Origin of the sequence: Falsiroseomonas sp. (genome assembly GCF_030695085.1) — a bacterium.
Classification (GTDB): Bacteria; Pseudomonadota; Alphaproteobacteria; order Acetobacterales; family Acetobacteraceae; genus Falsiroseomonas.
In genome coordinates this window covers 1-54,424 of sequence record NZ_JAUYTS010000116.1, presented here as the reverse complement: position 1 = coordinate 54,424, position 54,424 = coordinate 1, and the positions used below count along the sequence as shown (strand labels likewise).

54 protein-coding genes, 1 tRNA gene and 1 riboswitch (1 of these 56 cut by a window edge) are annotated in these 54,424 nt (G+C 69.6%); of the genes, 24 read left to right on the top strand and 31 right to left on the bottom strand.

Annotated elements, in window-relative coordinates:
- On the top strand, nt 1-1,169 hold the 3' portion of the coding sequence (gene serS / locus Q8S40_RS12850; RefSeq protein ID WP_305670717.1) for a serine--tRNA ligase. 109 nt of this gene lie to the left of the window's left edge; the window shows 1,169 of its 1,278 coding nt (coding positions 110-1,278); the start codon falls outside the window, past its left edge; it ends in the stop codon at nt 1,167-1,169.
- On the opposite strand, the gene Q8S40_RS12845 is transcribed toward serS, so the two are convergent.
- From Q8S40_RS12845 to Q8S40_RS12835, 3 genes are all read right to left on the bottom strand, one after another.
- A complete protein-coding gene (locus tag Q8S40_RS12845; RefSeq protein ID WP_305670716.1) occupies nt 1,159-3,246 on the bottom strand; it encodes a hypothetical protein in 2,088 nt (695 codons plus the stop codon). The two genes, serS and Q8S40_RS12845, sit on opposite strands and share 11 nt — an antisense overlap.
- 247 nt (nt 3,247-3,493) lie before the next feature.
- Complete coding sequence (locus tag Q8S40_RS12840; RefSeq protein ID WP_305670715.1) at nt 3,494-3,727, bottom strand: hypothetical protein; 234 nt, start codon at nt 3,725-3,727, stop codon at nt 3,494-3,496.
- 160 nt (nt 3,728-3,887) lie between these two features.
- Nucleotides 3,888-4,754, bottom strand: a complete 867-nt coding sequence (locus tag Q8S40_RS12835; RefSeq protein ID WP_304815751.1) for an ATP-binding protein — start codon at nt 4,752-4,754, stop codon at nt 3,888-3,890.
- A 110-nt stretch (nt 4,755-4,864) separates the two neighbouring features.
- On the opposite strand from Q8S40_RS12835, the gene yajC reads away from it, so the two are divergent.
- On the top strand, nt 4,865-5,203 hold the full coding sequence (gene yajC, locus Q8S40_RS12830; RefSeq protein ID WP_305670714.1) for a preprotein translocase subunit YajC: 339 nt from the start codon (nt 4,865-4,867) through the stop codon (nt 5,201-5,203).
- 248 nt (nt 5,204-5,451) lie between these two features.
- On the opposite strand, the gene Q8S40_RS12825 is transcribed toward yajC, so the two are convergent.
- Nucleotides 5,452-6,090 carry a superoxide dismutase gene (locus Q8S40_RS12825; protein ID WP_304815748.1) on the bottom strand — a complete coding sequence of 213 codons (639 nt, stop codon included), beginning with the start codon at nt 6,088-6,090 and terminating at the stop codon, nt 5,452-5,454.
- A 144-nt stretch (nt 6,091-6,234) separates the two neighbouring features.
- On the opposite strand from Q8S40_RS12825, the gene Q8S40_RS12820 reads away from it, so the two are divergent.
- Nucleotides 6,235-7,050, top strand: a complete 816-nt coding sequence (locus tag Q8S40_RS12820) for a squalene/phytoene synthase family protein (RefSeq protein WP_305670713.1) — start codon at nt 6,235-6,237, stop codon at nt 7,048-7,050.
- A 48-nt stretch (nt 7,051-7,098) separates the two neighbouring features.
- Entirely contained in the window at nt 7,099-7,905 is an 807-nt protein-coding gene (locus Q8S40_RS12815; protein WP_305670712.1) for a hypothetical protein, read from the top strand.
- Between the two features lie 7 nt (nt 7,906-7,912).
- Here the strand turns inward: Q8S40_RS12815 and uvrA are convergent, their stop codons facing one another.
- Nucleotides 7,913-10,789 (bottom strand): excinuclease ABC subunit UvrA, encoded by a 2,877-nt coding sequence (gene uvrA, locus Q8S40_RS12810; protein WP_305670711.1) that lies wholly within the window; start codon nt 10,787-10,789, stop codon nt 7,913-7,915.
- Between the two features lie 196 nt (nt 10,790-10,985).
- Between uvrA and ssb the strand changes: the two genes are divergently transcribed.
- Nucleotides 10,986-11,537 carry a single-stranded DNA-binding protein gene (gene ssb / locus Q8S40_RS12805; RefSeq protein ID WP_305670710.1) on the top strand — a complete coding sequence of 184 codons (552 nt, stop codon included), beginning with the start codon at nt 10,986-10,988 and terminating at the stop codon, nt 11,535-11,537.
- Nucleotides 11,538-11,639: 102 nt separating this feature from the next.
- A complete protein-coding gene (locus Q8S40_RS12800; protein ID WP_305670709.1) occupies nt 11,640-12,536 on the top strand; it encodes a metal-dependent hydrolase in 897 nt (298 codons plus the stop codon).
- A 9-nt stretch (nt 12,537-12,545) separates the two neighbouring features.
- Here the strand turns inward: Q8S40_RS12800 and Q8S40_RS12795 are convergent, their stop codons facing one another.
- Nucleotides 12,546-13,409 carry a class I SAM-dependent methyltransferase gene (locus Q8S40_RS12795; protein WP_305670708.1) on the bottom strand — a complete coding sequence of 288 codons (864 nt, stop codon included), beginning with the start codon at nt 13,407-13,409 and terminating at the stop codon, nt 12,546-12,548.
- A 300-nt stretch (nt 13,410-13,709) separates the two neighbouring features.
- Between Q8S40_RS12795 and gyrA the strand changes: the two genes are divergently transcribed.
- The 5 genes from gyrA (at nt 13,710) to Q8S40_RS12770 (ending at nt 18,270) form a co-directional block, all read left to right on the top strand.
- Nucleotides 13,710-16,475, top strand: a complete 2,766-nt coding sequence (gene gyrA, locus Q8S40_RS12790; RefSeq protein WP_305670756.1) for a DNA gyrase subunit A — start codon at nt 13,710-13,712, stop codon at nt 16,473-16,475.
- On the top strand, nt 16,468-16,989 hold the full coding sequence (gene coaD / locus Q8S40_RS12785; RefSeq protein ID WP_305670707.1) for a pantetheine-phosphate adenylyltransferase: 522 nt from the start codon (nt 16,468-16,470) through the stop codon (nt 16,987-16,989). The genes gyrA and coaD overlap by 8 nt, the downstream gene beginning before the upstream one ends.
- Nucleotides 16,986-17,582 (top strand): peptidylprolyl isomerase, encoded by a 597-nt coding sequence (locus Q8S40_RS12780; RefSeq protein WP_371136834.1) that lies wholly within the window; start codon nt 16,986-16,988, stop codon nt 17,580-17,582. The genes coaD and Q8S40_RS12780 overlap by 4 nt, the downstream gene beginning before the upstream one ends.
- Before the next feature lie 29 nt (nt 17,583-17,611).
- On the top strand, nt 17,612-18,154 hold the full coding sequence (locus Q8S40_RS12775) for a peptidylprolyl isomerase (protein ID WP_304815733.1): 543 nt from the start codon (nt 17,612-17,614) through the stop codon (nt 18,152-18,154).
- Between the two features lie 40 nt (nt 18,155-18,194).
- Nucleotides 18,195-18,270 (top strand) — tRNA-Lys (locus tag Q8S40_RS12770).
- Here the strand turns inward: Q8S40_RS12770 and Q8S40_RS12765 are convergent.
- The gene (locus Q8S40_RS12765; RefSeq protein WP_304815731.1) at nt 18,271-19,194 is read right to left on the bottom strand and encodes a LysR family transcriptional regulator; all 924 of its coding nucleotides are present in this window, start codon (nt 19,192-19,194) and stop codon (nt 18,271-18,273) included.
- A gap of 121 nt (nt 19,195-19,315) precedes the next feature.
- On the opposite strand from Q8S40_RS12765, the gene Q8S40_RS12760 reads away from it, so the two are divergent.
- The gene (locus tag Q8S40_RS12760; protein ID WP_305670706.1) at nt 19,316-20,947 is read left to right on the top strand and encodes a hydantoinase/oxoprolinase family protein; all 1,632 of its coding nucleotides are present in this window, start codon (nt 19,316-19,318) and stop codon (nt 20,945-20,947) included.
- Nucleotides 20,948-21,034: 87 nt separating this feature from the next.
- Here the strand turns inward: Q8S40_RS12760 and Q8S40_RS12755 are convergent, their stop codons facing one another.
- From Q8S40_RS12755 to Q8S40_RS12730, 6 genes are all read right to left on the bottom strand, one after another.
- Nucleotides 21,035-21,208, bottom strand: coding sequence for a DUF1328 domain-containing protein (locus tag Q8S40_RS12755; RefSeq protein ID WP_304815724.1), 174 nt, complete (start codon nt 21,206-21,208; stop codon nt 21,035-21,037).
- 106 nt (nt 21,209-21,314) lie between these two features.
- Nucleotides 21,315-21,869, bottom strand: a complete 555-nt coding sequence (locus Q8S40_RS12750) for a peptidoglycan-binding protein (RefSeq protein WP_305670705.1) — start codon at nt 21,867-21,869, stop codon at nt 21,315-21,317.
- A 155-nt stretch (nt 21,870-22,024) separates the two neighbouring features.
- The gene (locus tag Q8S40_RS12745; protein ID WP_304815720.1) at nt 22,025-22,540 is read right to left on the bottom strand and encodes a hypothetical protein; all 516 of its coding nucleotides are present in this window, start codon (nt 22,538-22,540) and stop codon (nt 22,025-22,027) included.
- Nucleotides 22,541-22,591: 51 nt separating this feature from the next.
- Nucleotides 22,592-23,410 (bottom strand): MurR/RpiR family transcriptional regulator, encoded by an 819-nt coding sequence (locus tag Q8S40_RS12740; RefSeq protein ID WP_305670704.1) that lies wholly within the window; start codon nt 23,408-23,410, stop codon nt 22,592-22,594.
- 54 nt (nt 23,411-23,464) lie between these two features.
- Nucleotides 23,465-23,758, bottom strand: a complete 294-nt coding sequence (locus Q8S40_RS12735) for a hypothetical protein (protein ID WP_305670703.1) — start codon at nt 23,756-23,758, stop codon at nt 23,465-23,467.
- Nucleotides 23,759-23,841: 83 nt separating this feature from the next.
- Nucleotides 23,842-24,264 carry a DUF3429 domain-containing protein gene (locus Q8S40_RS12730; RefSeq protein ID WP_305670702.1) on the bottom strand — a complete coding sequence of 141 codons (423 nt, stop codon included), beginning with the start codon at nt 24,262-24,264 and terminating at the stop codon, nt 23,842-23,844.
- 116 nt (nt 24,265-24,380) lie between these two features.
- Between Q8S40_RS12730 and Q8S40_RS12725 the strand changes: the two genes are divergently transcribed.
- Entirely contained in the window at nt 24,381-25,682 is a 1,302-nt protein-coding gene (locus tag Q8S40_RS12725) for a hemolysin family protein (RefSeq protein ID WP_304815715.1), read from the top strand.
- A gap of 130 nt (nt 25,683-25,812) precedes the next feature.
- Here Q8S40_RS12725 and gpt read toward each other — a convergent pair whose 3' ends face one another.
- Together gpt and Q8S40_RS12715 are read right to left on the bottom strand one after the other, a co-directional pair.
- Nucleotides 25,813-26,301, bottom strand: coding sequence for a xanthine phosphoribosyltransferase (gene gpt, locus Q8S40_RS12720; protein ID WP_304815713.1), 489 nt, complete (start codon nt 26,299-26,301; stop codon nt 25,813-25,815).
- Nucleotides 26,302-26,370: 69 nt separating this feature from the next.
- A complete protein-coding gene (locus tag Q8S40_RS12715) occupies nt 26,371-26,709 on the bottom strand; it encodes a tRNA-binding protein (RefSeq protein WP_304815712.1) in 339 nt (112 codons plus the stop codon).
- 161 nt (nt 26,710-26,870) lie between these two features.
- Here Q8S40_RS12715 and Q8S40_RS12710 point away from each other — a divergent pair, with 161 nt between their 5' ends.
- The 3 genes from Q8S40_RS12710 (at nt 26,871) to Q8S40_RS12700 (ending at nt 30,850) form a co-directional block, all read left to right on the top strand.
- Nucleotides 26,871-27,632: an SDR family NAD(P)-dependent oxidoreductase gene (locus Q8S40_RS12710; protein WP_305670701.1), complete on the top strand. Its 762-nt coding sequence runs from the start codon at nt 26,871-26,873 to the stop codon at nt 27,630-27,632.
- A gap of 88 nt (nt 27,633-27,720) precedes the next feature.
- Nucleotides 27,721-29,328: a gamma-glutamyltransferase gene (gene ggt, locus Q8S40_RS12705; protein WP_305670700.1), complete on the top strand. Its 1,608-nt coding sequence runs from the start codon at nt 27,721-27,723 to the stop codon at nt 29,326-29,328.
- 25 nt (nt 29,329-29,353) lie between these two features.
- A complete protein-coding gene (locus Q8S40_RS12700; protein WP_305670699.1) occupies nt 29,354-30,850 on the top strand; it encodes an amidase in 1,497 nt (498 codons plus the stop codon).
- A gap of 15 nt (nt 30,851-30,865) precedes the next feature.
- On the opposite strand, the gene Q8S40_RS12695 is transcribed toward Q8S40_RS12700, so the two are convergent.
- Nucleotides 30,866-31,117, bottom strand: coding sequence for a hypothetical protein (locus Q8S40_RS12695; protein ID WP_304815706.1), 252 nt, complete (start codon nt 31,115-31,117; stop codon nt 30,866-30,868).
- 124 nt (nt 31,118-31,241) lie between these two features.
- Nucleotides 31,242-31,496 carry an Lrp/AsnC ligand binding domain-containing protein gene (locus Q8S40_RS12690; protein ID WP_304815763.1) on the bottom strand — a complete coding sequence of 85 codons (255 nt, stop codon included), beginning with the start codon at nt 31,494-31,496 and terminating at the stop codon, nt 31,242-31,244.
- A gap of 297 nt (nt 31,497-31,793) precedes the next feature.
- Between Q8S40_RS12690 and Q8S40_RS12685 the strand changes: the two genes are divergently transcribed.
- From Q8S40_RS12685 to Q8S40_RS12675, 3 genes are all read left to right on the top strand, one after another.
- Nucleotides 31,794-32,882: an efflux RND transporter periplasmic adaptor subunit gene (locus Q8S40_RS12685; RefSeq protein WP_305670698.1), complete on the top strand. Its 1,089-nt coding sequence runs from the start codon at nt 31,794-31,796 to the stop codon at nt 32,880-32,882.
- 41 nt (nt 32,883-32,923) lie between these two features.
- Nucleotides 32,924-36,085, top strand: coding sequence for an efflux RND transporter permease subunit (locus Q8S40_RS12680; protein ID WP_304815702.1), 3,162 nt, complete (start codon nt 32,924-32,926; stop codon nt 36,083-36,085).
- A 151-nt stretch (nt 36,086-36,236) separates the two neighbouring features.
- Complete coding sequence (locus Q8S40_RS12675; RefSeq protein ID WP_305670697.1) at nt 36,237-37,934, top strand: thiamine pyrophosphate-dependent enzyme; 1,698 nt, start codon at nt 36,237-36,239, stop codon at nt 37,932-37,934.
- A gap of 21 nt (nt 37,935-37,955) precedes the next feature.
- Here the strand turns inward: Q8S40_RS12675 and Q8S40_RS12670 are convergent, their stop codons facing one another.
- Together Q8S40_RS12670 and Q8S40_RS12665 are read right to left on the bottom strand one after the other, a co-directional pair.
- The gene (locus Q8S40_RS12670) at nt 37,956-38,924 is read right to left on the bottom strand and encodes a tripartite tricarboxylate transporter substrate binding protein (protein ID WP_305670696.1); all 969 of its coding nucleotides are present in this window, start codon (nt 38,922-38,924) and stop codon (nt 37,956-37,958) included.
- Nucleotides 38,925-39,001: 77 nt separating this feature from the next.
- The gene (locus tag Q8S40_RS12665) at nt 39,002-40,789 is read right to left on the bottom strand and encodes a gamma-glutamyltransferase family protein (protein WP_304815698.1); all 1,788 of its coding nucleotides are present in this window, start codon (nt 40,787-40,789) and stop codon (nt 39,002-39,004) included.
- Between the two features lie 98 nt (nt 40,790-40,887).
- Between Q8S40_RS12665 and phnN the strand changes: the two genes are divergently transcribed.
- On the top strand, nt 40,888-41,466 hold the full coding sequence (gene phnN, locus Q8S40_RS12660; protein WP_305670695.1) for a phosphonate metabolism protein/1,5-bisphosphokinase (PRPP-forming) PhnN: 579 nt from the start codon (nt 40,888-40,890) through the stop codon (nt 41,464-41,466).
- Here the strand turns inward: phnN and Q8S40_RS12655 are convergent.
- Genes Q8S40_RS12655 through phnG form a run of 8 tightly spaced genes read right to left on the bottom strand, consistent with a single transcriptional unit; the run spans nt 41,405 to nt 47,685 of the window.
- Complete coding sequence (locus Q8S40_RS12655) at nt 41,405-42,076, bottom strand: DUF1045 domain-containing protein (protein WP_305670694.1); 672 nt, start codon at nt 42,074-42,076, stop codon at nt 41,405-41,407. The two genes, phnN and Q8S40_RS12655, sit on opposite strands and share 62 nt — an antisense overlap.
- Nucleotides 42,077-42,107: 31 nt before the next feature.
- The gene (locus Q8S40_RS12650) at nt 42,108-43,235 is read right to left on the bottom strand and encodes an alpha-D-ribose 1-methylphosphonate 5-triphosphate diphosphatase (protein WP_371136833.1); all 1,128 of its coding nucleotides are present in this window, start codon (nt 43,233-43,235) and stop codon (nt 42,108-42,110) included.
- Between the two features lie 8 nt (nt 43,236-43,243).
- Nucleotides 43,244-43,942, bottom strand: a complete 699-nt coding sequence (gene phnL, locus Q8S40_RS12645; RefSeq protein WP_305670693.1) for a phosphonate C-P lyase system protein PhnL — start codon at nt 43,940-43,942, stop codon at nt 43,244-43,246.
- A complete protein-coding gene (phnK, locus tag Q8S40_RS12640; RefSeq protein WP_305670692.1) occupies nt 43,939-44,697 on the bottom strand; it encodes a phosphonate C-P lyase system protein PhnK in 759 nt (252 codons plus the stop codon). The genes phnL and phnK overlap by 4 nt, the downstream gene beginning before the upstream one ends.
- Complete coding sequence (locus Q8S40_RS12635) at nt 44,694-45,536, bottom strand: alpha-D-ribose 1-methylphosphonate 5-phosphate C-P-lyase PhnJ (RefSeq protein ID WP_305670691.1); 843 nt, start codon at nt 45,534-45,536, stop codon at nt 44,694-44,696. Before Q8S40_RS12635 ends, phnK begins: the two co-directional genes overlap by 4 nt.
- Entirely contained in the window at nt 45,533-46,603 is a 1,071-nt protein-coding gene (locus Q8S40_RS12630) for a carbon-phosphorus lyase complex subunit PhnI (RefSeq protein ID WP_305670690.1), read from the bottom strand. The genes Q8S40_RS12635 and Q8S40_RS12630 overlap by 4 nt, the downstream gene beginning before the upstream one ends.
- A gap of 3 nt (nt 46,604-46,606) precedes the next feature.
- A complete protein-coding gene (gene phnH / locus Q8S40_RS12625; protein WP_305670689.1) occupies nt 46,607-47,221 on the bottom strand; it encodes a phosphonate C-P lyase system protein PhnH in 615 nt (204 codons plus the stop codon).
- A complete protein-coding gene (phnG, locus tag Q8S40_RS12620) occupies nt 47,218-47,685 on the bottom strand; it encodes a phosphonate C-P lyase system protein PhnG (protein ID WP_305670688.1) in 468 nt (155 codons plus the stop codon). The genes phnH and phnG overlap by 4 nt, the downstream gene beginning before the upstream one ends.
- A 127-nt stretch (nt 47,686-47,812) precedes the next feature.
- Between phnG and phnF the strand changes: the two genes are divergently transcribed.
- The 3 genes from phnF to Q8S40_RS12605 all read left to right on the top strand — a co-directional run bounded on the left by phnF (nt 47,813) and on the right by Q8S40_RS12605 (nt 50,724).
- Nucleotides 47,813-48,577 (top strand): phosphonate metabolism transcriptional regulator PhnF, encoded by a 765-nt coding sequence (phnF, locus tag Q8S40_RS12615; protein WP_305670687.1) that lies wholly within the window; start codon nt 47,813-47,815, stop codon nt 48,575-48,577.
- Nucleotides 48,578-49,729 carry an alpha-D-ribose 1-methylphosphonate 5-triphosphate diphosphatase gene (locus Q8S40_RS12610; protein ID WP_305670686.1) on the top strand — a complete coding sequence of 384 codons (1,152 nt, stop codon included), beginning with the start codon at nt 48,578-48,580 and terminating at the stop codon, nt 49,727-49,729.
- A gap of 77 nt (nt 49,730-49,806) precedes the next feature.
- Nucleotides 49,807-50,724 (top strand): OmpA family protein, encoded by a 918-nt coding sequence (locus Q8S40_RS12605; protein WP_305670685.1) that lies wholly within the window; start codon nt 49,807-49,809, stop codon nt 50,722-50,724.
- Between the two features lie 10 nt (nt 50,725-50,734).
- Here Q8S40_RS12605 and Q8S40_RS12600 read toward each other — a convergent pair whose 3' ends face one another.
- The 4 genes from Q8S40_RS12600 to Q8S40_RS12585 form a co-directional block, all read right to left on the bottom strand.
- Complete coding sequence (locus Q8S40_RS12600) at nt 50,735-51,205, bottom strand: DUF188 domain-containing protein (RefSeq protein WP_305670684.1); 471 nt, start codon at nt 51,203-51,205, stop codon at nt 50,735-50,737.
- Between the two features lie 54 nt (nt 51,206-51,259).
- On the bottom strand, nt 51,260-52,222 hold the full coding sequence (locus Q8S40_RS12595) for an ABC transporter substrate-binding protein (protein ID WP_305670683.1): 963 nt from the start codon (nt 52,220-52,222) through the stop codon (nt 51,260-51,262).
- Nucleotides 52,219-52,977, bottom strand: a complete 759-nt coding sequence (locus Q8S40_RS12590) for an ABC transporter permease (RefSeq protein WP_305670682.1) — start codon at nt 52,975-52,977, stop codon at nt 52,219-52,221. The genes Q8S40_RS12595 and Q8S40_RS12590 overlap by 4 nt, the downstream gene beginning before the upstream one ends.
- Entirely contained in the window at nt 52,974-53,720 is a 747-nt protein-coding gene (locus Q8S40_RS12585; RefSeq protein ID WP_305670681.1) for an ABC transporter ATP-binding protein, read from the bottom strand. Before Q8S40_RS12585 ends, Q8S40_RS12590 begins: the two co-directional genes overlap by 4 nt.
- Nucleotides 53,711-53,818: riboswitch (TPP riboswitch) on the bottom strand. It overlaps the preceding gene by 10 nt.
- Before the next feature lie 189 nt (nt 53,819-54,007).
- On the opposite strand from Q8S40_RS12585, the gene Q8S40_RS12580 reads away from it, so the two are divergent.
- A partial coding sequence (locus Q8S40_RS12580) for a manganese efflux pump MntP family protein (protein ID WP_305670680.1) occupies nt 54,008-54,424 on the top strand: 417 nt, incomplete at its 3' end.

Here is a 54,424-nt window from a genome sequence, read left to right as displayed (position 1 = left end):
GGGTCGAGGCGGTGCGCCTGGTGCAGGCCGCGCAGACCACCCGCAACGAGCTGTCCCGTCAGATCGGTGCCGCCATGAAGGCCGGCGACGCAGCGCTGGCGGATCGCCTGAAGGCTGAGGTGAAGGCCGCCATGGACGCCGCCGCCGCGGCCACGCCGGAAGTGCATGAGGAGGCGCGCGACGCATTGCTGGCGGCCCTGCCGAACCTGCTGGCAGCCGATGTGCCGGAGGGTGCGGACGAATCGGCCAATGTCGTGCTGCACACCCAGGGCAGCCCGCGCGACTACCCCTTCACGCCGCGCCAGCATTTCGAGCTGGGCGAGGCCTTCGGCATGGATTTCGCCACCGCCGCCAAGCTCGCCGGCGCCCGCTTCACCATGCTGCGCGGTCCGCTGGCGCGGCTGGAACGCGCGCTTGGCCAGTGGATGCTGAACCTGCACGTCGATGAGCACGGCTATACCGAGGCCAGCGTGCCGCTGCTGGTGAACGACGCCACCATGTACGGCACTGGCCAACTGCCGAAATTCAAGGAAGACCTGTTCGCCACCACGGATGGTCGCTGGCTGATCCCGACGGCGGAGGTGCCGCTGACCAATATCGTGCGCGGCGACATCCTGGCCGAGCCGGCGCTGCCGATGCGGCTCGCCGCGCTGTCGCCCTGCTTCCGCTCGGAAGCGGGCTCCGCCGGGCGGGACACGCGCGGCATGCTGCGCCAGCACCAGTTCCCGAAGGTGGAGCTGGTCTCCATCACCTTGCCCGACCAGTCCGAGGCCGAGCATGAGCGGATGACGGCCTGCGCCGAGCGGGTGCTGACGGCGCTCGGCCTGGTCTGGCGGCGCATCGTGCTGGCCTCCGGCGATACCGGCTTCAGCGCCGCCAAAACCTACGATCTGGAAGTCTGGCTGCCCGGCCAGCAGGCCTGGCGCGAGATTTCCTCCTGCTCCAACTGCCGGGACTTCCAGGCGCGCCGCATGGATGCGCGGTTCCGGCCGGCGGGCGGCAAGGGGACCGAGTTCCTGCACACGCTGAACGGATCAGGCGTGGCCGTGGGCCGGGCCTTGATCGCGGTGCTGGAGACACACCAGGAGGAGGATGGCAGCATCGCCATCCCCGAGGTGCTGCGCCCCTATATGGGCGGGCAGAGCGTGCTCAGCCCCGCTACTGCCTGACGGTCTCGCTGTCTGGCCCGGCACCCTCGCGCGGCCGGGGCGCCATCTCGGCGCCGGTGCGGGAAGGCTGGACCTCCAGCGCCTGGCGTTCCCGCGAGACGCGCACCGCCAGCAGCGCCAGCTCCTGACGCTGCTGCGTCAGCCGGGCTTCCAGGGTTGCGACCTCGGCGCCGAGTTCCTGGCGCCGCCGCTCCATGGCCGCGACCTCGCTGCGTAGGGTCTCCGCCTGGTCGCGCAGCCTTGCCTGTTCCTGCCGCGCGCCGTCGGTGCCCTGGGTGATTTCCCGCAGGCGCGTGCCGGCGGCCTCGTTGGCACGATTGGCCTCGGCGAGGCGGGCCTCGGCCTGGGCCAGTTCCGTGCGGCGGGATTGCAGGTCGGTGCCGGCGGCCTGCGCCTCGGCGCGCGCGGTCTGCAGGCGGCGCTCCTCCGCCGCGGTGCCGCTGCGCAATTCGGCGAGGCGCCGTTCGGCAGCGCCGACCTCGTTGCGCAGCTCGGCGCTGCGGGCTTCCAGGCTGCGCAGGGTGGCGGCAGCTTCCTCCCGCGCCGTGCCCAACCGGTCGAGTTCGGCCTGCGCCTGCTCCACCTGCCCGCGGCGCTCGGCCAGCGCGGCCTCGGCGGTGGCCAGCGAATCCCGTAGCCCGGCGAGGCGGCGCTCGCGTTCGGTGACCGTGGTGTCCAGCTCCGCGACGCGCGTCTCCACCGTGCGAAGCCGCGCCGTGGTGTCGCGCTCCGCCTGGGTCACCTGGCCCAGCCGCTGCTCGGCCTCCGCCAGGGCGGCGCGGCGTTCGGTCAGGCTGCGCTCAGCCTCCTCGAGCGTGGCGCGCAGGCCAGTCAGGCGACGATCGGTTTCGCCGGTGACCTGCTGGCGTTCCGTCAGGGCCTGCTGCGCATTCGCGATGCTGCCACGCAGCGCTTCCAGCCGCTGCGCCTCCGCCGTCGCCTGCTCGCGCAGCTGCGCCAGCCGGCGGTCCTCGCCGCCGGCGGAGTCCCGCAGGCCCGCCAGGCGCCGCTCCTCCGCCTGCGCCTGTTCGCGCAGCGCGCCGAGGGCGCCTTCCGCGCGGGTCGATTCCTCGCGCAGCCCGGCCAGCCGGCGTTCCGCCTCACCCACCTGGTCGCGCAGTCCGGCAAGGCGCTGGTCGGCCGACTGACCCTGGTCGCGCAGACCGCCGAGCCGGCGTTCCTCCTCCGCCAGCCGGCCCCGGAGGCCGGCAAGGCGCTGGTCCTCGGCCTGCGCCTGCTGCGTCAGCCCACCAAGGCGACGCTCGGTCTCCGCCACCTGGTTGCGCAAGCCGGCGAGGCGCTGGTCCTCCGCCTGCGTCTGGCCGCGCAGGGTTCCGAGGCGACCCTCGGTTTCCGCAACCTGGCCGCGCAAGCCGGTGAGGCGCTGGTCGGCGGCCTGGCCGCCCTGGCGCAGCTCCGCCAGGCGGCGCTCCTCCGTCGTGGCCTGCTCGCGCAGGGTGGCGAGGCGTCGTTCGGACTGCTCTGCCTGGTCCTGCAGCGTGGCGAGCCGGCGCTCCTCGGCGCCGCGGCGCTCACCCAGCGAGGTGAGGCGGTTGTCCTGGGCGGCGGCCTGGTTGCGCAACTCCGCCAGGCGGCGCTCGGCGGCCTGGGCGTCGTTGCGCAGGCCGGCGAGGCGTGCCTCGGCTTCGGTCAACGAGGCCTGGGTCTGCGTGGTGGTCTGCTGCAATTCGCCGGAGCGGCCCTGGAGGCTGGCCAGCTGGCCCTCCTCCTGCGCCAGCTGGGCGCGCAGGCGGCGGGTCTCCTGCTCGGCGGCGGCGCGGCGGCGCTGGGCGCTGCCCAGGGCGCCATCGGCCTCGCGCAGGCGCTGTTCCAGGCTGGCGAGGTTGCCTGCGGCGGCGCGCTCCTGCGTCAGCGTCGCCTCGAGTTCCGAGACGCGCTGCCGCAGCGTGCCGCCGGTGGCCTGCGCGTTGGCCAGCGCCTGCTGGTTCGCGGTGACCTCTGCGCTGCGTTGCACGGTGTAGCCGCAGCCCGCCAGTGGCGCGAGGATCAGCGGCGCGAAGACATAGCTGGCAGGCCTTTGCCACTTCGAGAAAGGCCAGCGCGAAATGGACGGCATGAAGCACCCCGCTGCCATGATCGGCCGCCTTTTCGCGGCGCGCGCCCCCCTGGCGCCCGCGAATGGCAACCCGTCCTGGCCCTTCGGTCAACCTCCGAAGCGGCCAGGGGAATCATTGCGGGGTCACGTTTTGGATTGCCGCGGATCTCACTGCGCCAGGGTTGGCGCGCGGCGCTTTCGGCGCAAGAAACCTGCGCGGGGCGTTTCGCCTCAGCCGGGCCGGGCCTGGGGCCCGCGGCGCCGGCGCTCACTCGCCCACGGCGGCACCCTGCTCGGCCTGCCGGCGCGTGTTGGATTCGCTGAGCCAGACCAGCACCGTCCCGACGAACATCGCCGCTCCGGCGGCCCAGGCACCGTGCCGCGTGACGATGGCAAGCACCGTCACCAGGGATCCGATGGCGATCGCAGCCTTGGTGTTGCGGCCGACCAGGCCGAGGAAGGCCGTCAGCGGCCAGAGGATGATATCAAAGAAGCGGGACATGGGATCACATTCCTAGGGAAAGCCGCATGGAGCTTTCCGCCGGGATGGCGGCCTCGCAGGTGGCGCGCGCAGGGTCCTGCCGCAGCGCGCGAACCGCAAGGAAAGAATTCAACGCGACGGCGAATTCACCCCGGCGCCAGCCCGGGGCAACAATTCCGGGTCAGACCCCGGTCTTCACCCCGAGCCGGCCCGCCATGTCCTGCACGAATTGCCAGGCGACGCGGCCGGAGCGTGCGCCGCGCGTCACGCTCCACTCCACCGCGGCGCGGCGCAGTTCCTCCGGTGCGACGGGCAGGTTGAAGCTGCCGGCATAGCCCTCGACCATGGCGAAGAACGTGTCCTGGTCGCAATTGTGAAAGCCGATCCAGAGCCCGAAGCGGTCGGACAGCGAGACCTTCTCCTCCGTCGCCTCGGAGGGGTTGATGGCGGTGCTGCGCTCATTCTCGATCATGTCGCGCGGCATCAGGTGGCGGCGGTTGGAGGTGGCGTAGAACAGCACATGGGCCGGCCGGCCCTCGATGCCGCCATCCAGCACGGATTTCAGCGCCTTGTAGTCGGCATCCTCCCGCTCGAAGGACAGGTCGTCGCAGAACACCAGGCAGCGACGGTCGCCATTTCGCAGCACATTCAGCAGATCCGGCAGGGTGCGGACATCCTCGCGCTGGATCTCCACCAAAGCGAGCGAGCCGGGCAGTTCGGCATTGCACGCCGCATGGGCAGCCTTCACCAGGCTGGACTTGCCCATGCCGCGGGCGCCCCAGAGCATGGCGTTGTTGGCCGGCAGGCCGCGGGCGAAGCGTAGCGTATTCTCCAGGATCAGCGCCTTCTGCCGCTCCACCCCCTGCAGCAGCGTGATTCCCACGGCGGCGACCTTCGGCACCGGATCGAGGCGGGAGGGCGGGCCGGGGTGCCAGACGAAGGCATCCGCCGCCCCGAGATCGGGCCGCTGGGCGGCCGGCGGGGCCAGACGCTCCAGCGCCTCGGCGATCCGGGTGAGGGTGGGCAGCAGGGCGTGAGGCTCGGACAAGGACGTGGCACCCGGATCATGTATTGACGGAAAGGGGGCGGAAGCTAGGTTGCGGGCCGATGCCCCGCAAGCCCGGGGCCGACCCCACCAGGAAAGCCGGACCCCAACACATGTTCATTTCGCCCGCCTATGCCCAGGATGCCGGTGGCGGCACCGGCGCCGTTGTCATGCAGCTGCTGCCGCTGATCCTGATCTTCGCCGTCTTCTACTTCCTGCTGATCCGGCCGCAGCAGAAGAAGATGAAGGAACACCGCGCCATGCTCGGTGGCTTGAAGCGCAACGACAAGGTCATCACCGGCGGCGGCCTGGTCGGCACCGTGACCAAGGTGCGCGACGACAGCGACGAGGTGGAGGTGGAGCTGGCGCCGAATGTCCGCGTCACTGTGGTGCGCGGCACGATCGGCAGCGTTGTGAAGCCGCCGGCGCCCGCCAACGACGTGAAGAGCTGATATCCGACCTCGGCCGCTGGCGCCCGTTGGGGCGGTCACCCGCCTTCGGCGGGTGGTCTCCGGCCCCAGGCGCCGGCGCCCGCATCCGCGGGCCTGGCTTCGCGGCATAGGCCGCGGCGCCCGTTCGGGCGCTCACCCGCCTTTGACGGGTGCAGGTTGTGCCGGCTGGATCTGTTGCCGGCAGCAGGCATGAAAAAGGCGCCGGGGGTTTCCCCCTCGGCGCCTTCGTCATGTCCGGGTCGGACGTGTCAGGCCGTCTGGCCGGTGGTCAGGCCGCCCTTGTCCATCAGGCCGGCGACCACTTCCCAATCGACCAGCTTGTTCAGGAAGTTTTCCAGGTAGTTCGGGCGGACGTTGCGGAAATCCAGGTAGTAGGCGTGTTCCCACACGTCGCAGCCGAGGATCGGCGTGCCTTCGCCGGTCGAGACCGGGTTGGCGCCGTTCGGGGTCTTCGTCACCTTCAGCTTGCCGTCGGTGCCGATGATCAGCCAGGCCCAGCCGCTGCCGAACTGGCTCACGCCCGCCTGCTTGAAGGCGTCCTTGAAGGCCTGCAGGCCGCCGAGGTCGCTGTCGATCTTCGCCGCCAGGTTGCCCGGCAGCTTGTCGCCGCCGCCCTTGGGCGACATCACCTGCCAGAACAGCGCGTGGTTCCAATGCTGGCCGGCCTGGTTCAGCACCGGCAGGCCATCGGCGCCGGCCTTGCCGGCCTCGGCCACGATCGTCTCCAGCGACTTGCCGGCGAGGCCCTTGGACTCGATCAGGCCGTTCAGCGCTGTGACATAGGCGTTGTGGTGCTTGCCGTGGTGGAGTTCCAGCGTCTCCTGGCACATGCCCTGGGCGGCGAGCGCGGAGGTGGAATAGGGCAGGGGCGGCAGGGTGAAGGGCATGGGGTCTCTCCCGTTTGGGGGCTTTGGCCAGCTTGCGGGGTGGTCCCCGCGAATGGGGCCCCGCGACCGGGGAATGACCTAGGCGTGGCCTCGGGAAGCGTCAACCGCACTTGCGGCCCGCGCCGCCGACCGTCATCTGGCGGCATGGCCGAACCCCCGCTTTCGCCGCTCGGCGCCTTCGTGCGCCAGCATGACCCGGACCGCTACCTGGCCGCGATCTTCGCGCCGCCGGCGAAGCGGGAGGCGTTGTTCGCGCTGATCGCCTTCAACCACGAACTGGCCCGCGCGCGGGAGGTGGCGACCAGCCAGATCGCCACGCTGATTCGCCTGCAATGGTGGCGCGACGCGGTGGCGGAGGCTGCGGAAGGCCGCCCGGCGCGGCGGCATGAGGTGGCCGGGCCGCTGCACGCGGCCATCACCGAAGGCGCGCTGGATGCCGCCGCACTGGCCGCGCTGGTCGATGCCAGGGAAGCGGAGGCGGAGCCGGAGGGTATTCCGACGCGGGAGGCTTTCGGCGCCTATCTGCGGGCCGGCGCGGGGGGGCTGGCGGTGGCGGCCGCGCGGCTGCTGGGTGCGCCGGATGCGGCGCTGCCCGCGGTGCAGCGGCTGGGCGCGCTGCACGGCCTGGCCGGCGTGCTCCGCAGCATTCCCGCCCATGCCGCCCAGGGCCGCTGCCTGCTGCCGCAGGATGCGCTGGCGGAGGCCGGGCTGACGGCGGAGGCCGTGATCGCCGAGCCCGCCACGGCCGAGCCGCTGCGCCGCGCGCTGGCGGAAGAAGGCGGTGTGACCCTGGCCAAGGCGGAGGCGGTGCCGCGAGTGGCGCTGCCCGCCGTGCTGCCGGTGGTGCTGGCCAGGCGGGACCTGGCGCGGCTGGCCGCCGGGCGGGCCGTGCCGCATCCGCGCGGCGTGGGTGACCGCGCCGCGCTGGTCTGGGCCGGGCTGCGCGGCCGGCTCGGGTAGTCGATACGCCTGCCACATGGCAGGTTGCGATGCCCAACGGATCCGCCCATGCCCGACCTGCCCGAGATCATCCTGTTCCAGACGGCGGACCAGGACCGATATTTTCCGATGCTGATGGCCACCCTGCCGGCCAACCGCGCCTTCTGCCTGCGGCATGGCATCCGCATGGAGGTGTTCATCGGCGTGCGGCGCGGCTTCCACCCCTGGCAGGCCACGTACAACCGGCTGGACTTCCTGGCTGACCGGCTGGCGGAAGGGTATCGCGGCTGGGTGATGCATCTGGATGCCGATGCCTTCATCGCCGATCCACGCTTCGATCTGGCAGGCTACCTGGCCAGCCAGTCCGGCAAGGCGATGATCCACCCGCCCGGCTCCGGGCAGGCGCCATGGGACATCAATGCTGGCGTCTTCCTGTGGGATCTGGGTCGGGAGGCAGCGCGGGAGGCGGCGCGGCGTTGGATTGCGGCCTATGCCGCCATCCCGGATGAAGCGTTGCGCGCCGCTGCGCTGTGGAACCAGATTGAAAACGACCAGAGCATGCTGCAACGCCTGCTGCGGGAGGACCCGGCCCTGCTGGCCGCGGTGCACATCGAATCGGACGCGCTGATCGGATACCAGCAATCCCGCTTCATCAAGCAATACGTCACCAACGACCAGCACAGCCTGGCGCAACGGACGGAGCGCATTGCCCAGGCGGTGGCGCGTCTGGCGCCCCGCCCGGCCACCGGCCCGGAGGATCTGCGCCAGGCCGCCGCCCTGCTGCGTGCCGCGGCGCCGGAGACGCTGCAACAGGCGCTGCCGAAGCCGGAGGCCGCGCAGCTTGCCGTGGCGATGGCGGAGCTGCTGCGCGGCTGAGGCGGCGTCAGGCCCGCTTGCGCTTCTTCGCCACGATCGGCGCCTGCACCTCGCCCTCGCGCGCCAGGATCGGGCCGAGGAAGCGGCCGGTGTGGCTTTCCTTCTCCGCCGCCACCTGTTCCGGCGTGCCCTGCGCCACGATGCGCCCGCCGCCCTCGCCACCCTCCGGGCCGAGGTCGAGCACCCAATCGGCGGTCTTGATGACTTCCAGATTGTGCTCGATCACCACCACGGTGTTGCCCTGCGCGACCAGCGTGTGCAGCACTTCCAGCAGTTTGCGCACATCCTCGAAATGCAGGCCGGTGGTTGGTTCATCGAGGATATACAGCGTGCGGCCGGTGGCACGGCGCGACAGCTCCTTGGACAGTTTGATCCGCTGCGCCTCACCGCCTGAGAGCGTGGTGGCCTGCTGGCCAAGATGGATGTAGCCGAGGCCGACATCGCGCAGCACCACCAGCTTGTCGCGGATGGCGGGCACGGCGGAGAAGAATTCCGCGCCTTCGTCCACGGTCATGTCCAGCACATCGGCGATGGACTTGCCGCGGAATTTCACCTCCAGCGTCTCGCGGTTGTAGCGCTTGCCCTTGCAGGTGTCGCAGGTGACGTAGACGTCCGGCAGGAAGTGCATCTCGATCTTCAGCACGCCATCGCCCTGGCAGGCCTCGCAGCGGCCGCCCTTGACGTTGAAGCTGAAGCGGCCGGGCGCGTAGCCGCGGGCGCGAGAATCCGGAAGCTCGGAGAACCAGTCGCGGATCGGGGCGAACAGGCCGGTATAGGTGGCGGGGTTCGATCGCGGCGTGCGGCCAATCGGCGACTGGTCGATGTCGATGATCTTGTCGAGGTGTTCGAGACCCTCCAGCCGTTCATGCGGGGCAGGGACCTCGCCGCTGCCCATCAGGCGGCGGGAGGCGGCCTTGAACAGCGTCTCGATGATCAGGGTGGATTTGCCACCGCCGGAGACGCCGGCGATGCAGCAGAAGGTGCCGAGCGGGATCTCGGCCGTCACGTCCTTCAGGTTGTTGCCGCGCGCCCCCACCACGCGGATCATCCGCTTCGGGTCGATCGGCCGCCGCGTCGCCGGCATCGGGATGCGGCGCGCGCCGGACAAATACTGGCCGGTGATGCTGTTGGGGTTCGCCTCCACCTCCGCCGGCGTGCCCTGGGCGATGATGCGGCCGCCGCCCTTGCCGGCGGCGGGGCCGATATCGATCAGGTGGTCGGCGCTGCGGATCGCGTCCTCATCATGTTCAACCACCAGCACCGTGTTGCCGATGTCGCGCAGGCGGCGCAGCGTTTTCAGCAGGCGTTCATTGTCCCGCTGGTGCAGGCCGATGCTCGGCTCATCCAGCACATACAGCACGCCGGTCAGCCCGCTGCCGATCTGCGAGGCCAGCCGGATGCGCTGCGATTCGCCGCCTGACAGCGTGGCGGAGGACCGGCCGAGGCTGAGGTAGTCCAGCCCCACATCGACCAGGAACTGCAGCCGTTCCTCGATTTCCCGCAGGATGCGGCGGGCGATTTCCTGGCGTTGCGTCGTCAGCGTCGGCATCACGCCCGCGAACCATTTGCGGGCCTTGATGATCGAGAGGTCGTTGACCATGCCGATATGCTCGCCGGCGATCTTCACCGAGAGCGATTCGGGCTTCAGCCGGTGCCCGCTGCAGACCGGGCAGGCGCGGGAGGCCTGGTAGCGGGACAGATCCTCTCGCACCCAGGGGTTGTCGGTCTCGCGGTAGCGGCGTTCGAGGTTGGGGATGACGCCCTCGAACGCCTTCTTCACGTCATAGGCGCGCAGGCCGTCCTTGTATTTCAGCGTGATGACCTCCGGCCCCGTGCCGTGCATCACCGCCTGGCGGAAAGCCTTGGTCAGGTCGCCCCATTGCGTGGTCATGGAGACCTTGAAGTGCCGCGCCAGGCTTTCCAGCGTCTGGTCGTAATAGGGGGACTGCGCCCCCGCCCAGGGCTGCACCGCGCCATCCTTCAAGGACTTGGTGTCATCCGGCACCACCAGCTGCGGGTCGAAGAAGCTTTGCGTGCCGAGGCCATCACAGGCCGGGCAGGCGCCCTGTGGGGAGTTGAAGGAGAACAGCCGCGGCTCGATCTCCTCGATGGTGAAGCCGGAGACCGGGCAGGCGAATTTCTGTGAAAAGACGGTGCGTTCGCCGCCATCGGCGGGTTCGGCATAGGCTACGCCATCGGCCAGGCCGAGCGCGGTCTCCAGGCTGTCCGCCAGCCGGGCCTCGATGCCTTCGCGGACCACGATGCGGTCCACCACCACCTCGATGTCGTATTTCAGTTTCTTGTTCAGCGCCGGCACCTCGCCGACCTGGTGCAGTACGCCGTTGACTTTCACCCGCTCAAACCCGCGGCGCTGGAACTCAAGAAAATCCTTCTTGAACTCGCCCTTCTTGCCCTTCGCCACCGGCGCCAGCAGCAGCAGGCGCGTGCCTTCCGGCATGGCCATGATGCGATCGACCATCTGGCTGACCGTCTGTGCCTCGATCGGCAGGCCGGTGGCCGGCGAATAAGGCACGCCCACGCGCGCCCAGAGCAGGCGCATGTAGTCGTGGATTTCCGTCACCGTGCCGACGGTGGAGCGCGGATTGTGGCTGGTGGTCTTCTGTTCGATGGAAATCGCCGGGGACAGGCCCTCGATGCTGTCCACATCCGGCTTCTGCATCAGCTGCAGGAACTGCCGCGCATAGGCAGAGAGCGACTCGACGTAGCGCCGCTGCCCCTCCGCATAGATCGTGTCGAAGGCCAACGAGGATTTGCCGGACCCCGAAAGGCCGGTCACCACCGTCAGCGTGTCCCGCGGAATATCGATGTCGATGTTCTTGAGGTTGTGCTCCCGCGCGCCGCGGACGCGGATTTGGCCGCTCATGAAGGATCCACCGATTTGGAGGGGACGCCCGCCCCGAAATCCGGGCTGGCGTTCGCTATGTGTTCTGGTTAATCTGCCACGATATAGGTGGGTCGGGAAGTGGTTTTGCGAGGTGCCGCCAGCGCAGCCCTGCTGCGACTGGCAGGAGGATCACCTTCGGGCTAGCTTCCGCGGTCGAGATTGAGGGAATGCGGCCATGGCCGGTGTGAACAAGGTGATCCTCGTGGGGCGGCTCGGCCGCGACCCGGAAATCCGCAACTTCCAGAATGGCGGCCGGGTGGTAAATCTCCGCCTGGCCACCTCGGAACGCTTCAAGGACCGCGAGGGCAACCAGCAGGAGCGGACCGAGTGGCACTCGGTGGCGATCTTCAATGAGAAGCTGGGCGAGATTGCCGAGAAGTACCTGAAGAAGGGCTCCGAGGTGTATGTCGAGGGCCAGCTTGAGACCCGCAAATGGCAGGACCAGGCGGGGGCTGACCGCTATTCGACGGAAATCGTGCTGCGCCAGTTCCGCGGCGAGATCGCCCTGCTCGGTGGCCGCGCCGGCGGTGCCGCCGACCCGGGGGATGGCGACTCGGGTAGCAGCTATGGCGGCGCCGGCGGCGGCAGGTCTTCCGCCCCGGCTCGGTCGGGCGGCGGCGGTTGGGACAATAGCGGCGGCGGCGGCGCGCGTTCCGGGGGCGGCGGCGGCGGTCGCAGCCCCCCGGCCAAGGGTGGCAGCGACCTGGACGACGATATCCCGTTCTGAGTCTTAATTTCGGTTAAGACGCCCAGGATCGGGACCGGTCCAGGGCGAATCCCGCCTAGTTTTACCTTGATGCATTAGAAGCTCACGCTTAAGTCAACAGGTGTGAGCGATGCACCGGCGAATCCCCGCGCGACCCCGATCGAGATCATCCGTCGGCGTGTGCGTCTGGCCTATGATGCCGCGGCAGCGCGGGCCTGGACCCGCCTGCCAAGGGTCTCGGAAGATGGGCTGAACGCCATCTCCTTCCTGTTTCCGGTCGGCGAGGCGTTCTTCTGCCGCTCCGTCGCGTATTACCGGGGGCGGATCACCGACCCCGCTTTGCGCGAGGCGGCGGACCAGTTCATCCACCAGGAGGCCAACCACTCCCGCGAACACGCCCGTTCCAACGCGGCGCTGCGGGAGGCGAATGTGCTGGGGGCAGAGCTGGAGACGGTGGCCCGCATCATGCTCGGCATCGCCAAGACCATCTGGCCGCGCGCCACCCAGCTTTCCATCACCTGCGCGCTGGAGCATTTCACCGCCATCCTGGCGTCCCTGCTGCTGCGGAAGCGGCTGCTCTACAGGGAGGGTACCGACCCGGCCTTCGCCAATCTGTGGCTCTGGCATGCGGCGGAGGAGATCGAGCACAAGGCCGTGTGCTTCGATGTGTATGAGCATGTTTTTGGCCGCGGCTTCTGGGCCTGGATGCACCGGATCTTTGGCCTGGTCGTGGTGACCGTCACGGGCGCGATCGGGTTGATGATCGCCTTCTCCGTGATGCGGGTGAAGCTGTTCTTCCGGCCCCGCCGTGCGGTGAAGTCGGCGGAGGGGGGTGCTTCGCCCTCCGGTCCCAGCCTCCGCAACCTGTTCGGCACGCCTCCGGTCTCCGCCTACACCGCCTATTTCCGCCGCGATTTCCATCCCTGGGACGAGGATGACCGGGATCTGCTGGAAGCCTGGAAGCAGGAACATCCGGGCTTCGGCCTGCCGGATCACCACCACCATCGGGCGCCGGCCTAAAAACGCCCTTCAGACCCGGTCGAAGCGCAGTAGGCTGTAGCGCAGCAGGCCACGGCGACCGACCCAGTCCAGCATGCCGAGCCCGCTGCGCGCCAGGCTCTGGCCAAAGCCGCGCCGCGTGCCGCGGGCCAGCATCCGGCCGAGAAAGGCATAGGTCGGCAGGGTGTGGCGCGTGATGTCGCGCAAGGTGGTCACCGGCAGGCCGGCCTGCGCCGCAAGTTGGCGGTAGCGGGCCGCGGAGCAGGTGACGTCGCAGGCGCCGAACAGGTTCAGCCGCTCCAGCGCCGGCCAGCGCGCCATCCGCGCCATCGGCACCCAGACCGTGGCGGGCACGAAATCCGAGATCACCAGCGCACCACCCGGCCGCAGCACCCGCCGCACCTCCGCCAGGAAGGCGGCGCGGGAAGGGAAGTGGAAGATGCACTCCACCGCCAGCACGCGGTCGAAGCTGGCATCGGCGAAGGGCAGGGTGCAGGCATCGCCGGCGACGAAGCGCAGGAAGCTGCCGGGGCGGGGCTGGGCAAGCTGTCGGGCGCGCTGCAACTGGCGCGGGTCGATGTTCAATCCGGTGAGGTCCAGCCCCTCGACCCGGTCCTGCAGGCAGGCCAGGGTGCCACCGAAGCCGCAGCCGGCATCCAGCACCCGCATCCCGGGGGTGATCCCGGCCAGGTCCAGTAATTCCAGGCTTAGGCGCTCCGCCGCCTCTGCGTAATCCTCCGGCCGGTCGGGCTCGGCGATGCCGGGGTCGGGCCAGTAGCCCCAATGGATGTGCCGGCCGAAGCTCTGCTCCAGCGCGGCATTGCCGCGGGCGAGCTGTGCCAGGAGCTGGTCGATATAGGGCAGCGTCACTGGCGTCCGGACCCGATCTGCCACATGCGACTCCCGCCTCCTTGCCCGGCCATCGCCGGGATATTACGCAAAGCGGCGCCTGGCGCGAAACGTAACGGCGCTTGCGGGCACTGAATCGGCCTTCCAGGCCCCGGCACCCTTCCGCAAAGGCCCGGAATTGCCTAATCCACAACCCGCGGGGCCCCGCCACGCCCGGCCCTGGATGAGGATTCCGCGTTGAGCGACACGTCACCCCCGCCCGGCGACCCGAACGGGACGCAAGGCCCGCCCCAAGGACCGGATGGGCCGCAGAGCGCCGCAGGCGGCCCGAACGAATACGCACCGATCGGACTCGAGGAGGAGATGCGCCGCTCCTACCTCGATTACGCCATGTCGGTCATCGTCTCCCGCGCCTTGCCGGATGCGCGGGACGGGCTGAAGCCCGTGCATCGCCGCATCCTGTTCAGCATGAACGAGAACGGCTTCGCGCCGGACAAGCCGCACCGGAAATCGGCCCGCGTGGTCGGCGACGTGATGGGTAAGTACCACCCGCATGGCGACAGCAGCATCTACGACGCGCTGGTCCGGATGGCGCAGCCCTTCGCGATGCGGGTGCCGCTGATCGACGGCCAGGGCAATTTCGGGTCCATGGATGGCGATCCGGCGGCGGCGATGCGCTACACGGAAGCCCGCCTGGCCCGTGCCGCGACCGCGCTGCTGGAGGGAATCGACGAGGACACCGTCGATTTCCAGGCGAACTACGACGAATCGGCCAGCGAGCCGAAGGTGCTGCCCGCCGCCTTCCCGAACCTGCTGGTGAACGGCGCCGGCGGCATCGCCGTCGGCATGGCGACCAACATTCCGCCGCATAATCCGGGGGAGGTGATCGACGCCACCCTTGCGATGATCGCCGACCCGGCGATCAGCCTCGAAGACCTTATGAAGATCATGCCCGGCCCGGATTTCCCGACCGGCGGGCTGATCCTCGGCCGGTCCGGCATCCGCAGCGCCTTCGAGACGGGGCGCGGATCGATCCCGCTGCGGGCGCGGGCGACGATCGAGGATATGCGCGGCGGCCGGTCCATGATCGTGGTCACGGAGATCCCGTACCAGGTCAACAAATCGACGCTGATCGAGAAGATCGCGGAGTTGGTTCGCGCCAAGGCGATCGAGGGCATCTCGGACCTGCGCGATGAATCGGACCGCGACGGGCTCCGGATCGTTGTTGAGCTGAAGAAGGATGCGACGCCGGAGGTGGTGCTGAACCACCTGTACCGCTTCACCCAGCTGCAGACCTCCTTCCCGGTCAATTTCGTGGCGCTGGACGAGGGCCGTCCGCGGCAGATGGCGCTGCGCGATGCGCTGATGGCCTTCATCAAGTTCCGCGAGGAGGTCATCCTCCGCCGGTCGCGCTTCCGCCTGGCCAAGGCGCGCGAACGCGGCCACCAGTTGATCGGCCTCGCCATCGCGGTGGCGAATATCGATGCGGTCATCGCGCTGATCCGCGCCGCGCCGGATGCGGCGACGGCGCGCGCGCAGTTGATGGCGCGGGACTGGCCAGCGGCCGATGTGGCGCCGCTGCTCGCGCTGGTCGATGACGAGCGCAACACGCTCGCCGATGACGGCACGGTGCGGCTGACCGAGGACCAGGCCCGCGGCATCCTGGAGCTGCGCCTGCAGCGCCTGACCGGGCTGGAGCGGGAGAAGATCAACGCCGAGCTGAACGACGTGGCCGGCACCATCACCTATCTGCTCGAGATCCTGTCCTCCCGCCCCCGGCGGCTGGAGCTGATGGGGCAGGAGCTGGTGGCGGTGCGGGCGCAGGTCGCCGTGCCGCGGATGACCGAGATCCTCGACGGCGTCGCCGACCAGGATGATGAAAGCCTGATCGAGCCGGGCACCATGGTGGTGACGCTGACGCGCGATGGCTACGTCAAGCGCACCGGCCTCGATGTGTTCCGCAGCCAGCATCGCGGCGGCCGCGGCCGCAGCGGCGCGGCGACGCGGGAAGATGACATCGTCCTGCGCAGCTTCGTGGCACACACCCATCAATGGGTGCTGTTCTTCACCTCCCGCGGCATCGCCTTCCGCGAGAAGATCTGGCAGCTGCCGGAAGGTGGCGCAACGGGCCGCGGCCGCAGCCTGCGCCAGGTTCTGCAATTGCAGGATGGCGAGCAGGTGACGGCGGTGCTGCCGCTGCCGCAGGATGAATCGCTGTGGGAGAATCTGCACCTGGTCTTCGCCACCGCGCAGGGCAATGTCCGCCGCAACAAGCTGTCCGACTTCAAGAATGTCCGCGCCGTCGGCCTGATCGCGATGAAGCTGGATGAGGGCGACAGCCTGATCGGCGTTGCCACCTGCCGCGAGGGTGATGACGTGATGCTGGCGACCCGCAATGGCCGCTGCATCCGCTTCCAGGCGGAGACCGATACGCTGCGGGTCTTTGCCGGCCGCGATTCCAGCGGCGTGCGCGGCATCCGCCTGCTGAATGGGGATAGGGTGATCTCACTGGCCGTGCTGCGCCATGTGGAAGGCACGCAGCCCGAATTCCGCGCCTATCTCCGCGCCGCCGCACAGCGCCGCCGGCAGAATGGCGAGGCGGATGCGGAAGCCGAGAACGAGGCGGCCGATTCCGTCGCTGCCGAGGAGGCCGAGGAGGGTGGCGAGGTCGTCACCCTGACGCCGGAGCGCGAGGCCGAATTGGCGGATGCCGAGCAGTTCATCCTGGCGGTGACGGAAAAGGGCTTCGGCAAGCGCAGCTCGGCCTATGAATACCGCCTCACCGGCCGCGGCGGCCAGGGCATCCGCGCCATTGGCTTCGACGCCAAATGGCGCACGGGGCGGGAGGTTGTGGCCACCTTCACCGTACAGTCGGGCGACGACCTGCTGCTGGTGACGGATGGCGGCAAGCTGATCCGCACCCCGGCGGACCAGGTTCGCATCACCGGGCGCAGCGCCATGGGCGTGCGGATTGCGCGGCCGGATGCGGAGGAACGCGTGACCTCCTGCTTCCCCGTGGTGGATGACGAGGCACCGGCGCAGGCTGGCGTCGAAGGCGCCGCCGCCGAGACCGGCGCGGTCGGCATGATGGAGCCCGGCAGCGATGTCTGAGAAGCGCATCGGCATCTATCCCGGCACCTTCGACCCGGTGACCAACGGCCATCTGGACGTGATTGCCCGCGCCGCGCGGCTGGTGGACCGGCTGGTGGTCGGCGTTGCCATCAACTCCGGCAAGGGACCACTGTTCTCGCTGGATGAGCGGGTGGAACTGGTGAAGGCGGAGACCGACACCATCTCCGCCCAGGCCGGTTCCGAGATCCTCGTGGTGCCCTTCACCGGGCTGCTGGTGGATTTCGCCCGCCAGTCGCAGGCACGGATGATCATCCGCGGCCTGCGGGCGGTGTCCGACTTCGACTATGAATTCCAGATGGCCGGCATGAACCACCGCCTGGCACCGGATGTGGAAACCGTGTTCCTGATGGCGAGTGAAACGAACCAGTTCATCTCCTCGCGCTTTGTGAAGGAGGTCGCGACGCTGGGTGGCGACGTCACCTCCTTCGTCCCGAAGCTGACGCTGGAGCGCACGCTGGTGCGCGTGCGAAACCGCAAGGAAGCCGCAGAATGACAGCTCCAGCCCTGCTCCGCCGCAGCCTGCTCGGCGCCGGCCTGGTTGCCCCCGCTCTCGCCATGCCGATGCTGGCCACCCGCCCGGTTCAGGCGCAACCGCAGACGGACCCCGAGAACACCCTGTTCCTGGAACTGAAGGATGGCCGCGTCACCATCCAACTGCTGCCAGAACTGGCGCCGCGCCATGTCGAGCGGATCAAGCTGCTGACGCGCCGCGGCTTCTACGACAACACGCCGTTCCATCGCGTGATCGAGGGCTTCATGGCGCAGGGTGGCGATCCCACCGGCACCGGCACCGGCGGGTCCGACCTGCCGAACCTGCCGGCGGAATTCACCCCGCCGAACCGCGCCCGCTTCCTGCGCGGCACCTGCGGCATGGCGCGCACCAGCGCGCCGAACACGGCCAACAGCCAGTTCTTCATCATGTTCGCGCCGGCACCGAATCTCGATGGCCAATACACCATCTGGGGCCGCGTCGTGGCGGGGATGGAGGCGGTGGACAAGATCAAGCGCGGGCAGGGGCCCTCCGGCCAGGTGCCGCAGCCGCCCGACCGCATCCGTGCCATGCGCGTCGCAGCAGATGCGCGCTGACAACGACAATCTCCGAAGGACCAAGACAGATGAGCGCTTCCCTCGCGCCTGAAAACACCCTGCTGCTGGAACTGGACAGCGGCGTGGTGACCATCGAGCTTCTGCCGGAACTGGCGCCGCAGCATGTCGAGCGCATCAAGGCGCTGGCCACCGCCGGCTTCTATGACGGCACGCCCTTCCACCGTGTGATCGACGGCTTCATGGCGCAGGGCGGCGACCCGACCGGCACCGGCACCGGCGGTTCCGAACATCCGGACCTGCCGGCCGAGTTCAGCCCGCCGGCCAAGGCGAAGTTCGCGCGCGGCGTTTGCGGCATGGCGCGCACCAACAACCCGAACAGCGCCAACAGCCAGTTCTTCATCATGTTCGCGCCGGCGCCGAGCCTGGACGGCCAGTACACCATCTGGGGCCGCGTCGTGGACGGCATGGACCTGGTGGACAAGATCAAGCGCGGCCAGGGCCCGAACGGCATTGCGCGTGAGCCGGACCGCGTGAAGTCCATGCGCGTCGGCACCGCCGCCGCCGCCAGCCCGGCCGAGGGGGTTGACAGCACCCCCGCTGCCGACGCCTAACACGCTCCTCGCGCGCCCGGTTTCCGGGCGCGCATCCCCCGAGCCCGTAGCTCAGCCGGTAGAGCACGTGACTTTTAATCATGGGGTCGTGGGTTCGAGTCCCACCGGGCTCACCATCACATGCCAGGCGCCTGTTGCGCGGCATCGGCCAGTTCTCGGCCATCTGTGTCCAGCACCTGTTCGACCGCCTCGGTGAAGGCGGCGGCAAGCCGTGACTGCGGGTGGTGCACCTGGGTCATCAGCGTGACCGGCAGGCGCAGCACCGGGCGAAACGGGCGCCAGCCCAGCCCGGCCAGGCCAATGTGCCGGATGAAGCTGTCCACCACCGCCACGCCGCCGCCTTGCAGAACATGCCCGGCCGCCACCACGCTCATCGTCACCTGCAACACGGTATCCCGCTTCAGCCCCGCAGCCTCGAAGGCCTGGTCGAGCATGATGCCGAAATAGGTCTCCGAGCCGAAGGAGATCAGCGGATACGGCACAAGGTCCGCCGGCGTCACCGCGGGCAGCGCCAGCAGCGGATGGCCGAGCGGCGCGATGCAGATCATCTCCGGCGCGCTCAGGCTGCGCACGGCGAGGCCCGGCAGTTGCACCGGGGACAGCGCCAGGCCGAAATCCACCTCGCCCGCGATCACCGCCTCCGCCACGTTGCGTGCTGGCAGCAGGTGGGATGACAGCCGCACCGCCGGGTGGCTGCGGCGGAAGCGCGCCGCGGCCATCGGCAGCAGCGCCGTGGCGCAGGTGGAGGAAGCGGCGACGCGCACCAACCCCGCGCCGCCCGTCCGCACCTCCCCGGTCAGACGCTGGAAGGCGGCCAGGTCGCGAATGATGCGGTCGGCATCCGGCAGCAGGCGCTCGGCCTCTGGCGTCGGGTAGAGGCGGCCCTTGATCGGGCGCAGCAGCTTGAAGCCCAGCCGGCGCTCCGCCAGCTGCATCGCCTTGCTGACGGCGGGCTGGGAGATACCGAGGAAGCTGGCGGCGCCGGTCACCGTGCCGCTGCGCATCACCGCGTGGAAGATCTCAAGCTGCCGCGCATTCATCCGCCACGCCCTCCGGCCATCCCATAACCCAGGGTTATGCCCTTGCGGCGCCTTCTCGGTCGACCCCGGCGTGGCGGGCGCCATACTGGGCGGCGTCAGCAGCAGGCGGAGCAGTGTTCGGATGGGTCACCGCGTGGGCGTCGATATCGGCGGCACCTTCATCGATTTCTGCCTGTGGGATGAGACGACCGAGGTGCTGCACAGCCTCAAGGTCCTCACCACGCCGGACACGCCGGGCGCGGAATTGCTGCGCGGGCTGGATCTGCTGGAGGAACGCCACGGCGTGCGCCCGCAGGACATCACCGGCTTCGTCCACGGCACCACCGTCGGCATCAACACCGTCATCCAGCGCAAGGGCGCCAGGCTGGCGCTGATCACCACGGAGCGCTTCGAGGATGTGATCGAGCTGGCCCGACTGCGGATGCCGGAGGCCTACAGCCTGTTCTCCCGCCGCGGCGCGCCGCTGGTGCCGCGCGACCGCATCTTCGGCATCCGCGAACGCATCCTGGCCGATGGCAGCGTCGAGGCGCCGCTGGATGTGGCGAGCCTGGAGGCCGCCGTGGCCAAGGCGCGGGCCAAGGGCGTGGAGGGCATCATCGTCTCCCTGCTCAACGCCTATCGCAACCCGGCACATGAGGAACAGGCCGTCGCCCTGGTGCGCGAGCTGGCGCCGGAGCTTTTCGTCTTCCGCTCCAGCGAGGTCTGGCCGGTGATCCGCGAATACGAACGCACCACCACGGCGCTGATCAACGGCTACGTCCATCCGCGCATCCGCGACTATCTCGACCGGCTGATCGAGGGCCTGCGCGGCCGTGGCGTAACGGCGCAGCCGCTGGTGACGAAATCCAATGGCGGCATCATGGCGGCCGAACTCGGCAAGACCGCCTGCGTCGGCATGGTGCTGTCCGGCACCGCCTCCGGCGTCATGGGTGCGGCCTGGGTGGCGCGGGAGGCGGGGGAGCCCAATGTCATCACCCTGGATATCGGCGGCACCAGCGCCGATGTGGCGCTGATCATCGAAGGCCAGCCGCAATTCGGCCTCGGCGAGAAGATCGGCGACCTGCCGCTGTACATCCCGAGCGTCGCGGTTTCCTCGATCGGTGACGGCGGTGGTTCGATCGCCTGGGTCGATGGCTTCGGCGTACTGAAGGTGGGGCCGGAGAGCGCCGGCTCGACGCCCGGGCCGGCCTGCTACGGGCGCGGCGGCACGCGGCCCACCATCACGGATGCCTTCGCCGCCTGCGGTTTCCTCGGCCAGCACGACCTCGCCTATGGCGCCTTCCGTCCGGACGTGACGCTGGCCCGCCAGGCCATCGCGACGCTGGCGGAGCCGATGGGCCTCGGTGTGGAGCAGACGGCGGAGGCGATCATCCGCATCGCGCTGTCCGGCATGTTCGCCGAGGTGAACAAGATGGTCGCGCGCTACGGCATCGACCCGCGCGACTTCGCGCTGCTGACCTTCGGTGGTGCCGGGCCGATGATGGGCTGCTTCCTGGCGCGCGAGCTTGGCATGGCGCGCGTGCTGATCCCGGCGCGGCCTGGCGTGGTCAGCGCGCTCGGCGGGCTGGTCGCGGAGCGCATGGCCGCGGCGGTGGAGAATGCGCTGGCCGACCCGGCGATCGCCGCCCGCTTCGTGGAGATGGGCACCCCCGGGATGCCGGGCTGGACGCCGGAACGCTTCGCTCGCTACGTGGCGGAGGAGGTGGTGACCTGGGCACCACTCGTGCGAGCCTCCGGCGCCTCGGTGGAATAGCGGGCCGCGACGGGCGCGGCCGCGACCTGGCCGGTCGCAGCGCGGGCTGAGCGGCCCGCGCCTTGACCGGCCTGGTTCAGGGCCTGGCTATGTCACCTTCTTGTAGACGGTGAGGCCCAGCACGAACAGGATGATGGCAATCACCACTGCCAGCCAGAACAGGATCCTGGCGATATCCATGAACGCGCCGGCGAGGCCGCCGAAGCCGAGCAGCGCGAGCACGAGTGCCACGACTGCGAAAATGATGGCCCACTTGATCATTGGTGCTTCCTTCGCATGACAGGAAGCAACTGAACGACGGCAATCTGCCAAAGTTCGGCCGCAAACTTTGCTGGCGAATTTTGGCCGCATGGCTGCGCCCGGCCCATCAGCGCGGCGGCGCCTCCAGGTTATTCGGATCCAACCCCATGGCGGAGGCGGTGACCGGCGTGAGCTGTCCGGTCACCTGCAGGGAACGGCTCTGCTGGAACCGCTCGATCGCCGTCTGGGTGGCAGGGCCCCAAAGGCCGTCGATACCACCCTCATAGAAGCCCAGCGTCCGGAGCCGCGTCTGGATGTTGCGCACCACCCGCTCGCTGAGCACCTCCGTCGAGGCGGGCGGTGTGCGGCTGGCGGGCAACAGCTCGGCCGGGTTCACACCGAGTGTGGCGGCCGTCGCCTGGTTCATCTCGCCCGTCACCTGGAGCCCGCGGCCCTGCTGGAAGCGTTCCAGCGCGGTGCGGCTCGCCGGGCCCCAGATGCCATCCACGGCGCCGTCATAGGCGCCGGCCCGGCGCAGAGCCTCCTGCACCTTCGTCACCGCCTCCCGCTCCAGCGGCTGGGCGTAGGTCAGCGTTGCCGCGGGCTGTGCCAGGCTCAATCCCGGCGCCAGGGCGAGCTGGGTTCCCAGCAACAGCCCGAACGCAATTCCGTGCATCTTCATGGTGCCACCCTCCGTTCCGCGGCATGAACACCGCGGAACGGGAAGGGTTCACCGGCAGGTGGCTGCCGTGCTCAAGCGCCGGCGATTAATCTTCGCGCCCCAAGCGCCGGCGATTGATCTACGCGCCTCAAGCGCCGGCGGTTGATCTACGCGCCTCAAGCGCCGGCAGGCTGGACCTCCGTGTAGGGCAGGCGCTTGACCCGATCCATGTTCATGCCCTCGATCCGCAGCAGCCGGGTGGGGCCATCGCGGCGCGGTGCGTGCAATGCGCCCGGCTCATACAGATACGCATCGCCCGGGCGCAGCGTGTAGTCGCGGGTGCGGACCGCCTTGCCGGACTTCAGCCCCTCGGGCCGCGCCAGGCAGTCGAAGTCGGTCATCACCGTCTCACCGGCCGCCTGGCCGTAGATGGCCCAGGACGGGCCGTGGTCGTGCGGCGGGCCGGATTTGGCGTCGGTATAGGCATGCGCCAGCACGGTGAAGCCGAGTTCCGGGTCCTCATACAGCACGTGCCGCTCCGGCGTTCCCTCCGGGATATTGGCGGCAACGAAGCCGGGGTCCTTCAGTGCTTCGCGCACCAGGGCGCAGACCTTTTCCCGCCCGGCCTGACCGGGCTGGCCCGCCAAAGCGGATTTGCATTGTGCGGTGAAGTCTTCGAGCGTCAGAGCCATGTCGCGGCCTCCCTGTTCACGAGGAGAATCTTCTCCCGCCCCGCTGCGCTGTCAATCGCCGCGTGCCGCCTGCATGCGGGCCAGCCGGTCCCGCACCGCCGGCGGCGACAGCAACGAGACGCTGACCGCAAGCGCATCGCCCAGCAACAGCGGCGCCAGGCGGGACAGCCGGGCTGCCTGTGGTTCCGGCGCATCGGGCAGCGGGCAGGGCAGCAGCAGTGTCGCGGCGGCGGCCAGGGGCGTATGGGGCGGGGCGAGGGCGATGACCGTGGCGCCCGCTTCGGCCGCCTGCTTCGCCAGGGCCACCATGGCTGGCGCCCGGCCGGTGCCGCACAGGCAGATCGCCACGGCATCGCCATCCAGCGCGGCCGCGGCCATCGCCTGCATCTGCGGGTCGTGCCGCGCCGCCACACCGCGGCAGAGGCCGAACAGGCTGAAGGCGAGGTCCTGCGCCAGGGCGGCGGATGCGCCACAGCCCCAGATCTCCACCCGCGCCGCGCGCAGCAGGGCGAGTGCGGCGCGTTCGATGGCCGCGCGATCCAGGCTGGCCCGCAGCGCCGCCAGCACCTCCCCGGCGCCATCCAGCACGGCCTCCGCCACGCGCGGCAGCGGCATGTCGGGCGTGATCGCATGCCGCGCGGGGCCGGCCGCAGCCTCGCCACGCGCCAGCGCCAGGCGGAGGTCGGCGAAGCCCTTCAGGCCGAGGCTGCGGCAGAAACGGATGACGGTGGGCTCCGAGACGCCGGCGCTGCGGGCCAGGCCCGCCAGGTTCGCGCCCATCGCGCCCTCGGGGTCCGCGGCGACCAGCTCCGCCACCTTGCGCTCGGCCGGGCTCAGCCGGTCGAGGATCTCGGCGATTCGCGCGCGCATCGGCCCTCCACCAAAGCCTGCGCTGCTACGCGCGGGGGCCGGGCGCGGCAAGGCTCAGCCGGCGCGGGTCATCGCCTCCGCCGTCTGCTGCAGGCGCAGCGCGGCGTCGCGGGCCAGCGCGGTGTCCTCGGCCGCCTCATGCAGGCGTTCCTTCAGCGCCTGGGCGCTGTCGCCAAGCCCGTTCACGGCGGTGCCGAGCGCGGCCAGCTCGGCGCGGAACAGGGCAATCGCCTCCCGCTGCTCGGCCAGCGCGGCATCGAGGTTGCGCAGCGCCACGCGCAGGCGGCGTTCATTGGAGTTGGGGAAGGTCACGATGTCGCCGGAGGCGAGGAATTCGGTTTCGAGCATGGGGGCCTCCGGTCCGGGAAATGGTTGACGGGAGCTTAACAAGTCCAATTCCTGAGACAAGAGAAATAATTCATTAACGAATTTCACCGAACCGCGAGAGAGGCCAATGCAAGGCACGCCGCCGCACCCACCGAGAGCACCCACCGCAACCGCAGGTAGCCCACCGGGACCAGACCGGCCCGCGCCGCCAGCGATTCCGCGGCCGCCGTCACCAGCATGGCGACCGCCAGCAAAGCGAGGCCCGGCCGCAGCGGCAGCAGCAGCGCCACCCAGCCCACACGCTGCGGCACCACGCCCAGCAGGAACCGGCCGGGGCCGGGTGCGGGTGCTGCCAAAGCGAGGCCCCAATGCACCGCGCCGAGGAAGGCCAGGATGGTGGCGCCATAGGCCGCCAGCGCCCACCCACCCCAGGGCAGCCCGGCCAGGATGGCGCCCGCCAGCGTCAGGAAGGGCACCAGCCCGGCCAGGCCAAGCCAGAAGGCGGGAATCGGAAGCCCGGGGATCATGTGCTGCATCATCCGCATCTCGGCGCGCTCGGCGGCAGGGGAAGCCCCCGCTTGTTTCATCCAGAAGCGCCGGGCGCTACACCCGGCGGTGAACCGCGTCGAGGGACCCGCGCATCATGGCCACCGGTCTCGAAATCCTGCTGATTGTGCTGCTCGTGCTGGTGAATGGCCTGTTCGCCATGAGCGAGCTGGCCATCGTCTCCTCCCGCCGCGCGCGGCTCGGCGCGCTGCTGCGGCGCGGCCACCCCGGGGCGGCCGCGGCGCAGGCGCTGGCCGACAACCCGCAGCAATTCCTGCCCACCGTGCAGGTGGGCATCACCCTGGTGGGCATTCTCGCCGGCGCCTTCGGTGGCGCGCGGCTGTCGCAGACGCTGGGCGAATGGCTTGCCGAAGTCCCGGCGATCGGCGTGCTGGGGCCGCAGATCGCCTTTGCCCTGGTCGTGGTGGCCATCACCTATCTCAGCCTGATCCTGGGTGAGCTGGTGCCGAAGCAGATTGCGCTGCGGAACCCGGAGCGGGTGGCCGTGGTCGTCTCCCGCCCCCTGACCAGGCTCGCGCAGTGGACCGCACCCGTCATCTGGCTGCTCTCCACCTCCTCCGGCTTCGTGCTGCGGCTGTTCGGCAAGCATGACATCAGCGCCAACCAGGTGACGGAGGAGGAGGTGAAGGCGGTGGTCGCCGAGGGCGCCACCTCCGGCGCCATCGAGCGCGAGGAGCGGCAGATGATCGAGCGTGTGCTGCGCCTGGCGGACAAGCCGGTGCGCGCCCTGATGACGCCGCGCAACGAGCTGGAATGGCTGGACCGCACCGCGCCGGCCGAGGATGTGGTGGCCCGCCTGCGTGCTTCCTCCGTCACCCGTTTCGTCGTCGCCGATGGGCGTGTGGACAATGTGGTGGGGGTGGTCGCCGCCAAGGATTTGCTGGACCAGATGCTGGAGGGGGCGCCGATGTCGGTGGCCCGCGCCATGCGCCAGGCCCGTGTGCTGCCGGATACGCTTTCGGCGCTGGATGCGCTGGAACGGCTGCGCGGGGACCCGATCGGCATGGCCCTGGTGATGGATGAGTATGGCAGCTTCGAGGGGGTGGTCACCGCATCCGACCTGCTGGAGGCGATCGTCGGCGAACTCGGCACCCCGCATCACGATTCCAGCCACCCGGCCGTGGTGCGCCATGATGGCAGCCTGCTGCTGGAGGGGATGATGCCGTCGGACGAGTTGAAATCCCGCCTGGAACTGCCCGACCTGCCGCAGGAAGGCACCTACCACACCGTCGCCGGCCTGATGCTGGCGCTGCTGCAGCGCGTGCCGAAGGAGGGTGACCGGATTTCCTGGGCCGGCTGGCGCTTCGAGATTGTCGACATGGATGGCCGCCGCGTGGACAAGGTGCTGGCGGCGAAGGAAGAGCTGCCGAGCTTCTAGTGGCCTCAGGCGCCGGGCGTGTCGGGGCGGGTGCCCCGACCCGGCGGCTTGGCCGCCACATTGGCGGCGGCGGCCGCGCGCCCGCCGATGGCAGGCGCAGGTTGCGCGATGACCCCCCCCGGTCCCGGTCCTACTTCCCGTTGGCATGCGCCTTGGCGATGGGCGCGATGAATTGCGGCTCCGTGTCCCAGGGGAACAGGATCCAGGTGTCCTGGGACACTTCGGTGATGAAGGTATCGACGGTGGGGTTGCCGGCGGGCTTGGCATAGACCGTCGCGAAATGCGCCTTCGGCAGCATGGCGCGCACCAGACGGGCCGTGGTGCCGGTATCGACCAGGTCGTCGATCAGCAACCAGCCCTCGCCGCCGGACTCCATCGCGGCGGCGGGGGGCTTCACCACCTGCGGCTCGCCGCGGTGTTCCTCGTCATAGGTCACCACGGAGACGGTCTCGATCAGCCGGCAATCCAGTTCGCGGGCAATGATCGCGGCCGGGATCAGGCCGCCGCGCGTGATGGCGACCATGCCTTTCCACGGGCCACGCTCCACCAGCCGCCAGGCCAGGGCCTTGGCGTCGCGGTGCAACTGGTCCCAGGTCACCGTGTAGTAGCGCGGCGCCATTTTCTCGTATCCTGCGGGCAGAGGTTCGTCAGAAAAGCCTGCCGCCGTTTAGACCCATCGGGTCCGGCGTCAAAAGAGCTTGCCACCGTCCGGCACCTTCAGGTCCGGCTTCAGCAGCACCACGGCCCCATTCTCATCAGGCACGCCGAGCACCAGCACCTCGCTGTCGAAGCCTGCGATGCGGCGGGGCGGGAAGTTGACCACTGCCATCACCTGACGGCCGATCAGCCGCTCGGTGTTGTAGTGGACGGTGAGCTGGGCGGAGGATTTTTTCACCCCCAGATCGCCGCCAAAATCCACCCAGAGCTGGAGGGATGGCTTGCGGGCTTCGGGGAAGGGTTGCGCGTCGATGATCGTGCCGACGCGGATATCAACCTTCTCGAATTCGTCGAAGGAGATGGGGTCCATGGCTATCCCTAACCTGTGCGGCGGGCGTGGGGAAGGGCAGAGGCGCCACCCTTGCACGATCGGGGCGTCCGGCGCATGGGCTTTGACCATCGCTGTCCCATGGGCCTGGCCCATCGCTGTCCCATGGGCCTGGCCCATCCCTGTCCAAGGAGGTTCCAAGAATGTTGCCCAGCACCCCCAGCTTCCGCCTGGATGGGCTTCGCGCCCTGGTCACCGGCGCCAGCAAGGGCATCGGCCGCGCCGGCGCCGTGGCGTTGGCCAGCGCCGGGGCGGAGGTGGTCCTGGCCGCTCGCAGCCTGGATGAGCTGGAGGAAACCGCGACCGCCCTCAGCGAGGCCGGCCACGCCGCCCGCGCCGCGCAGCTGGATGTGACGGACCGGGAGGCGGTGCGCGCGCTGGTCGAAGCCTCCGGCCCCTTCGACATCCTGTTGAACAATGCCGGCACCAATATCCGCGAACCCTTCCTGGAGGTGCCCGATTCCTCGGTGGACCGGCTGCTGGACCTCAATATCCGCGCCATGTTCACCGTGGCGCAGGCGGTGGCGAAGGGCATGGTCGAACAGGGCAGGGGCGGGGCGATCATCAACCTGTCCTCGGTCAATGGTCATGTCGCGGGCGCCAACCGCACCGTCTACACGGCGACCAAGCACGCGATCGAGGGTCTGACCAAGGCGATGGCCTTCGAACTCGGCCCGAAGGGCATCCGGGTGAATGCCGTGGCGCCGGGCTTTGTCGAGACGCCGCTGACCAAGGCCTTCCTGGCGGATGAGAAAGTCCGCACCAGCCAGATCCGCCGCATGCCGCTCGGGCGGATCATGACGGTGGAGGACATCACGGGCGCCATCGTCTTCCTGGCCAGCCCGGCCAGCGCCATGGTCACCGGCACCAGCCTGGTGATCGATGGCGGATTCCTGACCCAATAAGCGGATGACGCGCGGCGCGGTCGGGTTGCCGGCCGGCCGCAGCGGCGTCAAAAGCAGTGTCGACAGTTTGCCAGAAGGTAGTACCAGCATGAAGCGCGACTTCCACGCCCCCGGCCGCAGCGCCGTCTATTCCGCCAACGGCATGGCCGCCACCTCCATGCCGCAGGCGACGCTCGCCGCGCTGGATATCCTGCGGGCAGGCGGCAATGCGCTGGATGCGGCGATTGCGGCGGTGGCGGTGCTGGGCGTGGTGGAGCCGCAATCGACCGGCATCGGCGGCGACTGCTTCTGCCTGTATGCCCCGGCCGGCAAGGGCCAGGTCATCGCGCTGAACGGCTCCGGCCGTGCGCCGATGGGTGCGACGCCGGAGGCGCTGCGCGCCGCGGGCCTGACCGCCATGCTGCCGACCTCCGCCCATTCCGTGACGGTGCCGGGCGCGATTTCGGCCTGGGAGACGCTGAACAAGGCGCATGGCCGCAAGGGGATGGATGAGCTTCTGGCGCCCGCCATCCGCTATGCGGAGGAGGGCTTCTTCGTCTCCGGCCGCGTGGCGTCCGATTGGGAATCCTCGGTCGGCAAGCTGGCCAAGCACCCGGGGGCGGCGAAGTACTTCCTGAAGGATGGCGCGGCGCCGAAGCTCGGCGACAAGTTCACCAACCCGGCGCTGGGCGCCACCATGCGCGCCATCGGCAAGCATGGCGCCAAGGCCTTCTATGAGGGCGACATCGCCGCCGACATGGTGGCCACCCTGCGCGCCGCCGGCGGCTTCCACACCGAGGCCGATTTCGCCCGTGGCGCGACGGTCGCGGAATTCGTCGACCCGATCAGCCGAGGCTGGCGCGGCATGGAGGTGTTCCAGTGCCCGCCGAATGGCAGCGGCCTGCTGGTGCTGATGATCCTCGGCATGATCGAGAAGCTCGGCACGGTGGAGCAGGGGGCTTTGAGCCCCGAGCGTTTCCACCGCCACATCGAGGCCGCCCGCCTGGCCTATCGCGACCGCGACGCCTTCCTGGCCGACCCGTCCCAGGTCGAGGTGCCTTTGGCGAAGCTCCTGTCGGAGGGCTACATCACCGACCTGGCCAAGCTGATCACGGACGGCAAGGCGATGGCGGAACTGCCGGAGGCCGGCCAGGCCGATTGGCAGAAGCACAAGGACACGGTCTACCTCACCGTGGTGGACAAGGACGGCAACGCCTGTTCCTTCATCAACTCGCTGTTCGAGGGCTTCGGCTCCGGCATCTTCGCCGAGAAGTCGGGCGTCATGCTGCAGAACCGCGGCTTCGGCTTCCGCCTGCAGGAAGGCCACCCGAACTGCATCGCGCCGGACAAGCGCCCGATGCACACCATCATCCCCGGCATGGTGATGAAGAATGGCGAGGCGATCATGCCCTATGGCGTGATGGGCGGGCATTACCAGCCGATGGGCCAGACCCTTTTCCTGGCCAACCATTTCGAATACGGCCTGGATGTGCAGGAGGCGCTGGATGCGCCGCGGCTGTTCCCCTACCAGGGCAAGGTCCAGGTCGAGCGCGGCATCCCGCCCGGCGTGATCGACCGGTTGAACCGCCTCGGCCATGACTGCGCGCTGGTCGACAAGCCGCATGGCGGCGGCCAGGCCATCCTGATCGATCGCGCGCGCGGCTGTCTGGTCGGCGGCTCCGACCCGCGCAAGGATGGCTGCGCGATGGGCTACTGAGCCCGCCCAGGAAAGGACCTCGCCCATGACCGAACCCTGCGATCTCACCGCCGTCGAGGCACGCCGTCTGATCGGCGTGAAGAAGCTCTCTCCGGTGGAACTGCTGGAGAGCTGCCTCGGCCGCATCGCCGCGGTGAACCATGCGGTGAATGCCGTGGTGGCGCTGGATGAGGACCGGGCGCGCAAGACGGCGAAGCAGGCGGAGGCCGATGTGATGAGCGGCGCCAAGCTCGGCCCGCTGCACGGCCTGCCGATCGGCATCAAGGATCTGGAGGAGGTGGAAGGGCTGCGCACCACCTGGGGCAGCCCGATCTTCGCGAACCACATCCCGACCCGGGACGAGGCGATGGTGACCAACATCCGCCGCGCGGGTGCCATCGTTACGGCGAAGACCAACACGCCGGAATTCGGCGCCGGCGCCAATACCCGCAACATCGTCTATGGCGCCACGGGCAATGCCTTCGACCCGACGCGCTCCGCCGCCGGGTCCTCCGGCGGGTCCGCGGTGGCGCTGGCCTGCGGCATGTTCCCGATCTGCTCGGGCAGCGATACCGGCGGTAGCTTGCGTAACCCGGCGGCCTTCAACGGCATCGTCGGCTATCGGCCCTCGCCGGGCCTGGTGCCGGCGGAACGGCGCGGCCATGGCTGGTCGGCGCTGCCGGTGCTCGGCCCGATGGCCCGCACCGCGACCGATGCGGCGCTTCTGCTGTCCGCCATGGCGGATGATGATGCCCAGGACCCGCTGGCCTATACCCTGCCGGGCCGCCGGGTGCGTGGCGGCGACCGGGACCTGTTCCCGCCGATGGCGGTGGATCTGGGCAGCCTGCGCGTCGCCGCGACGGCCGATTTCGGCATCTCGCCGACCGAGCAGCACATCCGCCGCGTCTTCGCCAGCCGGGTCGCCGCGCTGACCCCGCTATTCGGCCGGGTGGAGGAAGCCACCCCGGATTGCCGCGGCACCGATGAGGCCTTCGAGGTGCTGCGGGCGGCCAGCTTCCTTTCGGCCCATGCCGAGAAGGTGCGGACACGGCCGCAGGATTGCGGGCCCAACATCATCGCCAATGTCGAGGAAGGGCTGCGCTACAGCCTGTCGGATTATTCCCGCGCAGCCAGCGACCAGACCCGCATCTATCGTGGCTGGCAGGGCTTCTTCCAGAACCACGACATCATCATCAGCCCGGCCATCACCATCAGCCCGCGCCCCTGGACGGAGCTGTACCCGTCCGAGATCGACAACCAGCCGACCCGCACCTATTTCCACTGGCTTTCACTGGCCTATGCGGTAACGCTGGTGGGCCATCCCGCCATCAGCCTGCCGCTTGGCGTGGACGAGGCCGGCATGCCCTTCGGCCTGCAGATCGTGGGTCCGCGCGGCGGCGATGCGCTGGTGATGGCGGTCGCGGCCGCGATCGAGGCGGCAGTGGCGGGCGATGCCAGCCTGGCGCGGCCGGTGCCGGACATCGCGGCGCTCAAGGCGGCCCCGCCAATCTCCGGCATGCCGCAGTTCAAGACCTGGGGCTAAGCGCGAGGGGCTGATTCACCAGCCGCGATAGCCGCGGTTGTACCCGTGTCCCCGGCCGTAATAGGGCCGGGAATACCCGTATTGCGGCTGGCGGTAGTAGCCGCGGTGGCGATGGCTGTTGTCATTCGCCGAGGCAATGGCCGCCACGCCCAGCGCCGCGCCGGCGCCCAGCGCCAGGGAAGCCGGCACATTCACGCTGCCATCAGGATTCTGGCAGGCGCCCAGCAGCAGCGTGGTGGCGAGGGCGAGGGCAGGGAATACGCGCATGGTGTTGTTCCTCCGACACCCTGCAACATGGGCGGCGGCTGCGGCACCCCAAGGGCGGCTTTATGTCCGCGCCGCGGCGATTGTTGCTGCGTGTTGCAGCCCCTGCCGCCGGGGGCGGCGTAGGTCAGCTTTTGCCGCCGGAGAAGGCGTTGAAGGTCTGCAGCGTATAGGTGTCCTTCACCCCCGGCACGCTCTGCACCCGTTCCACCACGAACAGCCCGATATCCTGGTCCGCCTCCAGGTAGAACTTGCCCAACAAATCATACTGGCCGCTGGTGGAATGCATCTCGGACAGTTCCGGGATGCCATCGGCCATCTCCCGCGCCACGCGATAGGCCTGGCCCATCTCGCATTTCACCATGACGAAGATGGCTCGCATAACCGCTACTCCTGCCTCTAGGCTGCGCAGATTGGCGCGGCGGCGGCGCGGCGGGAAGGGGCTGGCGCGCCATGCCGTGCCCTGTCCCTTGGGCATGAAGCTTGCATGGCGCCCGCCGTGGCCCACCTTGCATAATCCCGGACCCGAGGTCATTTGCGCGCAGCCATGCACGTTGCATGATGCCCCGCCTGCGACTGGTGACGAACAGTAACGGTGCCTTCCCCGGCAAGTGCCGCTGGGCCAGAACAACGCTGTCAGAACTGGTGTCGAATGCGAACATCCTCCCAGCTTGCCGTCATGGCCCTTATCCTGGGGGTCGGAACGGCCTGGCACGTCTTCGGTGAGCGGGTTGGCCTGCCGCGCCCGCTGGCGTTGGTCGGGCTGGAAGCGGCTGCCCCCACGGCGCAGCAGCGCGGCGGCCCGGGTGGGCCGGTGGGGGTTGCCGTCGCGCCGGTTCGCACCGGGCCGGTGGTGGACCGCACCGAATCGGTCGGCACGGTCCGCGCCCGCAACGCCGTGGCGATCACCGCCAAGGTTTCCGGCATCGTCACCAATATCCGCTTCGAGGAAGGCCAGAAGGTCGCCGCCGGCGACATGCTGGTGGATATGGAAGCCGCTGCCCTGCGCGCCGAGCTGGACCAGGCCCGCGCCCAGTATGACGACGCCCGCAGCCAGGTGCAGCGCGCCCGGCAGTTGCAGCCAGGCCAGTCCATCGCCGCCCAGCGGCTGGAGACCCTGGAAGCCCAGGCCCGCCAGGCGGAGGGCCGGGTCCGCGCCACCGCCGCACGGCTTGAGGAACTTCGCATCGCCGCCCCATTCCCCGGCCGGGTCGGCCTGCGCCAGGTCAGCGTCGGCGCGCTGGTGCAGCCGGGCACGGTGGTGACCACGCTGGACGATATCGCCCGGGTTCGGGTGGAATTCTCGGTGCCGGAGGTCTTCCTGGCCCGCGTCCAGGTCGGAAGCCAGGTCACTGCCCGCAGCGCCGCCTTCGGCGATCGCCGCTTCACCGGCACCGTCGCCGTGATCGACACGCGGATCGACACCAACACCCGCACCGTCCGCGTCATCAGCGAATTCGACAATGCGGATGAGGCATTGAAGCCCGGCCTGTTCATGACGGTGGAGCTGGTGCTGGCGACCCGTGCCAATGCCCTGCTGATCCCGGAGGAAGCGATCGACCCGCTGGGCGACCGCAGCTTCGTCTATGCCATCCGCGACAACCGGGCGAAGCGCCTGGAGGTCCGCCTCGGCCAGCGCCTGCGCGGCGAGGTCGAAGTGGTCTCCGGCATCGATGCCGGTGACGTTGTCGTGGTTCGCGGCCTCCAGCGCCTGCGGAACGACGCGCCGGTGCGCGTGACCGAGACGATGACCCGCCCGACGTCCTGACAGCCGGCGGATTTGCAGAATTAGCCCAGGGAAGCCGCGCGATGGTGCTCTCGGACGTCTCGATCAAGCGACCCGTCTTTGCGATGGTCATCAGCCTGATGCTCATCGTGCTGGGCATGGCGGCGCTGATGAAGCTGCCGATCCGGGAATACCCCGCGATCGACCCGCCGGTGGTCTCCATCACCACCACCTATCTCGGCGCCTCCGCCGGCGTGGTGGATACCCAGATCACCGAGATCATCGAGGCCGCGGTGGCCGGGATCGAGGGCATCAAGGTGATGACCTCCAATTCCCGCGACGAACGCAGCCAGGTCACCATCGAGTTCCAGCTCTCGCGCAATGTGGATGCGGCCGCCAACGATGTGCGCGACCGCGTGGCCCGCGCGCTGGCCCGCCTGCCGGACCAGGCTGATACGCCGGTGGTGCAGAAGGTGGATGGCGATGCGCGGCCCATCCTGTGGGTGGCGCTGGTCTCCGACCAGCTTTCCGGCATGGAACTGACCGAGATCGCCCGCCGCCGCTTCGCCGACCAGCTCGCGATCGTCGAAGGCGTGGCGCAGGTCCTGGTGTTGGGGGAGCGCAAGCCCTCGATGCGCATCTGGCTGGACCGCCAGGCGCTCGCGGCCCGCGGCCTGACGGTGCAGGACGTGGAGGACGCGATCCGCCGCGAGAATATCGAGCTGCCGGGCGGGCGCATCGAAGGCACGGCGCGAGAGCTGACGGTGCGGACCGATACCCGCATCAGCGAACCCGCGCAGTTCCGCCAGGTGGTGCTGGCGCGCTCCGCCGGCGGCCAGGTGCTGCTGGGCGATGTGGCGCGGATCGAGGTGGCACCGGAGGATACCCGCGGCGGCTACCGCATCAACGGCAAGCCCGGCATCGGCCTTGGCATCCTGCGGCAATCCACGGCCAACACGCTCTCGGTGGCGGAAGGCGTGAAGTCGGAGGTGGAGCGCATCCGCGCCACCGTGCCGGATGGGGTGGATGTCGTCATCGGCTATGACGAAAGCACCTTCATCGCGCAGTCGATCTATGAGGTGCAGCACGCGCTGATGATCGCGCTGATCCTCGTCGTCGTCGTGATCTTCTTCTTCCTGCGGTCCTGGCGCGCCACCATCATTCCGGCGGTTGCCATCCCGGTCTCCATCATCGCGTCCTTCATCGCGCTGTCGGCACTGGGCTTCTCGCTCAATGTGCTGACGCTGCTGGGGCTGGTGCTGGCGATCGGCCTGGTGGTGGATGATGCGATCGTGGTGCTGGAGAATATCCATCGGCGCATCGAGGAAGGCGAGGCGCCGCTTCTGGCGTCCCTGCGCGGGGCGCGGGAGATTGCCTTTGCGGTCATCGCGACCACCCTGGTGCTGATCGCGGTCTTCGTGCCGCTATCCTTCATGGGCGGCAATACCGGGCGGCTGTTCACCGAATTCGGCTTCGCCCTGGCGGCCTCGGTGCTGTTCTCCGGCCTGATCGCGCTGACGCTGACGCCGATGATGTGTTCCAAGCTGCTGCGCGCGCACCAGGGCGAAAGCCGGCTGGTGCGCTGGACCGAGCCCTTCTTCCTCGGCATGAACTGGGTGCTGCGCAGCACGCTGCGCCGGGCGCTGGCCGCGCCGATCCTGACCATGGGCGGCGTCGCGGCGCTGACCGGGCTGGCGGTGCTGCTGTTCATCGCCCTGCCCAAGGAATTCGCGCCGACCGAGGATCGCGGCGTCATCATCATCCCGACCACCGGGCCCGAAGGTGCCTCCTTCGCCTACACCACCGAGCATGTGGAGCGGGTGGAACGGGTGCTGCAGCCCTATGTGGAAAGCGGTGAGATCGCGTCCCTGTTCGCGACCGTCGGCGGCTTCCAGCGCCCGGCGCAGGCCAATGTCGCCAATATCTTCATGCGCCTGGCGCCATGGAGCCAGCGGGACCGCAAGCAGCAGGCGCTGGCGGCGGAGATGATGCCGGGGCTGCTGGCGATTCCGGGCGTGCGCGCCTTCGCACTGAACCCGCCCTCGCTCGGCCAGCGCGGCTTCCAGCCGCCGGTACAGTTCGTCATCGGCGGCAACAGCTACGATATGCTGGTCCAGTGGCGTGATGCCTTCCTGGCGCGGGCGCGGGAGAATCCGCGGCTGCTGAACCTGGACAGCAACTTCCGCGAGACCAAGCCCGAGATCCGCGTCGAGATCGACCGCCGCAAGGCCGCCGAGCTTGGCGTTTCCATCCAGGCGATGGGCCGCACCATCGAGACGATGCTCGGCTCGCGCCAGGTCGGCACCTATGTCCAGGGCGGACAGGAATACCAGATCCTGCTGCAGGCGCGGGAGGAAGACCGCGCCAGCCCCTACGACCTGCAGAACATCTTTGTCCGCACCAGCAATGGCGGTCAGCTTGGCCTGATCGCCGGCGCGGGTTCCGCCCAGGGCGGGCTGGTGCCGCTCTCGAATGTGGTGACGCTGAGCGAACGGGCGCGGCCGCAATCCCTGGCGCGGGAGGACCGGGTGCGCGCGATCACCATCACCGCCTCCCTCGCCCCCGGCTACACGCTGGGCGAGGCGCTCGGCTTCATGGAACAGGTGGCGCGGGAAGTGCTGCCGCCGGAAGCCCGCATCAGCTATCGCGGCCAGAGCCTGGAATTCAAGGAAAGCTCCAGCGCCCTTTATGTGACCTTCGCCATGGCGCTGCTGGTGGTATTCCTGGTGCTGGCGGCGCAGTTCGAAAGCTTCATCCACCCCTTCATCATCCTGATGTCGACGCCCTTGGCGGTCACGGGTGGCCTTCTGGCGCTGCACTTCACGGGGCTTTCGCTCAACATCTTCAGCCAGATCGGGCTGGTGCTACTGATCGGGCTGATGGCGAAGAACGGCATCCTGGTGGTGGAATTCGCCAACCAGCTCCGCGACCGCGGCCTTTCCGTGCATGACGCGGTGCTGGAGGCGTCCGTCACCCGGCTGCGGCCGATCCTGATGACCTCCATCGCAACCGCCTTCGGCGCGCTGCCGCTGGCGATGGCGACGGGGGCGGGGGCGGAAAGCCGGCAGGCGCTGGGCGTGGTGATCGTGGGCGGGGTGACCTTCTCCACCTTCCTCACGCTCTATGCCGTGCCTGCGCTGTATCTGCTGCTGGCGCCCTTCACCAAGCCGATCGGCGCCATCGCCCAGAAACTGTCGGAGCTGGAGAACCAGCGCCCCCTGCACCACCCGGCGCCGGCGGAGTAGCCGCCGGTGCTTTCTACCCGCCCCGGGCCGCCCCGGGCCGCCCGGGGCCGGCCAGGGTAGCGGCCCGCGCCGACCCCGCATGAGGCCGGCGGAGTAGGCGCGGGCGGCATCCCGCGCTAAATCCCCGGCAGCAATCACGGGAGAGTCCGGCATGGCGCATGCGGCAGCACAGAAATCCACTGGCATCGAGGCCCGTACGGGCGGGCAGCTTCTGGCCGATGCGCTGGTTGCCAATGGCGCGACGCATGTCTTCGCCGTGCCGGGCGAAAGCTACCTCGACCTGCTGGACGGGCTCTACAACCAGCGCAACCGCATCGAGCTGGTGACCTGCCGCTTCGAGGCCGGCGCCGTGCATATGGCGGAAGCCCATGGCAAGCTGACCGGCAAGGCCGGCGTTGCCGTCGTCACCCGCGGCCCCGGCGCCTGCCACGCCGCCATCGGCGTACATGTCGCCTTCCAGGACAGCACCCCGCTGGTGCTGCTGGTCGGCCAGATCCCGATGAACGAGACGGATCGCGAAACCTTCCAGGAAGTGGACTACCGCCGCTTCTTCGGCCCGATCGCCAAATGGGTGACGCAGATCGACGAGGCGGCGCGGATTCCCGAACTCATCGCCCATGCCTTCGATGTCGCGACCAGCGGCCGCCCCGGCCCCGTGGTGGTGGCGCTGAGCGAGGAGATGCAGAAGGACCTGGCCAGCGTGCCGGATATCGGACCGGGCGTGGTGATGCCCGCCTATCCCGCCCCCGCCGCGCTCGACCGCATGATGGAGATGCTGGGCCGCGCGGAGCGCCCGCTGGCGATTCTCGGCGGCAGCGGCTGGTCGCCGGAGGGTCGCGCCGCCATCCGCGACTTCCTGGTGGGCAACGACATTCCCGTGGCGGTGTCCTTCCGCCGCATGGGCCTGTTCGATGGCACCTCCGCCCATTATGCGGGCGATCTGGGGGTTGGCGCCGATGCCGGGCTGGTGGCCAAGGCGCGCGAATCGGACCTGATCCTGGCCTTCGGCACGCGGCTTGGGGAGCCGGTGAGCCAGGGCTACACGCTGTTCGACTTCGCCGGAAAGCAACCGATCATCCAGGTGCATCAGGACCAGGCGGAGATCGGCCGCGTGCATCGCGTGGCGCTGGGCATCACCGCGGACATCAACGCCTTTGCTCAGGCCGCCGCGGCGCTGCCGCGCATCGAGGCGCCGCGCTGGGGCGCCTGGCGGAAGGATGTGCGCGCGGCGCGGGAGGCGCAGGCCAAGGCGCCGAGCTATGACGGCCCGCTGAACCTGGCCGTGGCGTTGCAGGCACTGGAAAAGGTGCTGCCGGCGGATACCATCTACACCTCCGACGCTGGCAATTTCGCCACCTGGCCGAACCGCTTCATGCATGTGCGGGAGGGGCAGGATTTCCTCGGCCCGACCAATGGCGCCATGGGCTATGGCATTCCGGCCGCCATTGGGGCGGCGATCACCCATCCCGACCGCACAGTGGTCTGCTTCGTCGGCGACGGCGGTGCGCTGATGACCGGGCAGGAAATGGCGACCTGCTTCCACCACGGCGTGGCGCCGATCATCCTGGTGTTCAACAACGGCATGTACGGCACGATCCGCATGTACCAGGAGCGCACCTATCCGGGCCGCGTCTCCGGCACCAAGCTGACCAACCCGGATTTCGCCCGCTTCATCGAGGCTTTCGGCGGCCATGGCGAGGTGGTGGAAGCGACCGATGAACTCGTGCCCGCCTTCCAGCGCGCCAAGGCGAGCGGCAAGGCGGCGATCATCGAGATCCGCACGAATCCGGAACAGGTGACCAACCGCGCCACCATCGCGCAGCTCCGGGCGCAGGCCGCCAAGGCCTGACGCCCGAAGCCGGGCTGCAGCCTATTCCGGCTGCAGCCCGGTGGAGCGAACCAGCTCCTGCCACAGGCTGCGCTGGGCCCGCATCAGCGCGGTGAATTCCGCCGGCGTGCTGGCGAAGGGGGCGTTGCCGTTGGCGGCCAGGCGCTCGATCATCGCCGGCTTCTTCAGGGCCTCATTGATCGCGGTGTTCATGCGCATCACGATCGGCTCCGGAATGCCCTTCGGGCCCATGACGGCGGAGAAGCTGGGCAGGTCGTAATTCGGCACGCCCTGTTCCTGCACCGTCGGGTATTCCGGGGCCAGCGGCCAGCGCGTCGGGTTGGTCACGGCCAGCGCGCGTATCTGCCCGGCACGCACCGTGCCGATGACGCCGGAATAGCTGTCGAACACCACCTGGATGTTGCCGGCGATGAGGTCCGCGAGCGCAGGCGCCGCGCCGCGATAGGGCACATGCGTCAGCTCCGTGCCCGTGCGCTGCATGAACAGCACGCCGAGCATGTGGTTGGCGCCACCCGCGCCGGCGGATCCGTAGTTCAGCTTGCCCGGATTGGCCTTCGCATAGGCCACCAGTTCCTGGATGTTCTGCACCGGCAGGCTCGGGGTGACGCAGACCATGGCGGTGCCGGTGGCGAAGCTGGCGATGGAGGTGAAGTCATCCACCCCCTCATAGCCCGGCGTCTTGAACAGCAGCGGCGCGCCGAGATGCGAGGACGGGCTCGCCATCATCACCGTGTAGCCATCCGGCGCGGATTGCGCGACATGCGCCGTGCCGATGGTGCCGCCGGCGCCGGAGCGGTTTTCCACCACCACCTGCACGCCGAGACCCTCCGCGAGGGCCTGCGCCTGCAGGCGCCCGGCGATGTCGCTGGCGCCGCCGGGCGGGTAGGGAACCACCAGGCGGATCTGGCGCGCGGGCCAGGGTGCCTGGGCAAGCGCAGGCGTTGCGAGCAGCCCTGCCGCGATGGCGGGCAGGTGGCGACGGCGAATCATGGGGGGACTCCGGGAGGGCATTGAACCAGTCAATTCAATGCAAGAACGAGGCCGCCCGCAAGCATTAACCCTCGCCGTCAGCGCCCAACCGCATAGCCCTGCATGCCGCGCGGATTGGCGCCGGCGAATAGCTGACCATCCGCCTCCTGCCGCGCGCCGGTCAGCCTTCCCTCGGACCAGTCGCCGCCGACATCGACCAGATGGCCGCGGGCGGTCAGAAGGCGCGCGACCTCCGGCGCATAGCGGCCTTCCAGCACCACCTTGCCGGGGCGGGCGACGCGCGGCCAGAAGCTGCTCGGCCAGTGTTCGGTGTGGAAGGACGGTGCGTCGATCGCCTGCTGGATGCCCATGGCGTGGTCCACCATGCGGGTGAACATGATGGGCTGCCACTGATCCTGCTGCTCGCCACCCGGCGTGCCGAAGCTCAGCCAGGGCCGGCCATCCTTCAGCGCCATGGCCGGGGACAGCGTGGTGCGTGGGCGCTTGCCCGGCTTCAGCCCGTTCGGCAGCGATTCATCGAGCCAGAACATCTGCCCGCGCGTGCCCAGGCAGAAGCCCAGCCCCGGTACCGCCGGGGAGGATTGGAACCAGCCGCCGGACGGCGTGGCGGAGACCATGTTGCCCTGGGCGTCGATGACATCGATGTGACAGGTATCCGCGCCCGAGACGCCGAGCCGCGCCACGGTGGGCTCACCGGCCCCCGGCGCGCGGGTCAGCAATTCCATCCGGCTGACCGCATCATGATCGACCCAGGGGGTCGCCATGCCGGGCAGGCTGCCGGGGCGGAGGTCGAGGCTGGCGGCCTCACCCACCAGCTTGCGGCGCTCCGCGGCGTATTCGTCGGACAGCAGATGGTGGATCGGTACATCGACGAAATCCGGGTCGCCGTAGAAGGCCTCGCGGTCCGCGAAGGCCAGCTTCATGCATTCGATGACGGTGTGGGCGTATTGCTCGCCCATCGGGTCCATGCCCGCCAGGTCGAAGCCCTCCAGCAACGCGAGGGTCTGCAGCATCGCCGGCCCCTGGCTCCAGACGCCGCATTTCAGCATGGTGTGGCCGCGATAATCGCGCCGCAGCGGGGCTTCCTGGCTGGCGCGCCAATGGGACATGTCCTGCGCCGTCAGCACGCCCTTGTGGCGCTGGCCGGAGGCATCGAGCAGCGCCTCCTTCGCGAAGAATTCCCCGATCGCCTCGGCGACAAAGCCGCCATACCAGGCGTTGCGCGCCGCATCGATCTGCGCGACGCGGTCATGCCCTGCCGCCTCCGCCTCCCGCAGCACCCGCTCCCAGGTCCGGCCGAGGGTGGGGTTGGCGTAGAGGCCGCCGGCGACGGGGCCGCCATTGCGCAGCCAGATCTCGGCGGAGGTCGGCCATTCGGTCTCGAACAGTGGCTTCACGGTGTTCAGCGTGGCGACAACGCGCGGCACATAGTGGATGCCGCGATGGGCGTAGCCGATGGCGTAGGACAGCACGTCGCGCAGCGACCAGGTGCCGTAATCGCGCAGCATCAGCGCCCAGGCATCGAAGGCGCCGGGCACCATGGCGGGCAGGAAGCCGGTGCCGGGGATGAGGTCCAGCCCCAGCTCGCCCTTCACATGGGCGACGCTGAGCCCGGCCGGGGCCACGCCCTGGCCGCAGATCACGCGCTGCGCGCCGGCCTTGGCATCGTGGATGATGATCGGGCAGTCGCCGCCCGGGCCGTTCAGGTGCGGTTCCGCCACCTGCAGGGTGAAGCCCGCGGCCACTGCCGCGTCGAAGGCATTGCCACCACGTTCCAGCACCGCCATGCCGACCTGCGAGGCGATCCAGTGGGTGGAGGCGACGACACCGAAAGTGCCGGCGATTTCGGGGCGCGTCGTGAACATTTGCGGGTATTTCCGTCTGGCGGCTTGAGACTGCTGCTTGAGATCGCCGATAGGCGCAGGCAGAAGCGTCACGGTCAATATTGCGGTGCGGAACAAGAATGCTGGTACCGGTGGTCGGGCCCTCCGGGGCGGGCAAGGATACGCTGATGGAAGCCGCCCGGCTGCTGCTGGCGCGTGATGCCCGCTTCATCTTCGCCCGCCGCCACATCACCCGCCCCGCCGAGGCGGGCGGCGAAAACCATGTCCCGATCAGCATCGCGGAATTCCGCCGGTTGCAGCAGGAAGGCGGCTTCGCCCTGTGGTGGGAGGCGCATGGGCTGCACTACGGCATCCCCTCCGCCATGGAGGTGGCGATGGCGGAGGGCCGCGTGGTGGTCGCCAACCTGTCCCGCACCGTGCTGGCGGAAGCGGCCACGCGCTACCCAACCCGCATCCTGAACATCACCGCCCCGCCATCCGTGCTGGCGGCGCGGCTGGCCGCCCGGGGCCGCGAATCGGCTGCCGATATCGAGGCCCGCCTGGCGCGGGAGGCCGCGCTGCCCGCCACCCTGCAGGTCGAGACGGTGCAGAATGACGGCAGCGTGGAACAGGGCGTGGCGCGGGTTCTGGAAGCCCTCAACCGAGCAGCGGCAGACGCTCGGCCAGCAGAAAGGGTGCGCCCGGTCCCGCCTGGGTGAACAGGCAGATCTCTGTCACCCGGCGCGGCTGCGCCGGCACATCGCCGAGATGGGCGGCCAGCGCCGGGCGCACCACGGCCATTTCCGCCTCGTTCAGCCGGCGGCTCAGGGTGACGTGGAACCACCATTCCTCGAAGACATAGTGGTAGCCCCAGCGGTGCAGGTTGTCCCGCTGCCGATCGGTCATGCGTTCGGGCTTGCGGCGGGCGATCTCGTCTTCCGCCGGCGGCACGCGATGCGCGTCGAGGCCGGCGACGCAGGCATCGCACAGTGCCTGCAACTCCGCCGAACGCTGGGTCTCCAGCAGCGCCAGGAAACCGTGATGCTCGGCCAGTTGCAGCGGCGGCAGGGCGAAGGGCCGGGTCCGCAGCGCCAGGGCCATCGCATCCGCCCGCAGCGCCGCATAGCTGGTGGCGATGCGGAAGGGCGGCTTCATCGTGCCGTGCAGGCCGTAGCCGCGCGCATCCCTGGTGATCTCGGCAATGTCGAGGCCGGGCAGGCCGGGCTGCGCCAGGGTGGCGCCGGTCTCCGTATCCCGCCCCAGCCATTGCGAACCAAGCTTATGCAGCGGGTCTTCGAGGCGTGGCGCCCAGTAGATGCCGGCGCGCATCAGGCGCGCCTCTTTGCATGATCCGCTCGCATCATGCGATCCGCTCCGCCGCGCGCCAGACCCTGCGCACCACCGCGTGCCCCTCATGCGGCCGGATCTGCACCAGGTCTGCCCGCAGCCCGGCCTCCAACCGCCCGCGATCGGTGAAGCCCGCCATCTGGGCGGCGGTGCCGGTGATCATCGCGATGGCGGCCGGCAGGGTGGTGTGGCCCTGGCCGGCGGCGAGCCAGGCGGCCTCGACCATGGCGGGCGGCACATAGTCGCTGGCCAGCACATCCACTGCCTGGTCATGCATCAGGTCGGAGACCGCCACATTGCCGGAATGGCTGCCGCCGCGGACGATGTTGGGCGCGCCGGCGATCACCTGCACGCCGAGCTTCTTCGCAGCTCGGGCGGCCTCCAGCGTCACCGGGAATTCGCTGATGGTGATGCCATCCGCGGCATTGCGGGCGATACCCTCGGGGCTGTCATCATCGTGGCTGGCCAGCGGCAGCTTGCGATGCGCCACGCGGTCCAGCAGCCAGCGGCGGTTCGGCTCCAGCAGCCTTTCCCGCGTCTCCAGCAATTCGGTGATGCGCTTGTCGACCTCCTCGGCCGTCTTGCCGCCCCGGATGCGCATCTGGCGGTAGCGTTCCACGTCCCGGTACTGGCCGACGCCCGGCGAGTGATCCATGAAGCTGACCATGCGAACCAGCGGATGGTCGGCCGCCATCTCCACCAGTTCCCGCATGTCGGCGGCCGGGATTTCGCAGCGCAGATGCAGGAAATGGTCCGATTTCAGCAGGCCGGTGCCGGTCAGCGCGTCCAGGTCCTGCACACCCTCCACGAAGGTTTGGGTGCGGCCGGCATCGAAGCCGAGGTCGCCGAGGCACAGCGCGTCCAGCACCGTGGTCACGCCAGCGGCTGCCGTCTGGCTGTCATGCGCCAGCATGGCGGAGCGGGACGGCCAGCGCGCGGTGGCACGCGGTTGCACCTGGCGTTCCAGATTGTCGGTATGTACATCGACGATGCCGGGGATCAGGTGGTCGCCGTCCAGGTCGATGGCGCCGGGGGCGTGGCTGCGGCCGGGCTGGATTTCGGCGATGCGGTCGCCGCGGATCACCAGCGTGCCGGGCAGCACCTCGCCCGGCAGAACCAGAAGCGCGTTGGTCAGAATCATCTCGGAGGTCATGCGGCGTCCTGGATTGGCAAAACTTCGAACAGGCGATCGGCCACCTGGTCGCGGATTTCGGTGTCGTGGAAGATGCCGATCAGCGCCGCGCCACGGGCCTTGGCCTCCGCGATCAGCGTCACGACCACCTGGCGGTTCACCGGGTCGAGGCTGGCGGTGGGCTCATCGAGCAGCAGCACGGGGTAGTCCGCGGCAAAGCCACGCGCCAGGTTGATACGCTGCTGCTCGCCGCCGGAGAAGGTGGCGGGTGGCAGTCCGTGCAGGCGGGGCGGCAGGTTGAGGCGGGTCAGCAACTCCGTGGCGCGCGCCAGCGCGGCTTCCGGCGCCACGCCTCGCGCGCGCAGCGGTTCCGCCACGATGTCGCGGGCGCCGATGCGGGGGATGACGCGCAGGAACTGGGAGACATAGCCCAGCGTCTCCCGCCGTATCTCCCGCACCAGCATCGGGTCGGCGGCGGCCAGGTCCACCAGCGCGCCGCGATGGCGGACCAGGATGCGGCCGGACCCGGCGCCGTAATTGCCGTAGAGGCAGCGCATCAGCGTGGACTTTCCGGCGCCGGAAGGTCCGGTGAGCGCCACGCATTCGCCGGGATGCACGGCAAAATCCACATCGGCGAGGACGGGGATGCGGACATCGCCTTGCAGAAACAGACGAAAAACCTTGGAAAGACCCTCGGTGGCCAGGGAGATGGTCATGCCGCCAGCACCGAGGAGACCAGAAGCTGCGTATAGGGGTGCTGCGGGTCGTCCAGCACCCGGTCCGTCAGGCCGCTTTCCACCACCACGCCATGCCGCATCACCAGCATCCGGTGCGCCAGCAGCCTTGCCGCGGCGATGTCATGCGTGACGATCAGCACGGCGAGGCCGAGATCGGCGACCAGCGCCCGGATCAAATCCAGCAACCGGGCCTGGACGGAGACGTCGAGGCCGCCCGTCGGCTCATCCATGAAGACCAGTTTTGGCAGGGTCACCAAGGTGCGGGCGATCTGCAGGCGCTGCTGCATGCCGCCGGAGAATTTGGCCGGGACCTCATCCATCCGCGCGGGGTCGATCTCGACGCGGGTCAGCCAATGGGCGGCCTGCTCGCGGATATTGCCGTAATGGCGGGCGCCGGTGGCCATCAGCCGCTCGCCGATATTGCCACCGGCGGAGACCGCCATGCGCAGCCCATCGCGCGGGTTCTGATGCACGAAACCCCATTCGGTCCGCATCAGCCGGCGGCGTGCGGCCTCGCTCATGCCGAGCACGTCCTGGCCGAGGTAACTGACCTCGCCGCCATCCGGGCGCATCAGGCCCGACAGCACGCGCAGCAGCGTGGTCTTGCCGCTGCCGGATTCCCCGACGATGGCGACCACCTCGCCGGGATGAATTTCCAGACCCACGCCATCCAGCGCGGCGATGCGGCCGAAGCGGAGGGTCAGGTCGCGGGCGGTGAGGAGGGGCGTGCTCATTCCGCCGCTTCCTTCATCGCCTGCCGCTCCGCGCAGAAATCCGTATCGGAACACACGAAAATCCGACCGCCGACATCATCCGTCAGCACTTCGTCCAGATAGGTGTCGCGCGATCCGCACAGCTCGCAGGCATGTGGCGCGCGGATCGGCCGGAAGGGGTGGTCGTCGAAATCCAGGCTCTTCACCGATGTATAGGGCGGCACGGCGTAGATCCGCTTTTCCCGCCCGGCGCCGAACAGCTGCAGCGCCGGCATCTGGTCCATCTTCGGATTGTCGAAGGCCGGGATGGGGGAGGGCGACATCAGGTACCGGCCATTGACCATCACCGGGTAGCTGTAGCTGGTGGCGATATGGCCGTGGCGGGCGATGTCCTCGTACAGCTTCACATGCATCAGCCCGTAATCGGCCATGCCATGCATCCGCCGCGTTTCCGCGATGCGGGGTTCCAGCCGGCCGAGAGGTTCCGGGATCGGCACCTGGTAGACCAGGATCTGATCCTCCCGCAGCTTGCGTTCGGGGATGCGGTGGCGCGTCTGGATGATGGTGGCGGCGTCCGTGCTTTCCGTTGTCGCGATGCCGGCGGTGCGGCGGAAGAAGGCGCGGATGGAGACGGCATTGGTGGTGTCGTCGCTGCCCTGGTCGATCACCTTGAGCACATCGGTGGGGCCGAGCACCGCCGCCGTCACCTGGATGCCGCCCGTGCCCCAGCCATAGGGCAGCGGCATTTCGCGTGACCCGAAGGGCACCTGGTGGCCGGGGATGGCGACGGCCTTCAGGATGGCGCGCCGGATCATCCGCTTTGTGCTCTCATCCAGATAGGCGAAGTTGTAGCCGCTCACTTCGCCGCCTCCACGCTTGCCCGCATGGTCCGCACGTTCTCCAGTTCCGACTGGAAATCGACGTAGTGCGGCAGCTTCAGATGCTCGACGAAGCCTGTGGCCTCCACATTGTCGCAATGCGACAGAACGAATTCCTGCTGCTGCGCCGGCGCATCAGCAGCCTCGCCGAGATCCGCCGCGCGCAGCGACCGGTCCACCAGCGCCATGGACATCGCCTTGCGCTCGCCATGGCCGAAGACCAGGCCGTAGCCGCGGGTGAATTGCGGCGGCTCCGTGCGGCTGCCCTTGAACTGGTTCACCATCTGGCATTCTGTGACGGTGATGTCGCCGAGGTCGATCTCGAAGCCGAGCTCCGGCGGCGTGAAGCCCACCGCCACCTCGCCCATGCGGATTTCGCCGACGAAGGGGTGGTTGTTGCCGTAGCCGCGCTGGGTGGAGTAGCCGAGCGACAGCAGGAAACCCTCATCGCCGCGCGCCAGCGCCTGCAGGCGCAGGGAACGATCGGCGGGGAAGGACAAAGGCTCCCGCGTCAAATCGCCCGGCTCATCCTCGCAGGCCGGCTCGCGCTGCATCAGGCCTTCGCGCGCCAGCATTTCCGTGACGCGCGGCGTGGCTTCCGTGCTGGGCTCCGCTTCGGGCGCCCCGCTGGGCAACCCGCCCGCCGCAGCCAGACGAAAGTCGAGAAGGCGGTGGGTGTAGTCGAAGGTCGGGCCGAGCACCTGGCCGCCGGGCAGGTCCTTGTAGGTGGCGCTAATGCGGCGCTGGATGGTCATGGCGTTGGTGTCCAGCGGCTGGCTGGCGCCGAAGCGGGGCAGGGTGGTGCGATAGGCGCGCAGCAGGAAGGCGGCCTCGATCAGGTCGCCGCGGGATTGCTTCACCGCCAGCGCCGCGAGGCCGCGGTCGTGGCACGACCCTTCCGCCATCACCCGGTCCACCGCGAGACCAAGCTGCGCCTCCACCTGGGCGGCGGTGAGTTCGGGGAGAGCAGGATCGCCGCGGCGGGCCTCATTCAGCCAGGCATGGGCGGCGCCGATCGCCCGCTCACCGCCCTTGGTCGCGACATACATGGCTCAGCCTTCCTCGATCGCGACGCTGCGCGGCAGGGCGGCGATGGCGTCGCCCGCGCAGAGAATCACATCCACCCCGCAAGGCGTGCGCGCGCGGTTCGTGACCCAGTCGGCCAGGAAGTTCGCAGGGGCGCCGCGCACCTGCAGCCGATGTTCGTCCCGGATGCCCGGCCCGGTCAGCTTCCAGCCGCTGCCTTCGGCCAGCGCCGCCACCTCCAGGATCAGGGTGGCGCCACGCTCCGGCTCCTCCTCATTCCCCGGGTCGAGCGCCAGCAGGCCGGCTTCTGAATCCAGCACGAATTGCGCGGCCCCGGCGGCCACCAGTGGCGCGCCGCAATGGAAGCGCACCCAGGCCGCGGCGACGGGGCCGGCATTGAGGCATAGCCGCGTCTCGGCATCCACCAGGGTCAGCAGCACGGCAGCGGCGGCCGGCGAAAGGCCCGGCGGCAGCTCCGGCGGATGCGGCACGCGCTGCACCTGGCCGGGGCGGCTCATCGCCTGGAGTACAGCGCGGAAGCTGGCCTGCGCGTCCAACACCGGGTCGGCGAAGCCGGGGAAGGTGGTGCTGGTGGCGCCCGGAGATTTGGTGCCGGTGGCGCCCGGGGCGTTCGTGCTCATCGCATCTGGGTCATGGTGAAGAACTCCACGCGCGTTGCGGCTGCCTTGCGGGCCTGGGCCGCGCGGCGCTCGGACTGGGCCTGTTCCAGCGGGCCGATCACCGCCGCCTCCAGCGCCGGCGCCCGTGCCGGGTCCTGCATCAGCGCATCCAGCAGCGCGGCCAGCTCCGCCTGGCGCGCATCGCGGCCGGCGACATAGCCATGCCCCACCGTGCCATCCGCCAGCCGCACGGCGCAGCGCGTCACGGTCATCTCACCCAGGTTGAAGGGCGCGCCATCGCCGCCGGTGCGGCCGCGCACCATCACCAGCCCGGTCTCCGGCCCGCGCAGGCGCTTGTGGCCGGGCAGGGCGGGCAGGTGGTCCAGCCGCGCGGCGATCTCGTCCGCGCCGGCGCGGGCCAGGATGGACATCCAGCGGCGACGTGCGGGAGGATCGGGAAGGGGGGGTGCCAGGGTCTCGGTCATGGGGCGCTCTATTTGTCTAGACAACTAGTCATCCGCCCCGATAAGGTCAAGCAAAACTCGCACAAGCCGGCCGGGAGGGGTTTGAACTTTCCATGACGAACCAGGCAGCAAGGGGTCATCCCACGCCATGACGGACGACCCGAACGGGCGCGAAACCCTGCCCGCCGGCGGTCTGCTCGCGCGTGGCCAGGGTGTCGCGCTGTGGCGGCAGATCGCCCAGCGGCTGGAGCGGGACATCGCCAGCGGCACCCACGCCCCCGGTGGCCGCCTGCCGACGGAGGCCGACCTCGCCGGGCTGTACAACGTCAACCGCCACACCGTGCGCCGCGCGATGGAGGAGTTGGAAGGCCGCGGCCTGGTCCGCATCGAACAGGGCCGCGGCAGCTTCGTGGCCGAGGATGTGGTGGATTACAGCCTCGGCCCGCGCACCCGCTTCTCCGAGATCATCCGCCGGCAGAACCGCGAGCCTGGCGGGCGCATCCTGCGCGTGTCCGAAATGGCGGCCGAGACGGGGCTGGCCGAACAGCTCGGCATCCGCCGCGGCCGGCCGGTGATCGTGGTGGAGCGCCTGTCGCTCTCCGATGGCCGGCCGCTGGTGCTCGGCACCCACCATTTCCCGGCGACGCGCTTTGGCAGGCTGCCGGAACTGCTGCGCCAGGACCCCTCCATCACCACGGCGCTGACCGCCTGCGGCGTGCCGGATTACCGCCGCCGCATCACCCGCATCACCGCCCGCCTGCCAACGCCGGAGGAGGCGGAGCTTCTGCAGCAATCCCGCAACCGCCCGGTGCTGGTGACGGAGGGCATCAATACCGATCCGGCCGGGGAGGTGGTGGACCTCACCATCGGCCGCTACGCCGCGGGCCGGGCGCAGCTTGTCGTGGAGTCCTGAATGAGCTGGTTGATCGCGGGCGGCGACGCGCTGCTCGATGGCGCGCTGCGGCCGGAAGCTGTGGCGCTGGCTGAAGGGAAGGTGGCCGCCACCTCCGCATCAGGCGCGCGTCGCTTTGATGCCAGCGGATTATACGTACTGCCCGGCCTGGTCGATATCCATGGCGACGCGCATGAGCGGCAGATGCAGCCGCGCCCCGGCATCGGCTTCCCGCCCGCGCTGGCGATGCGCGATTCGGCGGCGCAGCTTCTGGCCGCCGGAATCACCACTGCCTGCCTCGGCGTGACCCTGTCCTGGGAGCCTGGCCTGCGCGGCATCGTCGCCTGGCGCGCCACGCTGGCGGCGGTGGAGGCGCTGCGCGGCCAGGGCGGTAATGGATGCGGCTGCGACCTCCGCATCCATTGCCGGCACGAGGCCGATAATCTCGACGTGGTGGAGGAGTTGCTGGGCGACATGGCGGCCGGCCGCGTCGCGCTGCTCGCCTTCAACGACCACACGCCGAGCATCCTGAAGCGCCTGTCCGACCCGGCCAAGGCGGCGGCCTATGCCCAGCGCGGCGGCGTCGCGGTGGCCGCGTTCGCCCGGATGGCCGAAGCCGCCATGGCGCGGCGGGCGGAGGTTCCGGCCGCCCAGGCCCGGCTGGCGGCGGCCGCCCGCGCCGCCGGCATCCCCATGCTGAGCCATGACGACGCCACCCCCGAGGCCCGCGCCGGCTTCCGGGCGCTGGGCGCGCGGATCTGCGAGTTTCCGGTGGCGGAGCCGGTGGCCCATGCGGCGCGGGAAGCCGGGGAGCCGGTGGTGATGGGGGCGCCGAATGTGGTGCGCGGCGGCAGCCATCTCGGCTGGGGCTCCGCCGCGCCGATGGCGGAACAGGGCCTCGTGACCATCCTGGCCTCGGACTACTACTGGCCGGCGATGCTGGAAGCCGCCTTTGTCCTGGCCGGGCGCGGCGTGCTGGATTTGCCCGCCGCCTGGGCGCTGGTCTCCGCCAACCCGGCGGCGGCGGCGGGCCTCGCCGACCGTGGGCGCATCGCGCCGGGGCTGCGGGGCGACGTGGTGGTGGTGGACCCGGTGCGGCGCGCGCCGGTTGCCACCTTCTGCGCCGGCGCGTTGGCCTGGCTGGCGGCGGAGGCGGCGGGACGGGTTGGCTGAGCCATCCCCCTCACGCGCTTGCCAATGGAGGGGCTGCACCAGGATCGGCTATGGCCTGGCATGGAAGGAGATGGGCCATGACGCGACGTGCCCTCGCCATGCTGATGGGCGTGCTGCTGCCCGTGCTGCTGCCCTGGGTCGAGGCCCGCGCCCAGGCCGACCATCCGCTGGTCGGCCGCTACGAAGGGGCCACCCTGCGCGACCGGGTGGAGGAGGCCTTCACCATATATCCGCGGATCATCGGCTTTGAGGACGGCACGCCGCTGATCGAGTTGCGGGAGGGCAAGCTGACCCGGCTGGCCTACAACAATCCGCCCGGCCGCTCGACATTGGAGGTTCTGCGCAACTACCTGGCCGCGCTGCAGGCACAGCCCGGCTTCCGGCTCGATTGGGAATGCGCCGGCCGCGCCGCCTGCGGCAGCACCGCACGCACGCCGCAGGGGCGGGGCTGGGACGGGGTGAACCGCATGAATGTCGGCGCCGGCGGCGATGTCCGCTACGCCACGGGCCAAATCGCCACCGTGGCGACGGAGGCCTTCATCGCCATCGGTGTCACCCCGCAGCGCACCCTGGTGCATGTGCTGGAAGTGGCGCCGATGCAGACGCAGATGGTCGCGCCCGATGCCGCGACGCTGGCGGCGGAGCTGGACCGCAGCGGCCGCGCCACGCTGCCCGGCGTCTTCTTCGACACAGGCGAGGACACGCTGCGCCCGGAATCCGATGCCGCGCTGGCGCAGGCCGCCGCCCTGCTGCAAAGCCAGCCCGGGCTGCGGTTGCGGGTGGAGGGTCACACGGATGCCGAGGGCGCGGCCGCCTTCAACCTGGCGCTGTCGCGGCGCAGGGCCGCACGGGTGCGGGAAGCCCTGGTCGAGCGCCACGGCATCGACCCGGCGCGGCTGACCGCGGAAGGGTTTGGCCAGGCGCAGCCGGTGGCGGACAACGCCACCCCGGAAGGCCGCGCCCGCAACCGGCGGGTGGAGCTGGTGCGCCCCTGAGGCCCCGGCTTCAGCCTTTCGCCCGCCGGATCGCCGCCTGCGCCATCGCATCCAGCGCGTTGAGAAAGCGCGATTTGTCCGCCCCCGCCATCGGTGGCGGGCCGCCGCCCATGCCCATCTCCCGCAGATGCTGCGACATGGCACGGCCCGCCAGGGCGCTGCCGATGTTGTTCTCGGTCCAGGGATGGCCCTTGAAGTTCAGTGCGAAGGCGCCCTTGGCCAGGCAGCGGGCGGCGAGGGGGATATCGGCGGTCAGGCAGATATCCGTGGGCGTCGCCTCATCGGCGATCCAGTCATCCGCCTTGTCCGCGCCATCGGTGACGATGACGATCCGCGTGCGCCCGCCCGGTGGCCGGATGGGGCGGGAGCCGTTGGAAATGAAGATGGTCTCGAAGCCCAAGCGGCCCGCCACGCGCAGGATTTCGTCCCGCACGGGGCAGGCATCGGCATCGACCAGAAACCGCGGTTCGCCTTGTCCCATCGATTTAGACCTCCGGTGCTCGGCTACGCCTGCGCCCTCCGGTCATCGATGGGCTCACCGCCCTTGCGTAGCGGGCGGCAGCTCCACCGCATAGGTCTCAAGCGCCGGTATGCTGCGGATCATGCGGCGATCGGCCAGGAAGCGGGCGAAGCGTTCATAGCGGTTGCGGTCCAGTGCGCCGGGGCTGGGGGAGAAGCGGTTCGCCGTGCTGGCGAAGGCGCGGCGGTTCAGCTCGTTGTCCAGCTCGCGCCGCGGGCCGGCGATGAACATGCGCCAGGATTCCTCCGGGTTGTTCAGCAGGAAGTGGGTCGCGGCCTCCGTCGCATCGATGAAGCGGCGCAGCGCCGGGTCCTGCACGCGGTCCCGATGGGCGATGTAGATCAGCTCGTCATAGGCCGGCGTGCCGTATTGCTCGGGGAAGAAGGCGCGGCCGGGGCGGTTCTCGATGTCGAGCTGGTGCAGCTCGAAATTGCGGAAGCCGCCGAGAATGGCATCCACCTGGCCCGACATCAGCGCCGAGGACAGGCCGAAATTCACGTTGACCAGCCGGATGTCGGACAGCGTCAGGCCCACCGTCTCCAGCATCGCGCCCATCGTCACTTCCTCGAACCCCGCGACGGAATAGCCGACGCGCTTGCCGCGGAGGTCCGCCAGGCTGCGCACCGGGCCATCCCGCAGCACGGTCAGGGTCGACAGCGGCGTCGCCACCAGCGTGCCGACGCGCATCAGCGGCAGGCCCTGGTCGATCGCGAGGTGCAGGTTCTTCTGGTAGTACACGCCGATATCGGCGCGGCGTGCACCGACCAGCCGCGGCGGGTCGTTCGGATCGGCCGGCGCGATGATCCGCACATCCAGGTTCGCCCGGGCGAAATCGCCGCGTTCCTGGGCGATGATGATGGGCAGATGGTCCGGGTTGATGAACCAGTCCAGCAGCACCGTCAGCGGCGTCGGCGCCGGCTGTGCGAGTGCGGGAAGTGGCGCCAGCAGCAGAGCCAGCGCGAAAACAAGGCGCTTCATGTCGTGACCTTTTCGGTGAGAAGGGAATCGGGCTGCCACGGGATCGCCCGGCGCAGCAGCCAGTCGGTGGCGAACCACAGGGTGAGCGCCATCAGCATCAGCACGAACAGCGCGGCGAACATCACATCCGTCTGGCTGCGGCCATTGGCGTGCAGCATCAGGTAGCCAAGGCCCGCCGAGGCCCCGACCCATTCGCCGACCACCGCGCCGATCGGCGCGACGGCGGCGGCAACGCGCAGGCCGGAGGCCAGCGCCGGCAGCGCCGCCGGCACCCGCACCCGCCACAACGTGGCGAGCCGCCCGGCGCCCATGGTGGCGGCCAGGTCGAGCATCCCCGGCTCCGTCCGCCGCAGCCCGTCATAGAAGGCGGTGGCGACGGGGAAGAAGATGATCATGGTGGCCATCGCCACCTTGCTGGCGATGCCGAAGCCCAGCCACAGCGTCAGCAGCGGCGCGATGGCGAAGACCGGAATCGCCTGGCTCATCAGCAGCAGCGGCAGCAGCCAGCGCCGCCCCTCCCGCCACGCCACCAGCACCAGCGCGGTGGTGATGCCGAGCAGCGAGCCCAGCGCCAGGCCGAGCAGGATCTCGGTGCCGGTGATCAGCGCGTGATGGAGGATGCTGTCCCACCGATCCGCCAGCGCCAGCGCCACGCGGGAGGGTGCCGGCAGCAGGAAGGGCGGCACATCAGTGAGCCAGACAAAGCCCTGCCACAGCAGGACCAGCCCGAAGGCGGCGATGAATCCGCGGATCATGCCACCGCCTCCGCCAGCCGTTCCAGCAGCGCGGCCTGGGCCGCCAGCAGGGCCGGGTCTCCGGCCGGGCGTGGCGGCACCCCGGCAGGAACGGGCACTGCCACCGGCACGGCGGGCGCGCCGGTCAGGACGAAAATCTGGTCCGCCAGGCGCAGCGCCTCCAGCGGGTCATGCGTCACCAGAAGCACGGTGCGGCCAGCCAGCAACCGGGCGGAGAGCGACTGCATGCGGTGGCGCGTCGGCGCATCCACGGCGCTGAAGGGCTCATCCATCAGCACCAGGGGGCGGTCTTCCATCAGCGTGCGGGCGAGGGCCACGCGCTGGCGCATGCCACCCGAAAGCTGCGCCGGGCGTTTTTGCTGGTCGCCGGTCGCCAACCCGACCTCGGCCAGCATGGCACGCGCCCGCGGCAGGTCCGGCGCCTGGCCGCGCAGATGCGCGCCGAGGGTGATGTTGCCCAGCACGTCGCGCCACGGCGCCAGCAGATCCTGCTGCGCCATGTAGGCGACGCGCCCGGCAAGCGGGGCATGGTCCTCGGCCTGCACGGACCCGCCTTCCGGCACCGGCAGCAATCCGGCGACCAGGCGCAGCAGCGTGGATTTGCCGGACCCCGAGGGGCCAAGCAGCACAGTGGTCCGCCCGCCCGGCACATGCAGGTCGAGCGCGCCCAGCACGGCCTGCCCCCCAAGCGAGAGGCCACGCGGCAAGGCAATACGGAATCCGGGTATGGGCAGCGCGAGCACGACACCGTTCCCTTCGCCGGCATGACCCGGATCAGGTTCGTGGGGTCGCGGGGACTGCCCCGCCTCTCAGCCCCCAATGGGCTCCCCCCGATGACGATGGGATGTATGGGGTGATGCCGTGCGGCTGGCAACCCCCCAACCCGCGACCCGGAAACGTCACCCACTCCCGCTTGTGTAGCTTGCGGAACATTTGTAGGTGATTGCTACAAGTCTCTGATTTTAAATAAGAAATTGACGAATGGCCGGGTATGGTCGTAGGCACGCACCACGCTTTCGGACCGCCTGTCATGTCCCCCATCGCCATCACCATCCTCGCCCTCGGCATGTCCGTGGATGCCTTCGCCGCCGCCCTCAGCCGGGGTGCGACCGTGCAGCGTGTGCGCGTGGGCGATGCGCTGCGGACCGGGGCGGTGTTCGGGGTTGTGGAGACGGCAACGCCGCTCCTGGGCTGGTCCATCGGCATCCTGGCGGCGGGGTATATCTCGGCGATCGACCATTGGGTGGCCTTCACCCTGCTCGGCCTGGTCGGACTGCACTGCCTCTACGCCGCGCTGCGCCGCACGGCGGATGCGCCGCCGCGGCGCAATTCGGTGTGGATGCTGGTGGCGATCGCGGTCGGCACCAGTATCGATGCCATGGCGGTCGGCGTGACATTTGCCTTTTTACAAACCGATATCTATACCGCGTCAGGGATCATTGCGGCA

Excerpts from the sequence above, each read along its gene's own strand:
- Q8S40_RS12590 (WP_305670682.1), bottom strand. The coding sequence starts at position 52,977 with ATGATCCGCGGATTCATCGCCGCCTTCGGGCTGGTCCTGCTGTGGCAG.
- Q8S40_RS12650 (WP_371136833.1), bottom strand. The coding sequence starts at position 43,235 with ATGATTCTGACCAACGCGCTTCTGGTTCTGCCGGGCGAGGTGCTGCCC.
- phnL (WP_305670693.1), bottom strand. The coding sequence starts at position 43,942 with ATGACCATCTCCCTGGCCACCGAGGGTCTTTCCAAGGTTTTTCGTCTG.
- phnH (WP_305670689.1), bottom strand. The coding sequence starts at position 47,221 with ATGAGCACGAACGCCCCGGGCGCCACCGGCACCAAATCTCCGGGCGCC.
- Q8S40_RS12665 (WP_304815698.1), bottom strand. The coding sequence starts at position 40,789 with ATGTTCACGACGCGCCCCGAAATCGCCGGCACTTTCGGTGTCGTCGCC.
- Q8S40_RS12715 (WP_304815712.1), bottom strand. The coding sequence starts at position 26,709 with ATGGACCCCATCTCCTTCGACGAATTCGAGAAGGTTGATATCCGCGTC.
- ggt (WP_305670700.1), top strand. The coding sequence starts at position 27,721 with ATGAAGCGCGACTTCCACGCCCCCGGCCGCAGCGCCGTCTATTCCGCC.
- Q8S40_RS12775 (WP_304815733.1), top strand. The coding sequence starts at position 17,612 with ATGAGCGCTTCCCTCGCGCCTGAAAACACCCTGCTGCTGGAACTGGAC.
- Q8S40_RS12745 (WP_304815720.1), bottom strand. The coding sequence starts at position 22,540 with ATGGCTCTGACGCTCGAAGACTTCACCGCACAATGCAAATCCGCTTTG.
- Q8S40_RS12675 (WP_305670697.1), top strand. The coding sequence starts at position 36,237 with ATGGCGCATGCGGCAGCACAGAAATCCACTGGCATCGAGGCCCGTACG.
- yajC (WP_305670714.1), top strand. The coding sequence starts at position 4,865 with ATGTTCATTTCGCCCGCCTATGCCCAGGATGCCGGTGGCGGCACCGGC.
- Q8S40_RS12700 (WP_305670699.1), top strand. The coding sequence starts at position 29,354 with ATGACCGAACCCTGCGATCTCACCGCCGTCGAGGCACGCCGTCTGATC.
- coaD (WP_305670707.1), top strand. The coding sequence starts at position 16,468 with ATGTCTGAGAAGCGCATCGGCATCTATCCCGGCACCTTCGACCCGGTG.
- Q8S40_RS12600 (WP_305670684.1), bottom strand. The coding sequence starts at position 51,205 with ATGGGACAAGGCGAACCGCGGTTTCTGGTCGATGCCGATGCCTGCCCC.
- phnG (WP_305670688.1), bottom strand. The coding sequence starts at position 47,685 with ATGACCGAGACCCTGGCACCCCCCCTTCCCGATCCTCCCGCACGTCGC.
- Q8S40_RS12605 (WP_305670685.1), top strand. The coding sequence starts at position 49,807 with ATGACGCGACGTGCCCTCGCCATGCTGATGGGCGTGCTGCTGCCCGTG.
- Q8S40_RS12740 (WP_305670704.1), bottom strand. The coding sequence starts at position 23,410 with ATGCGCGCGCGAATCGCCGAGATCCTCGACCGGCTGAGCCCGGCCGAG.
- Q8S40_RS12630 (WP_305670690.1), bottom strand. The coding sequence starts at position 46,603 with ATGTATGTCGCGACCAAGGGCGGTGAGCGGGCGATCGGCGCCGCCCAT.
- Q8S40_RS12845 (WP_305670716.1), bottom strand. The coding sequence starts at position 3,246 with ATGCCGTCCATTTCGCGCTGGCCTTTCTCGAAGTGGCAAAGGCCTGCC.
- phnN (WP_305670695.1), top strand. The coding sequence starts at position 40,888 with ATGCTGGTACCGGTGGTCGGGCCCTCCGGGGCGGGCAAGGATACGCTG.
- Q8S40_RS12780 (WP_371136834.1), top strand. The coding sequence starts at position 16,986 with ATGACAGCTCCAGCCCTGCTCCGCCGCAGCCTGCTCGGCGCCGGCCTG.
- Q8S40_RS12840 (WP_305670715.1), bottom strand. The coding sequence starts at position 3,727 with ATGTCCCGCTTCTTTGATATCATCCTCTGGCCGCTGACGGCCTTCCTC.
- Q8S40_RS12695 (WP_304815706.1), bottom strand. The coding sequence starts at position 31,117 with ATGCGCGTATTCCCTGCCCTCGCCCTCGCCACCACGCTGCTGCTGGGC.
- Q8S40_RS12725 (WP_304815715.1), top strand. The coding sequence starts at position 24,381 with ATGGCCACCGGTCTCGAAATCCTGCTGATTGTGCTGCTCGTGCTGGTG.
- Q8S40_RS12690 (WP_304815763.1), bottom strand. The coding sequence starts at position 31,496 with ATGCGAGCCATCTTCGTCATGGTGAAATGCGAGATGGGCCAGGCCTAT.
- Q8S40_RS12685 (WP_305670698.1), top strand. The coding sequence starts at position 31,794 with ATGGCCCTTATCCTGGGGGTCGGAACGGCCTGGCACGTCTTCGGTGAG.
- Q8S40_RS12765 (WP_304815731.1), bottom strand. The coding sequence starts at position 19,194 with ATGAATGCGCGGCAGCTTGAGATCTTCCACGCGGTGATGCGCAGCGGC.
- Q8S40_RS12595 (WP_305670683.1), bottom strand. The coding sequence starts at position 52,222 with ATGAAGCGCCTTGTTTTCGCGCTGGCTCTGCTGCTGGCGCCACTTCCC.
- Q8S40_RS12730 (WP_305670702.1), bottom strand. The coding sequence starts at position 24,264 with ATGATCCCCGGGCTTCCGATTCCCGCCTTCTGGCTTGGCCTGGCCGGG.
- Q8S40_RS12820 (WP_305670713.1), top strand. The coding sequence starts at position 6,235 with ATGGCCGAACCCCCGCTTTCGCCGCTCGGCGCCTTCGTGCGCCAGCAT.
- Q8S40_RS12655 (WP_305670694.1), bottom strand. The coding sequence starts at position 42,076 with ATGCGCGCCGGCATCTACTGGGCGCCACGCCTCGAAGACCCGCTGCAT.
- Q8S40_RS12735 (WP_305670703.1), bottom strand. The coding sequence starts at position 23,758 with ATGCTCGAAACCGAATTCCTCGCCTCCGGCGACATCGTGACCTTCCCC.
- Q8S40_RS12610 (WP_305670686.1), top strand. The coding sequence starts at position 48,578 with ATGAGCTGGTTGATCGCGGGCGGCGACGCGCTGCTCGATGGCGCGCTG.
- Q8S40_RS12750 (WP_305670705.1), bottom strand. The coding sequence starts at position 21,869 with ATGAAGATGCACGGAATTGCGTTCGGGCTGTTGCTGGGAACCCAGCTC.
- Q8S40_RS12710 (WP_305670701.1), top strand. The coding sequence starts at position 26,871 with ATGTTGCCCAGCACCCCCAGCTTCCGCCTGGATGGGCTTCGCGCCCTG.
- gpt (WP_304815713.1), bottom strand. The coding sequence starts at position 26,301 with ATGGCGCCGCGCTACTACACGGTGACCTGGGACCAGTTGCACCGCGAC.
- Q8S40_RS12670 (WP_305670696.1), bottom strand. The coding sequence starts at position 38,924 with ATGATTCGCCGTCGCCACCTGCCCGCCATCGCGGCAGGGCTGCTCGCA.
- Q8S40_RS12755 (WP_304815724.1), bottom strand. The coding sequence starts at position 21,208 with ATGATCAAGTGGGCCATCATTTTCGCAGTCGTGGCACTCGTGCTCGCG.
- uvrA (WP_305670711.1), bottom strand. The coding sequence starts at position 10,789 with ATGAGCGGCCAAATCCGCGTCCGCGGCGCGCGGGAGCACAACCTCAAG.
- phnK (WP_305670692.1), bottom strand. The coding sequence starts at position 44,697 with ATGAGCACGCCCCTCCTCACCGCCCGCGACCTGACCCTCCGCTTCGGC.
- ssb (WP_305670710.1), top strand. The coding sequence starts at position 10,986 with ATGGCCGGTGTGAACAAGGTGATCCTCGTGGGGCGGCTCGGCCGCGAC.
- Q8S40_RS12815 (WP_305670712.1), top strand. The coding sequence starts at position 7,099 with ATGCCCGACCTGCCCGAGATCATCCTGTTCCAGACGGCGGACCAGGAC.
- Q8S40_RS12760 (WP_305670706.1), top strand. The coding sequence starts at position 19,316 with ATGGGTCACCGCGTGGGCGTCGATATCGGCGGCACCTTCATCGATTTC.
- phnF (WP_305670687.1), top strand. The coding sequence starts at position 47,813 with ATGACGGACGACCCGAACGGGCGCGAAACCCTGCCCGCCGGCGGTCTG.
- Q8S40_RS12680 (WP_304815702.1), top strand. The coding sequence starts at position 32,924 with ATGGTGCTCTCGGACGTCTCGATCAAGCGACCCGTCTTTGCGATGGTC.
- Q8S40_RS12825 (WP_304815748.1), bottom strand. The coding sequence starts at position 6,090 with ATGCCCTTCACCCTGCCGCCCCTGCCCTATTCCACCTCCGCGCTCGCC.